This is a genomic window from Micromonospora sp. ATLC20, from assembly GCF_057196585.1.
Genome location: NZ_JBXUOV010000006.1, coordinates 1 through 54,789, shown reverse-complemented (window position 1 = coordinate 54,789; position 54,789 = coordinate 1). Strand labels below are relative to the sequence as shown.

The following is a 54,789-nucleotide window of genomic DNA, read 5'->3' as shown; positions in this document are numbered from 1 at the left end:
CGGCCGCCAGATCATCGGCGGGATCATGGAAGGTGCGGTCAAGGCATGAGCAACGTCCGATTCCCGGAGGGCTTCGTCTGGGGCGGGGCCACCGCCGCGTACCAGATCGAGGGCGCCGCCCGCGACGACGGTCGCGGCCCGTCGATCTGGGACACCTTCAGCCGTACGCCGGGCGCGGTGTTCGCCGGCCACACCGGCGACGTGGCCTGCGGCCACTACCACCGGTACGCCGAGGACGTCGCGCTGATGGCCGAGCTGGGGCTGCGGGCGTACCGGTTCTCGGTGTCCTGGCCCCGGGTGCGGCCGGACGGCACCGGCCCGGTGGAGCCGCGCGGGCTGGACTTCTACGACCGGCTGACCGACGCGCTGCTGGACGCCGGCCTCGACCCGATCGTCACGCTCTACCACTGGGACCTGCCGCAGGCGCTGGAGGACCGGGGCGGCTGGACCGTCCGGGAGACCGCCGAGCACTTCGCCGAGTACGCGCTCGCCGTGCACGGCCGCCTCGGCGACCGGGTCCGCACCTGGACCACGCTCAACGAGCCGTGGTGCTCGGCCTACCTCGGGTACGGCTCCGGGGTGCACGCGCCGGGACGCCGCGACGCCGGTGACGCGTTCCGGGCCGTACACCATCTGCTGCTCGGCCACGGCCTGGCGGCGCGGGCGCTGCGCGCGGCCGGCGCGGAGACGCTCGGGATCACGCTCAACCTGGCCGACGTGCAGCCGGCGGACGCGGGCAGCGCCGCCGACGCCGAGGCGGTCCGGCTGGTCGACGGCCTGCACAACCGGATCTTCCTGGACCCGCTCACCGGCGGCGGCTACCCGGCGGACGTGCTGGCCCACGTCAGCCGGATCGTCGCGCCCGACTTCGTCAGGGACGGGGACGAGAAGCTGATCGCCGCGCCGCTGGACCTGCTCGGCCTGAACTACTACGCGCCCACCTACGTGGCCGGGCGTGCGGGCGGCGCGGGCGGCGACGCGTACCCGGGCACCGCCGGGACCGTCGAGTTCCTGCCGCCGGCCGGGCCGCTGACCGACATGGGCTGGTCGATCGAGCCGGCCGGGCTGACCCGGCTGCTGGAGCGCGTCGCGGCCGACTATCCCGGACTACCCCTGATGATCACCGAGAACGGCGGGGCGTTCCCCGACAACGACCTCGACGAGCAGGGCGGGGTGGCCGACGCCGACCGGATCGCCTACCTCGACGGGCACCTGCGCGCGGCACACGAAGCCATCGCCCGCGGCGTGGACCTGCGCGGTTATCTCGTATGGTCGGTGCTGGACAACTTCGAATGGGCCGAGGGTTACCGGAAGCGGTTCGGGATCGTCCACGTCGACTACCTGACCCAGCGGCGCACACCAAAGCACAGCGCCCGCTGGTACCAGGAGGTGATCGCCCGGAACGGGCTGTGACGAGGTGGTGGTTACGGGGATGACGACGGCACAGCGACCGACCCTGGAGGCGGTGGCCCGGCTGGCCGGCGTGTCCCGGGCAACCGTCTCCCGGGTGGTGAACGGCTCGACCACTGTCGCCGAGCCGATCCGGCAGGCGGTACGCCGGGCGGTCGAGGAACTCGGGTACGTCCCGAACCTCGCCGCCCGCAGCCTGGTCACCCAGCGGACCGACTCGGTCGCGCTGGTGATGCCCGAGGCGGCCACCCGGGTCTTCTCCGACGACCAGGTGTTCCCGGGCATCATCCGGGGCGCGGCACAGGAGCTGGAGGCGGCGGACAAGCAGCTCGTGCTGATGCTCGCCGGTTCGCCGGCCGGGCACGAACGGGTCGAGCGGTACACCACCGGGCGCCACGTCGACGGGGTGCTGTTCGCCTCGCTGCACGGCGAGGACCCGCTGCCCGGCCGGCTGGCCCGCCTCGGCATCCCGGTGGTGTGCAGCGGGCGGCCGCTGGACGGCGCCGACGTGCCGTACGTGGACGTCGACCACGAAGGCGGCGTGAGCACTGCGGTGCGGCACCTGATCGCGAGCGGCCGGCGGCGGATCGCCACCATCGCCGGGCCGCAGGACATGGTCGCCGGGATCGAACGGCTGATCGGCTACCGCAGCGCGATCACCGAGGCCGGGCTGCCGGAGCTGGTCGCGTACGGCGACTTCACCCGCGAGTCCGGCACCGCCGCGATGCGCGAGCTGCTCGCCGCCGACCCGGAACTGGACGCCGTGTTCGCCGCCTCCGACCTGATGGCGCACGCCGCCCTGCGCACGCTGCGGGAGTCCGGGCGGCGGGTGCCCGAGGACGTGGCGGTGATCGGGTTCGACGACATCGAGACGGCGGCGTACACGGAGCCGCCGCTGACCACGGTGCGGCAGCCGATAGTGGAGCTGGGCCGGTCGATGACCCGGCAACTGCTGCGGATCGCCGCAGGCGAGCAGGTCGAGCAGGCGCTGGTGCTGCCCACGGAGTTGGTGCTGCGCGAGTCCGCGTAAGGAAGGGCCCCCTCTTAGCGCCTCAGGTCGAGGAGGGGGCCCTTATTAACAGCCCGCCGGGTGACAGCCCGCCGCGCGTTAACCGGTCGCGGGGCGGGCGGCGGCGGGGCTAGGGTCCGCCGGATGAGTGCAGCCGAGATCCGCCCCGCCCGCCCCGACGACGCGCCCGCCGTGGTGGCGTTGCGCGCGCTCGTCTTTCCCTATCTGGTGCGCGGCGTCGAGCCGACCCGCCGCATGATCGCCGAACCACCGCCCGGCGAGGACTGGGCGGCCTGGGTCGCCGAGGCGGACGGCGAGGTAGTCGGCTGGGCGTCGGCGTACCGCAACACGCAGACCTCGACGCCCGGCGTGGGGATGATCTCCCTGCTGCACGTGCACCCGGAGCACCGGCGCCGGGGCACCGGCACCACGCTGATCGACACCGCGCTCGGGCACCTGCTGACGCTCGGGTCCACCGAGGTGCTCACCTACGCGCATACCGAGTCGCTGCCGTTCGCGCAGCGGCACGGCTTCACGCCCAGCCGGGAGGTGCGTTACTCGGCGCTGGACCTGAGCACGCCCCCGCCGATGCCGCAGGCGCCGCCGGACGTACGGCTGGTGTCCGCCGCCGCGCTCGACCCGCGCCAGGTGCACCGGGTCGACGCCGAGGCGTCCCGGGACGAGCCGGGGGACGTGCCGACGGACTCGCTCGGCTTCGACCTGTGGCGGTACGAGTGCTGGGACAACCCGGGGCTGGACCGGGAGGCGAGCACACTCGCCGAGGTGGACGGGGAACTCGTCGCGCTCAGCCTGGTCCAGCGGGACGGTGAACGGATGTGGTCGGACTTCACCGGCACGCTGCCCGCGTACCGGGGGCGAGGGCTGGCCCGGCTGGCCAAGCAGGCTGCACTCCACCGCGCCGCGGCACGTGGGGCTCGCACCGCGTACACCTCGAACCACGAGGTGAACGCGCCGATGCTGGCGATCAACGAGCGGCTCGGCTACCGGCCGGTGGACAGCCAGTGGTCGTGCCGGCGAACGCTCAGCTGAGCCCGGCGGCCACCCGCACCGCTGCGGCGTACGTATCGGCGCCGAACAGCACCAGCCGCGCCTCGGTGACGTGCTCCGGGGTGGCCGCGTGCAGCACGGTGAGCGCCTGCGTCACCGCGTCCTCGACCGGCCAGCCGTAGATCCCGGCGGAGATGAGCGGGAACGCGACGCTCGTCGCGCCGAGCCCGTCGGCGATGCGCAGGCTGTTGGCGTAGCAGTCGCGCAGCAGCGCCGAACGGTCCTCGCGCGGCGAGAAGACCGGGCCGACCGTGTGCACCACCCAGCGGGCGGGCAGGTTGCCGGCGGTGGTGGCGACGGCCTGGCCGGTGGGCAGCCCGCGCCCGTAGCGGGAGGCACGCAGCGCGCGGCACTCCTCCAGGATCGCCGGTCCACCGCGCCGGTGGATCGCGCCGTCCACTCCGCCGCCGCCGAGCAGCGACGAGTTGGCGGCGTTGACTATCGCGTCGACCTGCTGCGCGGTGATGTCCCCCTCGATCAGGACGGTGTCCATCTCAGCTCTCCTCGATCGGCTGGCCCAGCGAGCGGCGGGCCAGCAGCGCGGCCCCGGCGACGGCGGCCGGCATGACCAGCACCGCGCCGAGCGGGATCAGGAAGCACAGGAAGACCGCTACCCCGAAACCGAGCGCCGTCGGCCGGTCGGCCCGCAGCCGCACCCGCCGGTCCGGCAGCCGCATCCCGCGCCGGTAGAACGGCGCGCCGACCAGCTCCAGCGCCAGGAACCAGCCACCCACCAGGGCACCGACCACCGGGACCACCGTCTGTCCCACCACCGGGATGAAACCGGCGGCGAACAGGGGTACGCCGATCAGCGCGGACAGCGCCACCAGACGCAGCGAGTCGGCGAGGCTGCGCCGCAGCGAGGACCAGAACGGCACGTCCACCGCGCCGGGGGTGCCGCCGAGCCGGTCCTCGACCCGCTCGGAGATCGCCTCGTAGAACGGGTCGCCGATGACGAGCGTGACGGCGGTGAACGTGAGCACCCCGACCAGCCCGGCGACCCCGACCACCGCCAGCCCGGCGGCGACCCGCAGCAGCCCGCGCCAGGGCGACGACCAGTCGTCGGCGAACGGGGTGAGCCAGCCCGCCAGGTCGTCGACGAAGTAGAGCAGCGTGGCGAACAGGGCCACGTAGAGCGCGCCGGTGATCAGCGCCGGGATCACGCCGAGCAGCATCAGCTTCGGGCTGCGGACGTACATGCCGAAGCCGCGCAGCAGCAGCCCGGCACCGCCGAGGAAGCGGGTGGCCGCGCCGGTGACCGGCGCGATCGTACGGGAGGCGTTCACGACGGCACAGCCTAATCTGCCGGTGCACCACAATGGGCGGGTGCGTGCGTCCCGGCTGATCTCGCTTGTGCTGCTGCTCCAGTCGCGGGAGACGATGACCGCCGCCGAGCTTGCCCGCGAGCTGGAGGTGTCCGAGCGGACCGTCTACCGGGACGTGCTGGCGCTCTCCGCCGCCGGTGTCCCGGTGTACGCGGACCGGGGCCGGGCCGGCGGCTACCGGCTGCTCGGCGGCTACCGGACCCGGCTGACCGGGTTGAGCCGGGACGAGGCCGAGGCGCTGTTCCTGGCCGGGCTGCCCGGACCCGCAGGGGACATGGGACTTGCCGACTCGGTCGCCGCCGCCGAGCTGAAGGTGCTCGCCGCGCTGCCGCCGAGCCTGCGGGACGCGCCCGCGCGTACCGGGCAGCGGTTCCACCTGGACGTGCCCGGCTGGTTCCGGGAGACGACGCCGCCGCCGGCACTCGCCGAGCTGGCCCGGGCGGTCTGGCGGGACCTGATGGTGGAACTGCGCTACCGGCGCGGGGACCGGGAGGTGACCCGCAGGCTGGCGCCGTACGGGCTGGTGCTGAAGAACGGGGTCTGGTACCTGGTCGGCCGGGTCGGTGACGGCTGGCGGACGTACCGGGTGGACCGGGTGGCGGCGGTCGAGGTGGGCGCCGACGGGTTCGACCGGGACGAGGCCTTCGACCTCGGGGCGTACTGGCGGGAGCAGGCCGGCGCGTTCCTGCGTGAGCTGCTGCGGGAGCGGGTGACGGTGCGGCTCGGCCCGGCCGGGCTGCGGGCGCTGCGGCACCTGGTGGACGCGCCGTTCGTCTACGCCGAGGCGGTGGACGCGGCCGGGCCGCCGGACGAGCAGGGCCGGCTGGTGCTGCGGCTGCCGGTCGAGTCGGTGGACGTCGCGTACACCCAGTTGCTGGCGCTCGGCCCGGAGGTGGAGGTGCTGGCGCCGCCGCGGCTGCGGGCACGCTTCGCCGAGGCGACCCGCCGCGCGGCGGCGCTCTACACCGATCCGCCGTCCGACGGTCAGCGGTAGCCGTCCGGGTCGGCGGGCTTGCCCGGCTTGACCACCTCCTCGTAGTAGCGGGCCCAGTGCGGGCGGCTGCCGTCGACGTCGGTGAAGCCGTACACCTGGGCCAGGCCGCCGCTGTCCAGCGACTGCCCGTTCCAGCGGGCCCGGTCCGGGTCGGCGGCCAGGGCCGCCACCGCGCGCCCGACGAGCGCCGGCGTCTCCGACATGACGAAGTGCGGCTCGGTCTTCGCGGCGTCGCGCCAGGTGGCCTCGGTGACGCCGTAGTGTTCGAGCATCGCCTCCGAGCGCAGCCAGCCCGGCGTGAGCGCGACGGCGGTGCAGCCGTGCGGGGCCAGCTCGTGCGCCTGGCTGAAGCCGAGCCGGTTCACCGACACCTTCGCCAGGTCGTAGAAGACCGACAGGCGGTACTCCCTGTCGTTGTGCTCCTTGGTGCCGTCGCCGATCTCGACGACCAGCCCGCCGGGCTTGCGGATCAGCAGCGGCAACGCGAAATGGCTGGTGATGATGTGCGTGTCGACCGCGAGCCGCAGCATGCGGAAACCGGCGTCGAGCGGCTGCTCCCAGACCGGCTTCTCCCAGGTGATCAGCGGATCGCCGCCCCAGACGTCGTTCACCAGCACGTCGAGGCGGCCCTGCTCGGCGTCGATCCGCTCGACCAGGCGGCGTACCTGCTCGGGGTCGAGGTGGTCGACGGCGACGGCGATGCCGGTGCCTCCGGCGGCGGTGACCAGCTCGGCGGTCTCCTCGATCGTCTCCGGCCGGTCCATCTCGGAGCGGCGCTCGCGGGTGGTGCGGCCGGTGGCGTAGACGGTGGCCCCGGCGGCGCCGAGCTGCACGGCGATCTGCCGGCCGGCGCCCCGGGTCGCGCCCGCGACGAGCGCGACAGTTCCGGTCAGTGGTGAGTTCATGGGATCACCGTGTCAGCGATACCTGACAGCGGAAGTCCGGTTTCCCGAACGAACCGAATAGGCGATCATCACCGGTATGCACCTGCTGCTGTCCGGGATCGTCGGTTCGGTCGCGTACGGGCTGGCCGGTCCCGGGTCGGACACCGACCGGATCGGCGTGTTCGCCGCGCCCACAGTCGCGTTCCACGGCCTGCGCCCGCCGCGCGAGTCGGTGGTCACCACCGATCCGGACGTCACGCTCCACGAGGCCCGCAAGTACGCGCTGCTGGCGCTGAGCGGCAACCCGACCGCCACCGAGCTGATGTGGCTGCCCGAGGACTGCTACGAGACCCGTACCGGATTCGGCGAGGAGCTGATCGCGATCCGCTCGGCGTTCCTCAGCGCGCCGCGGGTCCGCGACGCCTACCTCGGGTACGCCTCACAGCAGTTCCGCAAGCTCGCCGCCGCCCCGGCGGACAGCGGTGGAGGACGGCGTTCGGCGAAGCACGCCCGGCACCTGGCCCGGCTGCTGCACCAGGGCCGGACGCTGTACGCGACAGGCGTGCTGGAGATCCGCCTCGCCGACCCGGAGTGGTTCCGCGCGTTCGGCGAACGGGTCGCCGGCGGCGCGGTGGACGAGGCGCAGTCCCTGGTGGCGGCCGCCGAGGCGGAGTTCGACCGAACCCGATCGCCGCTGCCGGAGCGCCCGGACGAGGAGACGGTGGAACGCTGGCTGCTCGCCGTCCGCGCGGCGTACCTGCCGCGCTGAGCGGGTCAGTCCGCCAGGCGCACGCGTACCCGGCGGTTGGCCCGCCCCTTGCTCTCCACCTTGACCACCTGGACCTTGCCGATCTGGGCGGTGGAGGCGACGTGCGTGCCGCCGTCGGCCTGCACGTCCAGCCCGACGATGTCGACGATCCGCACCTCCTGCTCCTCCGGCGGGATCAGGTTCGACTGGGTACGGATGATGTCCGGCAGGGCGAGCGCCTCGGCGCGCGGCAGCACCCGCACCGCCACCGACCGGTCGGCCGCCACCTCGGCGTTCACCAGTTCCTCGATGCGGGCCTTGAAGTCCGGCGGCACCTCGGGGAGGTTGAAGTCCATCCGCGCCTCGCCCGGCTCCATGTTGCCGCCGGTGACGAGCGCGCCGAAGTCGCGGAACACCACGCCGCAGAGCACGTGCAGGCCGGAGTGGGTGCGCATCAGCATCGTCCGGCGGGCGTCCTCCACCGCGCCGACCACCTCGGTGCCGACCGGGGGCACCGGGTCACCCTCGGCCGGGATCAGCCACAGGTCGTCGCCCTTGCGGGTGCCGACGATCCGGGTCTGTACGCCCTGCCAGAGCAGCACCCCGTGATCCGGCGGCTGCCCGCCGCCACCCGGGTAGAACGCGGACCGGTCCAGCACGATGCCCTGCTCGGGATCGGCCTCCAGCACCCGGCAGGTCCACTCGCGCAGGGTCGGATCGGCGAGGTCGAGCCGGTGCGTACGGCCGTGGTGTGTGACGCCCATGGACGGCGACGTTACCCGTTCAGGAACTCCGAGACGCGCTCCCGCAGGTCGGCGCGCTCCGTCCAGAGCACGCCGGGCCTGTCGTACACGTGCAGGGTGGCGTTCGGGAGCGCGGCGGCGAGCCGTTCGGCGACGGCGACCGGGTGCAGGTCGTCCTCGGCGGCGGCGATGACCAGCGCCGGCGCGGTGACCGCGGCGAGCACCCCGGCGTGGTCGAGCGGGGCCTGGGCGGGCAGGTCGGCCAGCCCCGGCGCGAGCCCGTCACGCAGCAGCTGGTCGAGCCGTTGCCGCAGGTACGCCCACCCGGCCGGGGTGTTGCGCACCGACGGCGGCAGTTCCAGCGACACCGCGTCGGCCAGTGCCGAGGCGTCGCCCTCGGCCACCGCGTCGAGCAGGCCGGTGAGCCGGGCGCGGGCCACCTCGCCGCGCGGTGTGTCCAGCACGGCAGGCAGGAAGAAGACGAGCCGCTCGAAGCGTTCCGGGCTCTCCGCGAGCAGCCGGCACAGCGCGCCCGCGCCGAGGCTGGCGCCGAACGCCCGGGTCGCGCCGCCCAGGTCCGCGACGGCGCGCAGGTCGCGGGCGAGGTCCAGGTAGCTCCACGGCCCGGGCGGGGAGTCGGAGCGGCCGTGCCCGCGGAACTGGAAGAAGACGCGCCGCCCGGCGACGCCGCTGCCGAACGGGCGGGTGGTGGCGATGCCGCTGCCCAGCCCGTGCGCGAACACGGTGACCGGGTCACCGGTGCCGGTGACCAGCCGTTCCAGGCTCACCCCGTGCGGGGTGGCGACCAGCTCCGTCTCCGGCTCGGGCAGCGCGGGACGCCCGGTCCGGGGCGCGCCGGGGCCGGGCCCCCAGGTGCGGGGACCGCCGTCCGGCGGCGGAGGCCAGCGGAAACCTCTCACCAGGACCCTCGGCCGTCGTGCAGATCCCGCAGGCCGGGCCGCACGTCGAGTAGGTAGATCAGACCGGCGGCGATGCCGATCAGTCCGAACAGGCTGATCGGGCCGAAGCCGAGCAGGGTCAGCAGCAGGCAGACCGCCAGGATGGCGACCCAGCCGCCCTTGGGCAGCGTGCCGAGCGCGGCGAAACCGTCGCCGCGCTGGGTGACCGCATGCACCAGCGCCACTCCCTGTACGACCAGGGCGAAGACGAGCAGGATCAGCTGGATCACGTCTTGGACTGCGAACGCGAAGATCGGCGCGGCGATGGCCATGGGGGCAAGCTTATGCCGAGACCCCGGAAACGTCCGACAAGACGTTGTCCGGGGTCCGGTGGAGCATCAGGTCACTCGGCGGCCGGGCGGGTCCGCTTCGTGGCCTTCGGCAGCTTCGCCGACGGGGTGGCCGGCTTGGTCGCCTTGGTGGCGGTCGTCTTGGCGACGGCCTTGGTCGCGGTCGCCTTGGTGGCGCGGGTGCGCTTCACCGCGGCCGGCTTGGCGGCCACCACCTCGGCCACCTCGGCCGGGCTGGGCACCTCGGTCGCCGCGGCGGCCTTCGGCGCGGTCTCCGGCTTCGGGGTGATCTCGGTCTTCGAGGCGACCTCGGTGCCGGTCGCCGCGGTGGCCTCGATGTCGGCGTTCACCGTGTCGGCGGCCTCCAGCACGTCGGCGCCGACGACGCGCTCACCACGGGCGACCAACTCGGCGTACGCGGCCAGCGCGCGCTCCTGCGCGGCGTGCGCCCCGGCCACCACGACGGCGGCGTTGCGGGTGGCGGCCTCGCGGAGCTTGTCCAGGTTCGCCGCCTCGCGCAGCTTCTCCAGGTTGGCGGCCTCGCGGAGCTGGTCGAGGTCGGTGGCGACGGCGCGGTCGCGCAGCCCGGTGGCGGCCTGGTTGGCGGTCTTCAGCGTCTCGGTGGCCTTCTGGCGCAGCTCGAAGCCGGTGACGACGGCCTTGCCGCCGAGGTCGGTCACGACCCGGGTGCCGAGGCCGCTGACCACGGTGGGCAGCTTGCGCAGCTGCTCCAGGGCCAGCTCACCGGCGCCGGCGGCGGCGTAGAGGGGTGCGGGGATGCGGTTGGTCTTCGGCTGGGTGGTCATGACTGCTCCTCTTCGGCCGCACCGGCGGCCTTCCGGGCCGCCCGGCGGGCGGTCGTGTCCTGCGGGGCGGCGGTGGTCGGGGCGGGCGCGGTGGTCGGGGCGGGCGCGGCACCCGCTTCGGTGACGGCCACCGATTCGAGGACCGCCTCGGTCGGCGTGCCCTCCGGCGTGACCGGACCGGTCGCGGCCGCCGCCACCGTCGCCGGGGCCTCCGGCGCGGTGGCGGGCTCGGTCGCGGCGGTCTTCTCGGCCGTCTCCGCCGTCGTGGCCGCCTCGGTCGCCTCGGCCAGGCGGGCGTTCTCGCGCCGGAACGTCTCGTAGATCTGGGTGAGCGACTGCTTCTGGGCCATGGTCAGCTCGGGGTCGACGGCGATCGCCGCGAGCACGCCCTGGCCCTCCTTGTCGTCCAGCAGCCCGGCACGCAGGTACATCGCCGGGGTGGAGACACGAAGTGCGCTGGCGAGCTGCTGGAGCACCTCGGCACTCGGCTTGCGCAGCCCGCGCTCGATCTGGCTCAGGTAGGGATTGCTGACGCCCGCCTGCTCGGCGAGCTGGCGCAGTGAGATCTTCGCGTTGCGCCGCAGGTCGCGAATGAACCCGCCGACATCGGGAAGGTCCTTGCTGGTGGCCATGACTCAACGCTAGCTCGGGCCGCTAACTACTGCAAGCAAAACGCTAGCCAGAGTTAGCAGGGTCACCGAAGGTGGGTTGCGGAGGCCATGTCCGGTCCGTACCGTTCTCCCCCGTGACCAAGATCGATATCAACGGTGCCCAGCTCGCGTACGACGAGAGCGGCACCGGCACCGCCGTGGTGCTGCTGCACGCCGGCATCGCGGACCGGCGGATGTGGCGCGGGCAGATCCCGGCGCTCGCGCAGCGGCATCGGGTGATCGCACTGGACCTGCGCGGCTACGGCGAGTCGGAGCTGCCGACCACGCCGTTCGCCCGCCACGACGACGTGGTCGGGCTGCTCGACGCGCTGGGCGTCGAGCGGGCCGCGCTCGTCGGCTGCTCGTTCGGCGGACGGGTCGCGGTGGACACCGCGCTCGCCCACCCGGAGCGGGTCTCGGCGCTGGCGCTCTTCGGCGCCCCGGTCTCCGGCAACGAGTGGTCCGAGGAGACCGAGCAGCTCTGGGAGGAGCTGGTCGGCGACGTGGACCCGGAGGACTTCGCCGCCACCGCCGCCGGTGAGGTGCGGTTCTGGGTGGTCGGCCCGACCCGCCGGCCGGAGGACGTCGACCCGGAGCTGATCCGGTTCGCCGAGGAGATGGACCGCCGGGCGCTCGCCGCCGAGCAGGCGCTGAGCGCGATCGAGGTGGGCGAGCTGGACCCGCCGGCCATCGACCGGCTGGGCGAGCTGCGCGTACCGGTGCTGGTCGGCACCGGCGCAGACGACCTGGCCGACATCCGCCGGCTGGCCGACCGCATCGCCGACGAGGCCCCCCAGGGCGTACGCATGCCCGACGTCCCCGACGCGGCCCATCTGCTCCCCTTGGAGCGCCCCACCGAGACCAACGCCGCCCTACTGCCCTTCCTCCCCTGACCGCCCCCTCCCTCCCCTTATCACAGATCTTGCACTTGCGGCCCTCGGGGCGCCCGGGATGGGCGATTTGCCGGGGCAGCAAGTGCAAGATCGCCGAGGCTGGGCGAGGCGCGGGAAGGCGCGGGGCGGGGCAGGGCGGGTGGGTTACCAGAGGGGGCGGATGGCTCCTACCGGGAGGCCGCCGCCCAGCAGGGGTGGCTCGGCGTACTCGGTGAGGATCGGGGCGCGCACGTCCAGGCGCGCCAGGGCGGACACCAGGACGGGTGTGCGGGCCCTCGCGGCGCCGTCGTCGATCTTCAGGGCCACGGCGCCGACCTCCGGGATCGCCGCCGCGATCACACCCTCCGCGCCGATCTTGGCGAGCAGACCGGGTACGCCGCGCATCAGCCGCGTGTCCTCCGCCTGGGTGCCGCCGACAAGCTCCGGGTACGCCCGCATCGCGTCCGCCACCGTCCGCTCGACGGTGCCCGGCTCGGCGCCGACCAGCCGCAGAAACGCCCGTGCCAGCCCGGTCAGCGACACGGCCAGCACCGGCGCACCGCAGCCGTCCACCCCGACCGCCGCCGCCCGCTCACCGGTGATCTCCTCGATCGTGGTGGTCAGGCACTGCTGGAGCGGGTGCTCCGGCCGCCAGTAGCCGTCCAACGGCCAGCCCGCCGCCAGGCAGGTGCGCACCATGCCGGCGTGCTTGCCGGAGCAGTTCATCAGCACCCGGGCCGGGCCGCCGCCGGCCCGCAGCACCGCCTCCCGGGCGGCCTCGCCGAACGGCAGGTCCGGCGGGCAGTGCAACGCCTCCTCGGTCAGGCCGGCGTCGCGCAGCAGCGCGGTCACCCGCTCGACGTGGAACTCCTCGCCCGCGTGGCTGGCCGCGACGAGCGCGATGTCGGCCGGATCGGTGAGCGGCAGGCCGGCCCGGAGCATGCCGATCGCCTGCATCGGCTTGCTCGACGAGCGGGGGAAGATCGGCGAGGTGACGTCACCTGCCCCGGCGACCGGCTCACCGGCGGCGTCGAGCACCACCACGGAACCCCGGTGGACGCCCTCCACGAAGCCGGACCGGACCACCTCGGCGAGCGGCACGCCGCCCTCGTACGTTTTTCCCACGGTATGGACGGTACCGAGGGGACGGACCCGGTCGGCGGCGGGGTGACCTGCGACGTCGACCGGGGCGGTACGGGGTCGAAGCGGGGTGCGCCGCTTACCGGACGGTAGCCGGGACGCCGAGCAGCGTACGGGCCTCGGCGGTGGTCAGCGGGGGGCGCTGGGCGAGCTGGGCGAAGCCCACCGCCCGCGCGACGAGCTGCATGTTGGACTCCACCGGGCGGCCCTTGGCGTACGTGACCGTGTCCTCCATGCCGACCCGCAGGTGACCGCCGGTCGACAGCGAGGCCAGCATCACCGGGATGGTGCTGCGGCCGATGCCGGTGGCCGAGAACGTGGTGCCCTCGGGCAGGTCGCGAAGCATCTGCTGGGCCGCCACAAGGGTCGCCGTGGTGCCGGGCATGCCACCCGGTACGCCCATCACGAAGTCGACGTGCACGTGCCCGCCGTGCGGCAGGCCGTACTTGCCGAGCAGCCGCTGCAGGGCGGTGAGGTGGCCCAGGTCGAAGATCTCGTACTCGGGGACGACGCCCCGCTCCTGCAGCCGGGTGTGCAGGTCGACGATGAACTCCCACCGGTTGAGGAACACGTCGTCGCCGAAGTTGACCGTGCCCATGGTGCAGGAGGCCATGTCGGGTGCGGCGTCGAGCACCGCCAGCCGGGCCGACTCCGGGTCGGTCACCGCGCCGCCGGAGGAGAGCTGCACGATCAGGTCGGTGCTCTCCCGCAGCGCCGTCACCGTGTCGCGCAACCGCCCCTGGTCGAGCGTGGGACGCGCGTCGTCGTCGCGGATGTGGACGTGGATCACGGCGGCGCCGAGCGCCTCGCACTCCTTGGCGGTCAGCAGCAGCTCGTCGAGCGTCACCGGCAGCGCCGGCACCTCCGCCTTCGCCGACTCCGCGCCGGTGGGGGCAACCGTGATCAACGTCCCTGTCGTCATGCCCCGGATCCTAGACCGGCACCCGACGCCGGGTCGACCGGAGGATTTCCGGTGCGGGCGGCGTCATGAAGGGATCCTTCCGCCTCCGATGGCGTTACGAAGGGGCCCTTCCTTACACGTCGATGGCGGCGGCGCTCTCGCCGACGAGCAGGCGGGCGTCGTCGGGCGTGTTGCGCTTCAGCACGGCAAGCGCCACCTGACCCAGCTCGTAGTGCTGCACGGCGGTGCCAACGAAGCCGACCGTCCGGCCGTCGAGCGTCACCGGCGTACCGGCCACCGGCGGCTGGTCGCTCGCCACGCCGTCCAGGTGCAGCAGGACGAGCCGGCGGGGCGGCTTGCCGAGGTTGTGCACCCGGGCGACCGTCTCCTGCCCCCGGTAGCACCCCTTGTCCAGGTGCACTGCCGGGGCGATCAGGTCCACCTCGGCCGGGATCGTCCGGTGGTCGGTGTCCACGCCGGCCCGGGCCCGCTTGGCGGCCACCCGGATCGCCTCGTACGCCCACAGCCCGGCCACCGGGACCCCGGCGCCGCGCAGTTCCGCCACCACCCCGTCCATGGCGGCCCGGGGCACGAGCAGGTCGACGCCGAGCGCCACCCGCCGGGCCCAGCCGCCGACCGGGAGCGGCTTGACGTCGTACACCACGGAGGGCCGCGCGGGCAGCTCGCCGGAACGGAACTTCGGACCCGGCACCGCTGCGACGTCGGGCGCGGCCAGCCCGGTGACACCGAGCGTGTCGAGCGCGCCCTGCGCCTCCGGCCCGACCAGCGACAGCAGCGCGTGGTCGGCGGTGGCGTCGCGCGGGTCGACCCTGCTGAAGAACCGCATCTTCTCCAGGTACGACAGCAGGCCCTCGGTCATCCCCGGCTCGGTGTCGAGCCAGGTGGTCTCGCCGTCGTCGGCGACCATCGCGTGCTGCTCGACGTGCCCGTGCGGGGAGAGCACCAGCAGCTCGGTGCCCTGCCAGGGGGCCAGCGCGGCCAGGTGCTGGCTGGTGAGCGTGTGCAGCCAGCTGATCCGTTCCTCGCCGGGCACCGCGACCACGCCCCGGTGCGAGCGGTCCACCAGGCCCACGCCGGTGGCCAGGAGCCGCTGCTCGCGCATCGGGTCGCCGTAGTGGGCGGCCACCGGGCCTACCCCGGCCGCCCGGTGGGCCGGTTCGGGCTGGTCCCGGGTCTGGTCGTCGATGGCGTCGGTGGTCACCGCGCCCGCGATGTCGATCATGTGCGTTCCCCGTCCTGTGCGCAGCGGCCGCAGACCCCGAAGAGCGCGACGTGCCCGATGTCGACCTGGAACCCGCGCTGCTCGGCCAGCTGGTCGGCGAGCGGGCGGAGCATCTCCGGGGCGATCTCGTCGATCGCCCCGCACTCCCGGCACACCAGGTGCACGTGCTGGTGCTCACCGGCCGCGTGGTAGGTCGGCGAGCCGTGCGACAGGTGCGTGTGCGTGACCAGGCCGAGCCGTTCCAGTAGCTCGAGAGTGCGGTAGATGGTGGTGATGTTGACGCCGGCCGCCACCTCGCGGACCGCGGTGTGCACCTGCTCCGGGGTGGCGTGCCCCAGATCCAGGACCGCCTGGAGCACCAGCTGCCGCTGCGCCGTCAGCCGCAGCCCGCGCGAGCGGAGCATTTCCGCGAGGGAGGATTCGGACACCCTTCGATCATAGTTCGGCCGCCGCGCGGGCCGGTCCGCCGCCGGGGGTACGCCACTACGCTGCGCCAATGGGTACGACACGGGTGGCGGTGCTCGGCCGGGGACTCGTACCGGCGGGTGAGCCGGTGCTGCGCGGCGACGACCGGGGTGTCCTGCACGGCGACGGCCTGTTCGAGACGGTGCACCTGCGCGACGGCCGCCCCTGGCTGCTGGAGCCGCACCTGGCCCGGCTGCGGGCCGGCGCGGCGGCGATCGACCTGCCGCTGCCCCCTGACGCCGGGCTCGTCGAACTGCTGGACGAGGTGCGCGCCGGCTGGCCCGCCCGGACCGAGGGCGCGTTGCGGCTGGTCTGCACGCGGGGGCCGGAGGGCGGCGGGCCACCCACGGTGTACGCCACGCTGGGCGAGGTGCCGGCGTCGGCCCGGGCGGCCCGGCGCACCGGGGTGACTGTGGCCACGCTGCCGCTCGGGGTGGCCGCCCGGTCCCGCCCCGAGCTGGGGTGGCTGCCGAGCGGTGTGAAGTCCACCTCGTACGCGCTCAGCACCGCCGCCCGGCGCTGGGCGCAGCGAACCGGCGTGGACGACGTGCTCTGGGTCTCGACCGACGGCTACGTGCTGGAGGGCCCCACCGCGAACGTGGTGTGGCTGCGCGGCGGCATGCTCTGCACGGTCCCGGCGGCGGAGACCGGCGTGCTGCCCGGCGTGACCGCTCACCACCTGCTGAGCCGGGCGGCCGAGCTGGGCCTGACCGCAGGCGAGCACCTGCCCACGGTGGCCGACCTGCACGAGGCCGAGGCGATCTGGCTGACCAGCTCGCTGCGCGGCCCGGTGGAGGTCACGTCCTTGGACGGAACCCCTTGCCCGGGTTCGCCTCTGACCCCGAGGCTGCAATCTCTCCTGAACTTCCCCCGTCCCCCACTCGGTCGATCATGAAGTTGGCGGCGTTCGTTGTCCGATTCGTCGCCGCCAACCTCATGATCGACGCGATCACACGCAGGGGCAGGGTCAGCCGGCTACCCGGGTGAGGCGGGCGGAGAGGTGCGGGCTCAGGGGCTGGCCCACGGCAGCCATCTCCTGCGCGTAGAGCAGGGCACCCTCGACGATGCCGAACAGCCGGGCACCGGCGGTGACCTCCTTCGCCGTGGCGGTACGCACGACGGCGTCGGTGGCGAACTCGATCTGGGTGCCCTTGCGCTTGCCGATGTGCAGCTCCATCACGCCGGTCGGCGTGGTCATCAGCGCCTCCAGCTCGTCGGTCACCCGCTCACCGTCGAGCACCGGACGCCACCAGCCCACCTCACGACCGGCGGGACGGACCGGACGGCTCTGCTCGTCCAGGATCCACGCCCGCGACTCGTAGAACAGGAACGGCCGGCCGTCGTGGCTGATCCGGATCTCCTGCGCGTAGTCGAAGTCCTCGATCGTCGGGAACCCACCCCGGCCCCGGCCGCGCCATACCCCGACGTACGGCAGCAGGCCGTCCAGGCTCGGATGCAGCTTCGGGCCGACACGCAGGTCGTGGCTCTCCTCGTACGGGTACTCCTCGACCGGCGGCGCGTTCAACCACGGCGGCTGAAGCGGATTCTCACTATTCACAGCGCCACCTTCGTTCGCGACTGCGGGGCTCGCAAAACCGGCTCTCTCCTCGCGCTCACCATTTACCTCTAGCGATTCGCACTGCGACATAGACCAGGCCACCGGCGAGCGCGCCCAGGCCGGCGACCAGCAGGCTGACGAACCCGATCTCGGTAACCATCCGGACCATCCTATGCTGGCGTCATGGCGCGCACTCTCGTCGTCAAGGCCACCGCCGGCGCGGACTCACCGGAACGCTGCGCCCAGGCGTTCACTGTCGCCTCCACCGCAGCCGCAGCCGGGGTGGACGTGTCGCTCTGGCTCACCGGCGAATCCACCTGGTTCGCGCTCCCCGGGCGGGCGGGGACGTTCGAGCTGCCGCACTCCGCGCCGCTCGGCGAACTGCTGCACGTGGTCCTGACCACGGGCCGGGTGACCGCCTGCACCCAGTGCGCGGCCCGGCGGGACATCGGACCGGGCGACGTCATCCCCGGCGTACGCATCGCGGGCGCCGCGGTGTTCGTCGAGGAGGCGATGGCCGAGGGCGCACAGGCGCTCGTCTACTGAGCGATCCGCCCGGGTCGTCCACTCTGACCGGTGAGCCGATCCTGACCCGACATGTCCGGATTACGCCTACCATGTGAACGTGAGTGAGGCGATCCAACAGTTCTTCGCGTCGCTACCGGCGCGCGCCGCGTCGGTGCTGAACAGCCCGATCGGCGGCACGCTCCAGATCGACCTGGCCGACGGCAACCGTACCGAGCACTGGTACGTGCGAATGGCACCCGGATCGGCCCAGGTGAGCCAGGAGGAGCAGGGGCAGGCCGACGGCGTGCTGACCCTCTCCACCGAACTGTTCGAGAAGCTGGTCACCGGCCGGGAGGCCGGCATGGCCGCGGTGCTGCGCAACGAGGCCACGTTCAGCGGGCACGTCGTGCTGTTCCTGGCGTTCCGCCGGTTCCTGCCGGCCCGGCCCGACGTACGGGATCCGCGGGACGCCGCCCGCGAACACGTCCGGCGGCTGGCGTGAAGGACCGGGTCAGCATCCTCGACGGCAACACGTTCCTGGTCAGCGACGATCGCGGCAACATCCAGCCGTCGTACGACTTCCCCACCGGGCTGTTCTCCTTCGACACCCGGTTCCTCTCCACCTGGATCCTCACCCTCGACGGGGAACCCCTGCACGCGCTCTCCATCGACGACTCGCTGTCGTACAAGACGCGGTTCTTCCTGGTCCCCGGCGAGCCGACGCACTATCTGGACGCGAACGTCTCGGTGATCCGCAGCCGGGCGATCGGCGGCAGCCTGGACGAGGAACTGACCCTGCTCAACCACTCCGCGCAGGAGAAGGAGTTCCACCTCCGGCTGAACATCGGCTCCGACTTCGCCGATCTCCTGGAGATCAAGAACAAGCGGCAGAAGAAGGGACGCACCACGCCGACGGTGGAGAAGGACGGCCTGCGGCTGACCTATCGCCGAAAGGCGTTCCACCGCGAGACGCTGGTCATCAGCAGCGCGCCGGCCGAGGTGGACACGGACGGGATGACCTTCCGGATCCGGGTCGCTCCGCACGGTGAGTGGACCACCCGGCTGCACATCGACACGGTCATCTACGGCGCCCGGGGCGAGGACATCCGGGCCATCCTGCCGCTGGGCGGCCAGCGGACGGCAGCCGACATCGAGGCGGAACAGAGCGACCTGATCAGCCGCGCGCCGAAGCTCGGCTGCGACTGCGAGCCGCTGGCCGGGGCGTACCGGCGCAGCCTCAACGACCTGGCCGCCCTCCGGTACGAGTCGATCACGCTCGGCGTCCGGCTGCTCGCCGCCGGCCTGCCCTGGTTCATGACGCTGTTCGGCCGGGACAGCATCTTCACCTCGCTCCAGGTGCTGCCGTTCCTGCCCGAGATGGTCAAGCCCACGATCGTCATGCTCGCCGGTCTCCAGGGCAGCCGGGTCGACGACTTCCGGGACGAGGAGCCCGGCAAGATCCTGCACGAGCTGCGCTACGGCGAGACCGCCGGCTTCGAGGAACAGCCGCACTCGCCGTACTACGGCGCCGCGGACACCACGGCGCTGTTCGTGATCCTGCTCGACGAGTACGAGCGGTGGACCGGTGACGCCGACCTGGTGCGCAAGCTGGAACACGAGACGCGGGCGGCGCTGACCTGGCTGGACACGTACGGTGACCTGCTCGGCACCGGCTACGTCTGGTACATGTCCCGCAACCCGGAGACCGGGCTGCCGAACCAGTGCTGGAAGGACTCGCCGGACGCCATCTCCTACGCCGACGGGCGGATGCCCGAGTTCCCCCGGGCCACGTGCGAACTTCAGGGGTACGCGTACGACGCGAAGCTGCGCGGCGCCCGCCTGGCCCGCACCCACTGGAACGACCCCACGTACGCCGACCGGCTGGAACACGAGGCGGCGGCGCTGAAGGAACGGTTCAACCGCGACTTCTGGATCCCGGACCGGGAGTACTACGCGCTGGCGCTCGACCCGCTGGGCCGGCAGGTGGACGCGCTCACCTCCAACGTAGGCCACCTGCTGTGGAGCGGCATCGTCGACGAGTCCCGCGCCCCCGCCGTCGCCGCCCACCTGCTCGGCCCGCGCCTGTTCTCCGGGTGGGGCGTACGCACGCTCGCCGACGACCAGGGCCGGTACAACCCGGTCGGCTACCACGTCGGCACGGTGTGGCCGTTCGACAACTCGATCATCGCCTGGGGCCTGTGGCGGTACGGCTTCCGCCAGGAGGCCGGCCGGATCTGCGACGCCCTGCTCAGCGCGTCGCACTTCTTCGACGGGCGGCTGCCCGAGGCGTTCGCCGGCTACGAGCGCGCCCTCACCGACTACCCCGTGGAGTACCCGACCGCAGGCAGCCCGCAGGCGTGGTCCGCCGGCACGCCGCTACTGCTGCTCCGGGTGATCCTGGGCCTGGAGCCGCAGGGCGATCACCTGATCATCGACCCGGCCGTGCCGCCCGGGATGGGCCGGGTGGAACTGCTCGACATCCCGGGCCGCTGGGGCCGGGTGGACGCGCTGGGACGCAGCCGGGAGCCGCACGAACAGCCGGCGCCACCGGCACTCACCCTGCCCGGCGGCTGACGTCAGGCCCGGCAGGGCGTGGTGACAGCGACCCGGACCCGCTCACCGGCCCGCTGCGCCAGCACCGCCGGGTCGCCCGGGCGTGCGTACGCGTCGGCCGAGTCCACCACCGGCGCGGCGCCGGCGCCGAACGCGGCGGCCAGCGACCGGTCGGCCGGCACTGCGGCCTCGGACCGGGCCGTGCGGACGGTCCCGCCACCCGGGCAGGGCGCGGCCAGCACCTGCACCGGCCCGGTCGCGCCGCCCCAGCGGCCCAGCGCCGACGCCAGCACGGACGACTCCGCGGCGGCGTCGGCGGACGGGGCCCGGTAGCCGGAGCCCGCCGGGCGGCAGCCGGTGTCGGCGGTGAGCAGCACCCGGCCCGGGCCACCGGCCCGGCCCTCGACCGTGACGAACTCACCCGCGTCGGCGCGCAGCAGCGGCTCGCCGTCGAGCGTCGACACGCCGGCCCGCCAGCCCGACGGCAGCCGGTCGGCGATGCCGCGCAGCACCTCGCGGACGTCGTCGCCGCCGATCGCCACCTCGACGCCGCGCTCCAGCGTCGCGCCGTCGTCCATCGGCGTGATCCGGCAGCCGCGCGCCAGGCGGTCCGGCAGGAGCGCCGGTACGCCCGCGGTGCCGGCCGCGGCGGTCAGTTCACCGATCGCGCGGTCCACCACCGGGCCGGCCTGGTCCAGCGAGCGCTGCTCCTTGACCGTCGGCGCGTCGGTGCGTACCGACCACCAGGTCAGACCGGCGAGCAGCACGGCCCACGCCACAGTGGCGACCGCCAGCCAGCGCAGCCGGCGTCGGCCACCGGGGCCGGGCCGGCCGGGCGGGGTGGGCGGGGCGTAACCCGTCTCGACGGCAGTCACCCGGCAATGGTGTCACGTGTCCGCGAGGCGCCCGGCCGCGCCTCGGCACCCTCGCTCAGACCGGCACCGACCGGCGGGACAGCAGCCACAGCAGGTAGAAGGGGCGCTGCCGCAGCTCGCCGCGGCGGTCGGCGTACTGGTCGGCGGCGAGCACAGCGGAGAAGAAGCCGCCCGCGCCCAGCATGCCGAGCACCGGCGCCAGATGCGCGCCCTCGACCGCCACCAGGGTCGCCGCGACCGTCGCCACCGCCGCGCCGGCGGCCTGTACGGCCGAGCGCCGGGACACCCGGGCGACCTCGGCCCGGGCCGCCCGCACCCCCTCCTGGATCTCCGCGTCGAGCTTCACGAGCTGCACCAGCGCCCGATCCGGATCGGTGTCGACCTCCAGCATCCGGCCCCGCAGGTACGCCTGGGTCGCGGCGAGCGCGTCGCTCTCCTGGGTCACGATGGCGCAGTAGTCCCGCAGCGAGGTGCCCTCCAGCATCGGCAGATCGAGCTGGAGCAGCGGGGTCACCAGTCGCGCCTTCACCGGATCCCCGCTCGGCACGTCGACGACCCGGTGCCCTTTGACGATCAGGTCGAGCGTGCGGTCCGGGTTGTCGCCCATCTCGATCCGGCCCGCTGTGTCGAACAGCGAGGAGGTGGACTGGGCGTCCGGCGCGCGAGACTCCAGGTGGCTGCGGCGGAAGGTCTGCGGGAAGTAGACGAGCTGCCCCAGCTCCAGCAGCGGCGCGCAGTCCCGCAGGTACGCGCCGAGGCGGTCCAGGTCGTCGCATTCGGCGTAGAGCTCGTCGATCCGGATGTCCTCGTACCGGCAGCGCGGGTCGCAGTGATCCGGATCCCTGCCGCACCTCTTGCAGATCTCCCGGTGGGCCAGATAGCAGCGCTCGCCGCCCGGCTGGGAGAGGACCAGCTTGGCCGTGACGAGCGTGGCCCGCTTGGTCAGGAACGACAGGTCGGTGTCGAGGCTGGCCACCGAGACGTCGAACGGGCGCGACCGGCCGGACCCGTCGGCGCGCTGGAGTTCGCGGGCGATCTCCTCGCCCCGGTTGCCGTCGACGAAATCGATCAGATAGCGGCGGGCGTGGGCAGCGGCGTCGTCGGGCACCTGATCCCCCTCCGGCGCGTCCGGGGCGCACCGCCGTCCAGCCTGCCAGCCACTGTCGAGGCGCACAGTCGCCGGAACGGCTCGTGGCCCGCCACCCGGGTGGGGTGGCGGGCCACGATCTACAGCGTGGGTCAGGCGGCGACCGAGACGGTCACCTCGTTGATCCCGCGGGCCGCGGCAACGGCGGTGTCGCCGTTGCCGTGGCGGGACAACGCCCGCAGCGTCCACGAGCCCGGCGCGGCGAAGAACCGGAACTGCCCGGCCGCCGACGTCACCACCTCGGCGGTGAACTCGCCTGTCGAGTCGAGCAGGCGCACGTACGCGCCCGGCACGACCTCACCGGACTCGGCCAGCACGCGGCCGGTGATGACGGTCTCCTTCTCCAGGTCCAGGCTCGCCGGGAGGGGGGCGGACTGGTCCGGCGCGGCGCAGCCGGCGGCAGCCGTCGAGGCGGCGGAGGCGGCGGTCATCAGGCCTCCCCCGGCTCGTCGCCGAGCGCCACCGGCACGCCGACGAGCGAGCCGTACTCGGTCCAGGAACCGTCGTAGTTCTTCACGTTGCGGTGCCCGAGCAGCTCCTGGAGCACGAACCAGCTGTGCGAGGAGCGCTCGCCGATCCGGCAGTACGCGATCGTCTCCTTGCCGTCGTCCAGCCCGGCGTCGGCGTAGATCTTGCGCAGCTCGTCGTCGGACTTGAACGTGCCGTCCTCGTTCGCCGCCTTGGACCACGGGACGCTGATCGCGGTCGGGATGTGACCGGCCCGCTGCGCCTGCTCCTGCGGCAGGTGCGCGGGGGCGAGCAGGCGGCCCGCGTACTCGTCGGGGCTGCGCACGTCAACCAGGTTCTTGGTGCCGATCGCGTCGACCACCTCGTCGCGGAACGCGCGGATCGAGGTGTCCGGCTCCTGCGCGACGTACTGCGTCTTCGGCCGCTCCACCACGTCGGTGACGAGCGGGCGGGCGTCCAGCTCCCACTTCTTGCGACCGCCGTCGAGCAGCTTGACGTCGCCGTGGCCGTAGAGCTTGAAGTACCAGTACGCGTACGCGGCGAACCAGTTGTTGTTGCCGCCGTACAGGATCACGGTGTCGTCGTTGGCGATGCCCCGGTCGGACAGCAGCGCCTCGAACTGGGTCTTGTTGACGAAGTCCCGGCGGATCTGGTCCTGCAGGTCGGTGCGCCAGTCGAGCTTGACGGCGCCGGCGATGTGCCCGGTGTCGTAGGCCGAGGTGTCCTCGTCGACCTCGACGAAGACGACGCCCGGGGCGCCGAGGTTCTTCTCGGCCCACTCGGCCGAGACGAGTGCGGTGTCGCGACTCATCAGATCACTCCCTGGTGAGGATGGTTTGGTGAGCCTGCGCGTGGAGATCGATGTCGATGGTTGTCGCACCACACGCGGACCCTGAGCTAGGAACGGATCACGGGTACGTGCGACGGCGCCGCTGCCGGGCGTTGAGGAGGGGAACCGGGGAAGGTTCGTGGACCCTGGTGGCCGCCGTTCAGGCGGCCGGAGACAGCCCCGCCGTCAGATGACGGGGCGACACAGGCAGGTGGCCACGCGGCACAGGTCGACCGCGCGCCGTTTGGTGAGGTGGGTCCCCATGGGCAGGGAGATTACCAGCCGAGGCGACAGCTGCCACCAGGCCGACCAGCATCCGGGACGGCCGGCCCGCTCCCCGGACCGGCCGCGTGCGGCTTTCAGCCCGCGGAGTTGATGGGCACGTTCGCCGCGTCCGCCGTGACCACCAGGCCCTCCGGCTTCGGCTCCACCTTGCGCAGGTTGAGCTGGAACGGCAGCTCCGGCAGCGGCACGTCGATCGAGATGCCCTGCGCGTACCGGGTCAGCGCGGCCCGGGCCAGCGGCACGTTCGGCAGGCCGTCCGCGGTGAGGTCGTTGAAGCGCAGCGCCACCTTGTTGCCGGCCACCGTGACGTCGGCGGTGCCGTTGACGGTGAGCTTGATGCCGAGGACGTCCACCGGGGCGGTGACGGCGAGCTTGCCGTTGCGCTCGCCCAGCGTCAGCCCGGGACGGTCCAGCAGCTTGGCCAGGCTCTCGTAGGTGACGGTGCCCCGCCCGTCCACGCTCTCGGCCACCACGTCGCCCCGGCCGGAGCGCAGCGTGTCCAGCGAGGCGGTCACGTTGCGCGCGTCCACGTCCAGCTTCGGCACCTCGACCGCGTCGCCCTGCACGTCACCGCGGACGTCGGTGAGCTGGATCGAGATGCGCTCGTACCGGCCGTCGAGCACCTGGGTGAGGAACGGGAAGCCACCCACCTCGACCTGCGGCGCGGCGGACTGCGCGTCCTGCTTGGCGATCTCCTGCCGGACCTGGTCGGCGATGGCGCGCTCGGCCACGCCGGCGGCGACCCGGTCGGCGACCACGAGCAGCCCGGCCAGCACCAGCAGCAGGACGAGGAAGCCGATCAGCACCTTCCGGCCCCGTCGCCGGGGTCGACCCTCCGCCGGATACGCCTCTGCCACGCCGCCTCCCGTCCTCGCCGCCGTCACCGCGCCTCGCGGCGCAACCGTACTTACCCGAGGCGAATCCTCCCCAACCGCGTCACAGGAACAGCACGCACATGGCGTACGCGGCGGGCGCGGCCAGCGCGAACCCGCCCAGCGGGCCCTGCATGTGCCGGGCCACCCACATCGTCGGCGGTTCACCGGCCATCAACCGGCCCGCCTCGGCGTACCCCACGGCGAGGTCGGCCAGGACGGCGGTGGCCGCGCTGACCACCCCGACCAGGGCGGCGCTGGTCGGGGTGAAACCGACCAGGTAGCTGCCGAGCACGGCGCTGGTGAGCGTGCCGAGCATGGCGCCGACGACCACGCCGGCCGCGCCGCGTGGCACCTGCGGGGCGAGCCGGGGCCACGGCGCGACCGCGTCGGTGAGCCGGGCGACGAGCAACGCGACCCCGGCGGCGGTGAGGCAGACAGTGATCGCCTGGGTGCCCTTGGGGATCCGGCTGAGCACGACGAGCGTGGCGAAGGAGACCACGCCGACCACGATGAGCAGGGTGCCGCCGAGCGAGTCGGTCACCCGGACCCGGTCCACCCGCCGGACGAGCTGTCCCAGCACGGCGAGCAGGAGCCCGGCGAGCGCGGCGTAGCCGAGCGGGGCCAGACCGGCGATGTCCGACCGCACGGCGGCGACGTCGGCGATCACCGCCGTCGCGGCGCTGACGAGCGCGACCACGAGCAGCGCGGGCGGCCGCATGGCCATCGTCCAGGCCAGCACGAACAGCAGCTGGACACCGAAGATGATCGCGGCGAACGGCAGCCGGTGCCCCGGGCCGGAGGTCTGCGCGCCGAGCACCAGGCCGACGCCGAGCAGCGCGGCGAAGCCGGCCACGGTGAGCGCCAGCGGGCGGCGGACCGGGACCGGCGGCACCTCCTCCTCGGGCTCCTCGTCGGACTCGTCGTCGGGCCGCCGGCCGGGGCCGCCCTTGCGCAGCCGGCGCGGGCCCTTGCGTTCCGGCCGGTCGCCCTCCTCGTCGGCGGGGCCGGTACGCGGGGTGGGCGGGTAGCCACGGGCGGGGCCGGACGGCCCGGCGGACGGGTCGTCGGCCCACGGTTCACGACCCGTGTCACGCGAGGTGGAGGGAAACACGCCCCGATCGTGCCAGACCCGGGCGGCTCGGCGGAGGTCCCGGTTTCGGCGACGTTAAAACCTGCGCCGCGATCGAGGGCAGAAAGGGCAAACGGTAAATCGCGCGAAGGTGACGGCCGGTCCATCGGTTACGCTCAGGCCGTTACCCGCCCGTCGACGACGCCGGGACCCACGCAAGTTCACAGTGCCGCCCGTAGCCGGGCGTGTCGCTGGTCGCGCGCGGCCGGAAGGCCGCCGGGACGGAGGTGATCGTGGAGCTCCTGCTGCTCGTGACCGCGCGGGCCGGTGAGCCGTCGGCGGTGTTGCCGGCACTCGACCTGCTGCCCCACTCGGTCCGCACCGCACCCCGTGACGTCCGCACGCTGGTCTCCGGCCCGACGCCGGACGCCGTCCTGGTGGACGCCCGCTCCGAGCTGAGCGAGGCGCGGGCCACCTGCCGGATGCTGCACGCCACCGGGCTCGGCGTACCGCTCGTCGCGGTCGTCACCGAGGCGGGCCTGATCGCGCTGAACGCGGACTGGGGCGTCGACGACGTGATCCTGGCCGGCGCCGGGCCGGCCGAGGTGGAGGCGCGGCTGCGGCTCGCGGTGGGCCGGCTCAGCAACGCCACCGCCGGCGCCGGCGGCTCGATCCGGGCCGGCGAGCTGAACATCGACCCGGACACGTACGCCGCCAAGCTGAAGGGCCGGCCGCTCGACCTCACGTACAAGGAGTTCGAGCTGTTGAAGTTCCTGGCCCAGCACCCGGGGCGGGTGTTCACCCGGGACCAGTTGCTGCGTGAGGTCTGGGGCTACGACTACTTCGGCGGCACCCGGACGGTGGACGTGCACGTACGGCGGCTGCGCGCCAAGCTCGGCTCGGAGTACGAGTCGATGATCGGCACCGTCCGCCAGGTCGGCTACAAGTTCGTCGTCCCGCCGTCGCGCTCGCTGCCGGAGCCGGAGGCCGCCCCGCTGCCGGTCTGACCGCCCACGCTCCACCCCGCTAGAGGGCACTTTTCTCGTATGCCCTTTTTGCCCGATCAGTCAGCCATATCCTGGCTGCCGGAATTGTCGGGCTAAGGGGGCGGCGGTGCGTGCGGTGAACACGGGGGCGACGAACGGGCGGTGCCGCTGATGCGGGCCCCGACGCTGCGCGCCGCCGGGCTCGTGACAGTCGTGCTGGCCGGCCTGCTCGGTTCGGCCTTCGTGCTGGGCCGCAGCCTGGTGCCGGACCCGCACCCGTCGGCCGCCGGAGTCGCCACCACGCTCACCGGGCCGCGCTACGGCGAGCAGCCACCCAGCACCGACTTCCCGAGCGGCACGACCAGCCCTCGGCCGAGCCCCGACGCCGCGCCGGACGCCGCCCCCGTCCCACCCGACGGCGACGGCCCGTACGGCGCCCAGGTCGCCACCGGCTCGTCCCGGGTCGCGCTGACCTTCGACGACGGCCCCGATCCCCGCTGGACCCCGCAGGTGCTCGCGCTGCTGGCCCAGTACGGCGTACGGGCGACGTTCTGCGTCGTCGGCGAGAACGTCGAGGCCCACCCCGATCTGGTGCGCTCGATCGTGGCCGAGGGCCACACGCTGTGCAACCACTCCTGGAACCACGACGTCAACCTGGGCAAGCGATCCCCGGCGACGATCCGCGCCGACCTGCTGCGCACGAACGATGCGATCCTGGCCGCCGCGCCCGACGCGCGGATCGCGTACTACCGCCAGCCCGGCGGGGCCTGGACGCCGTCCGTCATGTCCGCCTGCGCCGACCTGAACCTCGCCCCGCTGCACTGGAGCGTGGACCCGTCGGACTGGAAGGCGCCGGGCGCCACCACCATCGAGGCGATGGTCCGCTCGCAGATGGGTCCCGGCGCGATAGTGCTCATGCACGACGCGGGCGGGGACCGGTCCGGCACGGTCAGCGCGTTGCAGCAACTCCTGCCCGAACTGCTGGCCCGGTTCGAGCTGGAGCCGCTGCCCGTCGGCAGCCCGTGACGAGCGCCACCGATCACCGTCGTCGTCGGACGCGAACCACGGCCCGCCGAGCGCTACCGTGACTCAGATGAGCAGCACCGAGCCGACGAGTGGTCCCGCCGCCGACCGGATCGCCGGGGCGGACCGGCTGACGCCGGACGGGATCGACCGGCCGGACCGGCTGACGCCGGACGAGGTCGCCGAGGTGCTCGCGCTGGCCCGCGCCGCCGGTGACGCCGACGGCGCCGACCCGCTCGACGAGCACGTGCTGCTGCGGCTGCGCGACCCCGAGGCGCCCGCCGCGCACCTCACCGCCCGCACCACCGACGGCACCCTCACCGGGTACGCGCACCTCGACACCACCGCCCCGGCCGACGGAGTCGGCGTGGAGATGGTCGTGCACCCCGCGTACCGGCGGCGCGGCTCCGGCCGGGCGCTGGCCCGTGCCGTGGTGGACGCCGCTCCCGGGCCGCTGCGCGCGTGGGCGCACGGTGACCATCCGTCGGCCGCCGCGCTGGCTGTCGACCTGGGTTTCTCCCGGGCGCGGGTGCTCTGGCAGATGCGCCGTCCGCTCACCGCCGAGATGCCGGCGCCGGTCGTACCGGAGGGCGTGACGCTGCGCGCGTTCCGCCCCGGCGAGGACGACGAGGCCTGGCTGGCGGTGAACAACGCCGCCTTCGCCCAGCACCCCGAGCAGGGCAGGTGGACGCTCGACGACCTGCGCGTCCGCATCGCCGAGCCGTGGTTCAACCCCGCCGGGTTCCTGCTCGCCGTCGACTCCGCCACCGGGCGGCTGCTCGGCTTCCACTGGACCAAGGTGCACGAGCGGCAGGGCTCGGCCCGCATCGGCGAGGTGTACGTGCTCGGCGTCGACCCGTCCGCCCACCGGGGCGGGCTGGGCCGGGTGCTCACCGCCGCCGGCCTGACCCACCTGCGCGACGAGCGCGGGCTGGACCGGGTGATGCTCTACGTGGACGAGAGCAACACCGCCGCCGTGGCGCTCTACGAGCGGCTGGGCTTCGCGCACTGGTCCGCGCACGTCAACTACCAGCTCGGCTGAGCGTTCGCCGGCCCTGGAAATTCGCCACAAAGGCGATAGCAGGCTGCTAGTTCACGAAATGGACAACCCCTCCTCAGCGTACGGCCACCTCGTCGGCTGAACGTGTTCACCGCGCGTTCACTTGCGTCCGGCGAACCGTCCACCTGGCCCTCCTACCTTTCGTGTCAGCCGGTCAGCGCCGGCCCCCGGCACTCCGGGCGACCTGACCAAAGACGTGAAGGGAAACCCCTGAAGTGAAGCTCCAGCGGCACGGCGCCATCGCCTGTCTCGCTCTTACCGCGGTTCTCGGTCTCAGCGCCTGCGGCTCGGACAACAACGAGCCGGCCGGCGCCTCCACCGCCGGTTCCGCCGCCGCGGTGGACTGCGCGACGGGCACGCTGAACGCGCAGGGCTCCTCCGCCCAGAAGAACGCCATGGCCGAGTGGATCAAGGTGTACCAGCAGAAGTGCGCCGGCACCACGATCAACTACGAGCCCAGCGGCTCGGGCGCCGGCATCCAGGCCTTCATCGCCGGCACCGCCGACTTCGCCGGCTCGGACTCCCCCCTCAAGCCGGAGGAGCAGCCGCAGGCCGACGCCAAGTGCGTCGGCGGCCAGGCGCTCAACCTGCCGATGGTCATCGGCCCGGTCGCCGTCGTCTACAACGTGGGCGGCGCGGACAACCTCCAGTTCAGCCCGGCCACGCTGGCGAAGATCTTCGCCGGCAAGGTGACCAAGTGGGACGACGCGGCCATCAAGGCCGACAACCCGGACGCCAAGCTGCCGTCGACCGCGATCCAGGCGGTGCACCGCTCCGACGAGTCGGGCACCACCGACAACTTCACCAAGTACCTCTCCAAGACCGCCGAGGCGGACTGGACGCTCGGTAACTCCAAGGCCTGGAAGGCCCCGGGCGGCGTCGGCGCGGCCAAGTCCGACGGTGTGGCCAGCAAGGTCAAGAGCACCGACGGCACCATCAGCTACGTCGAGTGGTCGTACGCCGAGAACTCCGACCTGAAGATGGCGAAGATCCGCAACGGCAACGGCGAGTTCGTCGAGCTGACCGGCGACTCGGCCGGCAAGACCATCGCCGGCGCCAAGTTCGAGGGTCAGGGCAACGACCTGAAGATGTCGATCGACTACAACACCAAGGAGGCCGGGGCGTACCCGATCGTCCTGGCGACCTACGAGATCGTCTGCAGCAAGGGCCTCGCCGCCGACAAGCTGCCGCTGGTCAAGGGCCTGCTCGGCCACGCCGCCAGCGCCGAGGGGCAGAAGGAGCTGGTCGAGCTCGGCTACGCCCCGCTGCCCGAGACCGTCCGCACCAAGGTCGAGGCCGCGGTCAAGAGCCTCTCCTGACGCTCCCGACACCGACACCTCCTCAACGCGAAGCGAGCGAGCAGATGGGTGACACCCCTCAGCGCTCGGCCCACGCCGGCACCGGCGGGAACCCCGTGACCACGAGTCACGAGCGACCCGCCGGTGCCTCGGCGCGTGTGGCCGAGCGCCCCGGTAACCCGGGCCGCCCCGACGGTGGCCTCGGCGGCGGCGGCGCCCTCCCCCGGGCCCGCGCCTTCGGCGCGGAACGGGCGTTCCGCGGTCTGACCCTGGCCGCCGGCACCACGGTCCTGGTGGTCATCGCGGCCATCGCGATCTTCCTGGTCGCCAAGGCCGTCCCGGCGCTGCGAGCGAACACCGAGTCGTTCTGGACGTTCGAGGGCTGGTTCCCGAACGACAACCCGCCGCAGTTCGGCATCGGCGCGCTCGCCTTCGGTACGGTCCTGAGCTCGCTGCTGGCGTTGCTCATGGCGGTGCCGGTCGCGCTGGGCATCGCCCTGTACCTGTCGCACTACGCGCCCCGGCGGCTCGGCAACGCCCTGGGCTTCCTGATCGACCTGCTGGCCGCCGTGCCGAGCGTCGTGTTCGGCCTCTGGGGCCGGGACTACTTCGCCCAGCCGGTCGCCGACCTCTCCGCCTGGCTGAACAGGTACTTCGGCTGGATCCCGATCTTCGGCGACGGCCCGTACGGCAACTCGATCCTGCTCGGCTCGGTGGTGCTCGCCATCATGGTGCTGCCGATCGTCACCTCGCTGTCCCGCGAGGTGTTCCGGCAGACCCCGACCGCCAACGAGGAGGCGGCGCTCGCGCTCGGCGCCACCCGCTGGGAGATGATCCGCACCGCGGTCCTCCCGTACGGGCGGCCCGGCGTCATCGCCGCGGTGATGCTCGGCCTGGGCCGGGCGCTCGGCGAGACCATCGCGCTGGCGCTCACGCTCGGCTCCACGTACGCCATCTCGTTCAACATCCTCCAGAGCGGCGGCAACTCGATCGCCGCCAACATCGCCAACCGGTTCGCCGAGGCGAACGACACAGGCCGGGGCGCACTCATCGCCTCCGGTCTGGTGCTGTTCGCGATCACGCTGATCGTCAACATCACCGCCCGGGCGATCATCCACCGGCGGCGCGAGTTCACGGAGTCGGCCGCATGACCACTACCCTCACCCCCCGCCGCCCGCGCCCGCCGGCCCAGCCGGCCACGCTGCGGGCGAGGCGGCTCCCCGCGTACGCCGCTCCGGCCATCGCCGTCGCGGCCCTGCTGCTCGCGGCGGGCATCGTGTACGGCGCCGGCATCGGCGGCCCGGTCCTGGTCGTGGTGGTCGGCGCGCTGCTCTACCTGGCCGGTCTGTTCGTCGCGGCGAACGCGGTGGAGGGCCGCCGGTCGGCCCGCAACCGCACCTGGAGCGCGCTGATCCACTCCGCGTTCGTGCTGGCGGTGCTGCCGCTGGCCTCGGTGGTCTGGACGCTTGTGAGCAAGGGCTCCGAGCGGCTGGACGCGAACTTCTTCGGTACCTCGATGAACAACATCGGGTCGCGGGACGCAAACGGCGGCGCGTACCACGCGATCGTCGGCACGCTGCAGCAGGTCGGCATCGCGACGCTGATCACGGTGCCGCTCGGTGTGCTCTGCGCGATCTACATCGTCGAGTACGGCCGGGGCCGGTTCGCGTTCACCATCCGCTTCTTCGTGGACGTGATGACCGGCATCCCGTCGATCGTCACCGGCCTGTTCGTGCTGGCCTTCTGGGTGCTGATCGTCTCGCCGTGGTTCAACGACGGCCGGCCGGGCTTCTCCGGCTTCGCCGCCGCGCTGGCGCTGAGCGTGCTGATGCTGCCCACTGTGGTCCGCTCCACCGAGGAGATGCTCCGGCTGGTGCCGGCGCCGCTGCGCGAGGGCGCGTACGCCCTGGGCGTACCGAAGTGGAAGACCATTCTGCGGGTCGTGCTGCCGACCGCGCTGCCCGGCATCGTCACCGGCATCATGCTCGCCGTCGCGCGGGCCGCCGGTGAGACCGCGCCGGTGCTGCTCGTCGCCGGCGGCGGCGCGGCGATCAACTTCAACCCGTTCGAGAACAACCAGTCGTCGCTGGCCCTCTTCGTCTACCAGCAGGCCGGTGAGGCGTCGAAGTACTCGCCGGCACGGGCGTGGACCGCGGCGCTGACCCTTGTCGCTCTCGTCCTCGTCCTCACCGTGGCGGCGAAGCTGCTGTCCCGCCGCAACCGGCTCGGCCGATGAACCCCGGAGGTACCGCCACCATGGCCAAGCGCATCGAAGCCACGAACGTGACCGCCTACTACGGCGGGTTCAAGGCGATCGAGAACATCAACCTGACCGTCGAGCCGAAGACCGTCACCGCCCTGATCGGGCCGTCCGGCTGCGGCAAGTCCACCTTCCTGCGGTCGATCAACCGGATGCACGAGGTGCTGCCCGGCGCCCGGGTCGAGGGCAGCCTCACCATCGACGACCAGGACATCTACGACCGCGACGTGGACGTCACCGCGGTCCGCCGCATGATCGGCATGGTCTTCCAGCGGCCGAACCCGTTCCCCACCATGAGCATCTTCGAGAACGTGGTGGCCGGCCTGCGGCTCAACGGCGTACGGCGCAAGTCGATCCTGGAGGAGGCCGCCGAGCGGGCGCTCCGCTCGGCGAACCTGTGGGACGAGGTGAAGGACCGCCTCGCCAAGCCGGGCGCGGGCCTGTCCGGCGGTCAGCAGCAGCGGCTCTGCATCGCCCGCACCATCGCTGTCGAGCCGCAGGTGGTGCTGATGGACGAACCCTGCTCGGCGCTGGACCCGATCTCCACGCTGGCCATCGAGGACCTGATGTTCCAGCTCAAGGACAAGTTCACCATCATCATCGTCACGCACAACATGCAGCAGGCCGCGCGGGTGTCGGACCGGACCGCCTTCTTCTCGATCGAGAAGACCGGCGACCCGGGCCGCCTCATCGAGTACGACAACACCCAGAAGATCTTCAGCAACCCGAGCCGGAAGAAGACCGAGGACTACATCACCGGCCGCTTCGGCTGAGTCAGCGCAGCAGGAAGCGGGGCTCGGCACCGTCCAGGCCGTCGATGTGGGGCAGGATCGGCGTACCCGGTTCGCGCTCTGCCGCGGCGCGGGCCACGGCGGCGAGGTCGCCCGCGGCGGCGACCTCGGCGAGCGTGACCATGGTCGGCGGCAGCATGGTCAGCTCGCCGGCCTCCGCCCGGGCCAGCGCGTCCGCCGGGCGCAGCCACAGCGTGTGGTCGGCCTCGCCGGAGACGTCCCGGGTCCGCTGCCCCTCGGGCAGCAGGGCGACGAAGAAGTACGTGTCGAAGCGGCGCGGTTCGAACTCCGGGGTGATCCACCGGCTCCACGGCAGCAGCAGGTCGGACCGGAGCGTCAGGCCCCGCCCGGCCAGCAGGTCCGCGAAACCGACCCGCCGTCCCTCCAGGTCCTGGCGGGCCGCCTCCCAGTCGTCGCCGCTCACGTCGCCGACCACGGTGTCCGGGTCCGGCCCGGCGAGCAGTACGCCCGCCTCCTCGAAGACCTCGCGGGCTGCGGCGCACACCACCGCCTGCGCGGCGGACGGGTCGAGCCGGAGCCGCTCCCCCCACACCGCCGGTTCCGGGCCGGCCCACCCGAGGTGCGCCTCCGAGTCGGAGCGGTCCACGCCGCCGCCGGGGAAGGCGTACATGCCGCCGAACGTCATCGCCGCCACCCGGCGGATCATGTAGACCTCGAAGCCGTCGCCGGCCGGGCGGAGCAGCAGCACGGTGGCGGCGACCCGGGGTACGGCGGGCACGGCGCCCTCGGCCTGGAACCGGCGGGCGTGCTCCACCAGGGCGGGGGGTGCGGCGAAGCCGTCGATCGTCATGCGCCGAGCCTAGTTCCCGCCGGGCGGCCCGGCCGGGGGCGGCCGGGCGCGGCCGCACACCGCTCACCAGCACTCCCCGACCACGCCACCTGGTCACGATGCGTAGTTTTCGGCCCGGGCCGCACGAGCGCTGCCTTATGTCCGGTTGAACACCTTTGGACACTCGACGTCAACGAGCAGGCAGGCGGCAGCCATCACGCTGAGCGATCTTCACGCCGTGTAGTCACCATCGAGGGAAGCCCGCCCTCGCGCTGTGCCGAAGCGGTCCCCCAAAAAAGCGCCACGCCGCCCCGCGCCCGCTGGCGTCCTCCGCCGATTGCGGCATGCTCGTCGTGTGACGGATCTCGACAACCAGGCGGGGTACTGGAACTCCACGGGTACGGCGAAGACTTTCGGCCATCCGATCGCACTTCCGTGGCTGGACGGCATCGATCGGCGGGCACGCGTTCTCGACTACGGGTGCGGTTACGGTCGGCTGGCAGGGCTGCTCGTACAACAGGGCTTCGAGAAAGTCGAGGGGGTGGATGTCGCGCCCCGTCTCGTCAGCCGCGCGAAGAACGAGCAACCCGGCGCACAGTTCACGGTTCTCACCGATCCTCCGCACCTCGACCAGCAGGCAGACAGCGTCGACCTGGTGCTGCTGTTCGCGGTGTTGACGTGTATACCCGGCGACGCCGGACAGCGGGAACTGGTGACGGAGCTGCGTCGGGTGCTACGGCCGGGCGGGCTTCTCTATGTCAGTGACCTGTGCCTGCAGGAGGATCACCGCAACCGTTCCCGGTACGAACGGTTCGCAGCGAAGTACGGCACCTACGGGGTCTTCGAGACCGACGACGGGGTGGTGTGCCGACACCACACCACCGATTGGCTGGACCATCTCCTCGGCGATTTCGACCTCGCCGCCGGCCGCGAGGTCGCGGTGGAGACGATGAACGGCCATCCGGCCCTGGCCACTCAACGGTTGATGGTCAAGCCGCATGCCGGAACACCGCAGACCGGACGCAGGGCCCTCGGCACCGCCTGACGTCCCGACGGGTGGATCACCCTGCCGGCCCCGGAGCGGGAAGGGATAGCGTGCCGGGCATGACGCGTTGGGGAATCCTGGCCACCGGAAACATCGCCGCCCGCTTCGCCGAGGATCTGCGGCTGGTGCCGGACGCCGAACTGGTCGCGGTGGGCTCGCGTACCCGGGAGAGCGCCGAGCTGTTCGCGCGCCGGCACGACGTGCCGCGGGCGTACGCCTCGTGGGCGGAACTGGCCGCGGACCCGGACCTGGACGCGATCTACGTGGCCACCCCGCACGCCGCGCACCATGAGGCGGCGCTCGCCTGCCTGGCCGGCGGCAAGGCCGTGCTCGTGGAGAAGCCCTGCACGCTGGACCTGCCGACCACCACCGAACTGGTGGACACGGCGCGCGCCCGAGGTCTGTTCCTCATGGAGGCCATGTGGATGCGGACGAACCCGCTGATCCTGCGCGTGCTGGAGCTGATCCGGGACGGCGCGATCGGTGAGGTGACGCACGTACGGGCGGACTTCGGTGTGGCCGGCCCGTTCCCGCCGGAGCACCGGATGCGGGCCCGCACGCTCGGCGGCGGTGCGCTGCTCGACCTCGGCGTCTACCCGCTGAGCCTGGCCCACCTGGTGCTCGGCGTGCCGCAGCACGTGCAGGCGTGGGCGAAGCTGACCCCGGAGGCGGTGGACGAGAACACCGGCATGGTGCTCGGCTGGGATTCCGGCGCGGTGGCGACGCTCAGTTGCGGCATGGTCGGGGCGACCGCGATCTCCGCGTCGATCACCGGTACGACCGGCCGGATCGACCTGCCCGAGCTGTTCTTCCGGCCCGCGCACGTGGTGCTGCACCGAGCCGGCGCCGAGCCGGAGACGATCCCGGCGGACCTGACCGGCGGCGGCTACCAGTACGAGGCGATCGAGGTGCAGCGCTGCCTGGCGGCCGGACTGACCGAGAGCCCGCTGGTGCCGCACTCCGCCACGCTCGAGGTGATGGGCCTGATCGACGACATCAAGGCCCGGATCGGCGTCTCCTACGCGTGAGGGGTCCCCCGCCACGGCGGCGGGGAACCCCTCGGCGTCAGGTCACTCAGAACAAGGGCCGGACCAGCAGGTACGCGAGGCAGGCGATCGCGGCGGCAGCCGGGAACGTGATGATCCAGGCGATCACGATGTTGCCCGCCACGTTCCAGCGCACCGCGGAGAGCCGTTTCGTCGCGCCCACACCCATGATCGCCGAGGTGATCGTGTGCGTGGTGGAGATCGGCGCCTTCAGCACCAGCGCGTTGAAGTAGAGCACCGCGCTGGCCACGGTCTCGGCCGCGAAGCCCTCCGCGGGGCCGAGGTCGATGATCTTCCGGCCGAGCGTCCGGATGATCCGCCAGCCGCCCGCGTACGTGCCGGCCGCCAGCATCGCGGCGGAGGTCCAGAACACCCAGCCCGGGATGTGCGTCTTGCTCTCCTGGAAACCACCGGTGTAGAGCGCGAGCACGATGATGCCCATGGTCTTGGCGGCGTCCTGCATGCCGTGGCCGACCGACATGGCGGCGGCGGACGCGGTCTGCGCCCACCGGAAGCCGCGGCTGAGCTTGCCGGGCTGGCCCTTCCGGAACAGCCACATGATCGCCAGCATCATCAGGAAGCCGAGGATCAGGCCGACCACCGGCGAGAGCACCATCGGGACGAGGACCTTCTCGATGATGGTGCCCCACTGGACGATGCCGTCGGCGGCGAACAGGGTGGCGCCGACCAGGCCGCCGAAGAGGGCGTGCGAGGACGAGGACGGCAGGCCGAAGTACCAGGTGATCAGGTTCCAGATGATCGCGCCGAGCACGCCGGCGAAGACCACGCCGAGGCTCTCCACCCCGGTCGGCAACGTCACCAGCCCGTCGCCGACCGTCTTGGCCACCCCGGCGCCGAAGTGCGCGCCGACGAAGTTGCCGACGGCGGCCAGCGCGAGCGCGATCCGGGGGGTCAGCGCCCGGGTCGAGATGCTGGTGGCGATCGCGTTCGCCGCGTCATGAAAGCCGTTCGTGTAGTCGAACGCCATGGCGACCGCGATCACCGCCAGCACGGCGATGAGTTCGGGTGTCACTGGATCAGGACTCCTTGACCGCGATGGTCTCGACGGTGTTGGCGACGTGCTCGAAGGCGTCGCAGGCGGCCTCCAGCTCGTCGGCCACCTCCTTCATCTTCAGCACCGTGAGCGCGTCGTACTCACCGGAGAAGAGGCGTACCAGCAGCATCCGGTACGCCTGGTCGCCGTCGTTCTCGAGCCGGTTGCACTCGATCCAGTAGTCCTCGAGATCCTTCATCGACTTCAGCCGGGGCATCGCCTCGGCGGTGAGCTTGGCCTGCAGGTCGAGCACGTTCACCAGCTCGTGCAGCTCGCGCGGAAGCGACGGGAGCTTGGTCAGGCCGTACAGGTAGAGCAGGTTGCCGACCGCCTCCAGGTGGTCCATCACGTCGTCGAGCAGCGAGCCCAGCCGGTAGATGTCCTCCCGGTCGAACGGCGTGATGAACGTGGAGTTGATCTTCTTGTACAGCTCGTGCGTGATCTGGTCGCTGTCGTGCTCGATGTCGGTCAGCCGCTCGCTGATCGACTGCACGTCGGCACCGGGCAGACCCAGCTCGTTGAGCAGTTCGGTCCCCTTCACCAGGTTCTGCGCGGCCCTGGTGAAGAGCTCGTAGAAAGCGCCCTCGGTGGGACGGAAGGAAAACTTCACAGCACGGACCTCGTCGTGTCGGTGGAAGGGTGGCCGTCGCCCCCCGGGCGTCTGCTCTGCGCATGCTAGGGACCGCGCCGAACCCACTTTCGATCGGCCCACCCCTGGTCAGGCCCGATTCACCGCTCGTTCACCTTCCGTTCATCTGGTCACCCGCCGAGTTGGTTCCGTAACCGGTCACGCTCCCGTTCGACGTCGAAATCGGCAGGCGGATACCCCAGATCCAACCCGTCGAACGTCTCCCGCAGCAGGTGGGCGACCGCCCAGTCGCGGTACCACTTGCGGTCCGCCGGCACCACGAACCAGGGCGCGGCGTCCGTGCCACAACGCTGGAGAGCCTCGGCGTACGCGTCCTGGTAGTCGCCCCAGCGTGCCCGGGTGTCCAGGTCGCTGGGGTTGAACTTCCAGAACTTCGTCGGGTCGGTGAGCCGCTCCATCAGCCGCTCGCCCTGCTCGGCGTACGAGATGTGCAGCATGACCTTCACCACTGTGACCGCCTGCTCGGTCAGTTCCCGCTCGAAGTCGTTGATGATCGCGTACCGGGACCGCCAGGTCGCCTCGTCGACCAGCCCTTCGACCCGGGCGATGAGCACGTCCTCGTAGTGGGAGCGGTTGAACACGCCCACGTACCCGGGTGGCGGCAGCGCCCGGCGTACCCGCCACAGGAAGTCGTGCCGCAACTCCTCCTCGGTCGGCGGCCCGAACGAGCGGATGTGCAGCCCGAGCGGGTTCATCGCGCCCGCCACCCGCTTCACAGCGCCGTCCTTGCCGCCGCAGTCCATCGCCTGGAGAACCAGCAGCACCCGGCGCGGCCGGTCGCCGTCCAGCCCGGCGTCCGCCTGCGCCGGAGCGCTGGTGGCGCTGCCCGGGCCGGCGGCGCCCTGCGCCGAGGCGTACAGCATCTCCTGCTGCCGCCCGAGTTCCGCGCCGATCAGCTCGACCTGGGCCCGCGCCCACTCCTTGCGCGCCGGTCCGCGTCCGGCCGCCACCGGCAGCCCCGGCGTCGACCGGGGATCGACAGCCGCCAGATCCACAGTGCCCGGCGAAACCCGAAGCAGTTCCCGCATAGGCCCACCGACGGGCCGCACCACCTCACTCATCCCCCGATCCTCACCCCCGGAGCCCGTCCCCGCCCGCCTCGCCCCGTCGATCTTGCGGTTACGGCCCCCGGTACGCCCGGAAAGCACCGTTTGCCGGGGCGGCAAGTGCAAGATCAACGAGGGAGGGTGGGGTGCCGGCGAGGGTGGGTGGGGTGCCGTGGCGAGGGGTGGGGCGGGAGAATGAGGGGGTGGACGAGCTTGCGGGGGAGTTCGAGGCGGAACGAGGGCGTCTCCTGGCTGTGGCGCAGCGGATGCTCGGTAGCCGCAGCGAGGCCGAGGACGCGGTGCAGGAGACCTGGCTGCGCTTCTCCGGCGCGCTGAGCGACCCGGAGGAACGCGCCCGCGTACGCGATCTGCGCGGCTGGCTCATCACCACCTGCTCCCGGATCTGCCTGGACGTGCTCCGCTCCGCCCGGGTGCGCCGGGAGGCGTACCCCGGTCAGTGGCTCCCCGAGCCGATGGTGACAGCGGTGCCGGCGGCGGACGGGTTCGCGCCCGACCCGGCCGAGCGGGCGGTACGCGCCGACCAGCTCGGCACCGCGCTGCTGGTGGTGCTGGAACGGCTGACGCCGGAGCAGCGGGTGGCGTTCGTGCTGCACGACGTGTTCGCGGTGCCGTTCTCCGGCGTGGCGGACGTGCTCGCGGTGACGCCGGAGGCGGCCCGTCAGCTGGCGTCGCGCGCCCGCCGGGCGGTGCACGGGCCGGACGCGCCCCGGCACAGCGCCGACCTCGCCGAACAGCGGCGGGTGCTCGCCGCGTTCGCCGCCGCCGTGGAGTCCGGTGAGCTGGAGCAGCTGGTCCGCGTACTCGCCCCGGACGTCGTGTCGATCGGCGACGCCGGCGGCCACTTCCCGGCCGGCCGCCGGCCGGTGGTCGGCGTCGACTCGGTCGCCCGCCTGCTCCTCGGCCTGTACGGCCAGGCCCGGCAGCGGGGTGGCCTGCGCGGACGCCCGGTGCTGGTGGACGGCACACTGGGATGGCAGACGGAGTTCTTCCACCGGGACGGGCGAACCATCCGGATGGTCACCTCGTTCGCCGTCCACGAGGGGCGGGTCACCGGCGTGTTCAACCAGCTCAACCCAGCCAAGGTCGGCGAGCTGCCGCCGCTGGGACCGGACGCCGCCTGGCCGCCGCGCTGGTGAGCCGGCTCAGACCACCAGTGCGAGCCACTTCCGGTACGACGTGGCGAACGGCTCGGTGCCGTCGCCGAGCGCGCCGAGCAGCCAGCGGGACGCGGCCTCGGCCTCGGTGACCACGTCCTCCGGGTAGCCCCAGCGGGCCCGGTGCACGGCGAACTCGTCCTCGTCGCGCAGCTCGACCAGGCCGGTCTCGCGGCGACGCACCACGTCCAGGTCGAGGTCGATCAGGTGGACCGTCTCCTCGCCCTCCCAGCGGGCCGGGGTGGCGATGTCGCAGTAGACCTCGCTGGTGCGCGGCGGCGGGTTGAACATGCCGGTCCACCAGCCGTGGTGCGGCACCAGCAGGACGAACGGGATCCGCTCGACCGACGGGCGGCCGTGGTAGACGGACTCGGTGCCGGCGGGCACGCCGAGCCAGACGCCGAGATCGTCCTCGGCGAGCCGGCGGGCCGGGTAGTCGCGGTGTGCGCTGCCGTCGTACTTGCGGTAGATCACGCGGACCACATCGCTCGGCATGCCTGGCACCCTAACCGATTCCGGCCACGCCACGCGATCGGGAGGTAACCGGACGCGACCCGCCGTCCCGCCACGCCGTCGGAGCGGCCGGACCCCCGTCGGTGCCGGCGGGTACGGTCGCACGGTGACCCCGTCCCGCACCGCCACCGGCCCGGCCGTCCCGAAGAAGCGCCGCAAGGGCCGCGCCGGTGCCGGAGAGCTGCTGACCGCCGCGGTGGGCGCGGTTCCGGGCGGCGCGGCCCGGCCGGGTCAGCAGCAGATGGCCGAGGCGATCGAGCGCAGCATCGCCTCCGGAGAGCATCTGCTGGTGCAGGCCGGCACCGGCACCGGCAAGTCCCTGGCGTACCTCGCTCCGGCGCTGACAGTGGACGGGCCGGTGGTGGTCTCCACCGCCACGCTGGCGTTGCAGTCCCAGCTCGTCGAGCACGACCTGCCGAGGCTGGCCGACGCGGTCGAGCCGGTGCTGGGCCGCCGCCCCACCTTCGCCGTGCTGAAGGGGCGTCACCACTATCTCTGCCTGGCCCGGCTGGACAGCTCGGTCGAGGACGAGCCGGACGACGCGCTGTTCGACGCGCCGCGCGCCGGCAACAGCGGCGGCACCAAGTGGCTCGGCGAGGCGGGCCGGCTGGGCAAGCAGGTGCAGCGGCTGCGCGACTGGGCCGAGGAGACCGCCACCGGCGACCGCGACGAGCTGGATCCGGGCGTGGACGACCAGGTGTGGCGCAGCGTGTCCATGCCGGCCCGGGAGTGCGTGGGTGCGAGCCGCTGCCCGTTCGGGCAGGAGTGCTTCGCGGAGGCGTCCCGGGCGCGCGCCCGCGAGGCCGACATCGTGGTCACCAACCACAGCCTGCTCGCCGTCGACATGCTCGCCGGGCGGCACATCGTGCCGCCGCACAAGCTGCTCGTGGTGGACGAGGCGCACGAGCTGGCCGACCGGGTCTCGTCGGCCGCCCAGGCGGAGCTGGTGCCGGAGCTGATCGACAGGTCCACCCGGCGGGCCCGGCCGCTGCTGCGTCCCGACGTGGCCGAACGGCTCACCGAGGCGGGTGACGCGCTCGCCGTGGGGCTGGCCGAGGCGCCGGCCGGGCGGCTCACCGCAGGTCTGCCGCCCGCGCTGCGCGAGGCGTGCACGCTGCTGGACTCGGCGACCCGGGCCGCGCTGGAGGGGATCGGCGACGTGAAGGCCGACGACCCCGATCCGGTACGCAAGCAGCAGGCCAAGGCCGTGCTGGACGAGCTGTCCACCACCGCCCAGCGGCTGTTGGAGGAGGCCGACCACGACGTCGCCTGGGTCGAGAAGCCGGACAACGGCAGTCGCCGGGCACTCGTCGTCGCGCCGCTGTCGGTGGCGGGCACGCTCGCCACCCACCTGTACGAGGAGCGCACGGTGGTCGCCACCTCGGCCACGCTGGCGCTGGGCGGCCGCTTCGACACGGTGGCCCGGGCGCTGGGGCTGGACGCGCCGCCGCCCGCCCCGCCGTCACCGGCCGCCGCCGCGATCGCCACCGCTGCCGCCGCGGGCCGTTCCCCGGTCACGCCGGTGGCCGCCGCCGAGGGCAGCCGCGCGTCGATCGGCACCGTCCCCGCGACCGAGGGGCCGGGCTGGAGTTCGCTCGACGTCGGCTCGCCGTTCGACTACGCCCGGCAGGGCATCCTGTACGTCGCCGCGCACCTTCCCCGCCCCAGCGTCTCCGGGTTGCCCGGACCGGCCGGTGAGGAGTTGCTGGCGCTGGTCGAGGCGCTCGGTGGTCGTACCCTCGGGCTCTTCTCGTCGCGACGGGCCGCGCAGCAGGCCGCGGAGCTGGTGCGCGCGCGGACCGACCTGCCCGTGCTGCTCCAGGGCGAGGAGGCGCTGCCGCTGCTGGTACGCCGGTTCCGTGAGGTGCGGGAGAGCTGCCTGTTCGGGGTGATGTCGCTCTGGCAGGGGGTGGACGTGCCGGGCGACGCCTGCCAGCTCGTGGTGATCGACAGGTTGCCGTTCCCCCGCCCGGACGAGCCGCTCGCGGCGGCGCGGGCGGCGGCGGTGGACGCCGGCGGCGGCTCGGGTTTCGCGGCGGTGAGCGTGCCGATCGCGGCGGTCCGGCTGGCCCAGGGTGTCGGCCGGCTGATCCGGGCCACCGGTGACCGGGGCGTGGTGGCGGTGCTCGACTCGCGGCTGGAGACGGCACGCGGGTACGGCCCGTTCCTGCGCCGCTCGCTGCCGCCGTTCTGGTACACCACCCGGCCCGAGGTGGCCCGGGGCGCGCTGGAACGGCTCGCCAAGAGCTGACGCCCGCGCCTCCCCGGGCGGGGTGACGCGGGCGTCGGCGGGTCTTTCCTGTTCAGGGCGCCTGGGAGGCGACCACCACCGCGTCCGGCGGGGTGTCCGGCACGGTACGCGCGGCGAGCCGGCGCACCGCGGTGTTGAGGACGGCGATCAGCGGCACCGCGACCAGCGCGCCGGCGATGCCGGCGAGCACCACTCCGGCGGCGATGCCGATGATCACGGCGAGCGGGTGGATGGCCACCGCGCGCCCCATGATCAGCGGCTGGAGCACGTGGCCCTCGACCTGCTGCACGCCGACCACCACGCCGAGGATGATCAGGGCGGTCACCGGGCCGCTGTCGACGAGCGCGACCAGCACGGCCACCACTCCGGACAGGAACGCGCCGACGATCGGGATGAACGCGCCCAGGAAGACCAGCGCGGCCAGCGGGAACGCGAACGGGATGTCGAACAGCACCAGGAAGATGCCGATGCCGACCGCGTCGATGAAGGCGACGAGCACCGTGGCCCGCACGTAAGCGCCGAGCGTCGCCCACGACGCGCGACCGGCGTCGTCGACCTTCCAGCGGGCCGCGACCGGCAGCAGCCGGACCAGGAACCGCCAGATCGAATTGCCGTCACGCAGGAAGAAGAACGTGGCGAACAGCACGAGCACGGTGCCGGTGAGCACCTCGGCGAGCGTGGCGGCGGTGCTGAGCGCACCGCTGGTGAACCGCTCGGTGTTGCCGTTGATCCAGTTCTGCGCCTCGTTGATGTAGCGGTCGAGCTGGCTGTCGGACAGGTGCAGCGGGCCGGTCTTGAACCAGTCCTGGATCTGCCGAACGCCCTGCGAGGACTTCTCGCTCAGCTCCGGTACGCCCTTGATGAACTCGTTGACCACCAGCGTCAGCGTGCCCACCACGGCGGCCAGGCCGCCGACGAGCACCACGCCGGTGGCCAGGGAGCGGGGCAGGCGGGCCCGGAGCAGCCAGCCGACCGCCGGGGCGAGCAGCGCGGAGAGCAGCAGCGCCACGGTCAGCGGGATGATCACGATGCTGATCGTGCCGACGATCTTGAGCAGGGCCCAGGTGACGATGCCGATCACGATCAGGCGCCAGCACCACGCGGCGGCGATGCGCAGCGCGTGCGGCACCTCCGTGTCGTCCCGGCTCACAGTCGAGGAGTGCATCGCCGCCGGCGGCTGGACGCCCACCACCGTCGCCTCCGGCGCGGCGGGCGGCCCGGGCGAGGCGGGCGTGGCCACGCCCCCGTCCGCCGCCTCCGCGGCGGCTGCCCGCCGGGTCCGGGCGGCTTCGCGGCCCGACTCGTACGCACGGCGGAGCCGTCCGCGCATCCGCTCCATGCGGCTCAAGCGCACCTCCGGCAAATCGGCCCCACCGGGTCACAGGGGGCACAGGATACGTCCGTACGCCCCACCCTAGGGCGACTCGGCCACACATTGCCCTCCCGGCGCTCTCACCAACCACGCCGGAATCGACGGACGGCCACGCGGTAGCGTCTTCGCGTGACCGCCGACCAGAGTCTCGACGCCGGGCTGCCGATCCGCCTGCTGCACGACCGCGTGCTGGTGCGTACCGAGGGTGCGGAGGGGGAACGCCGCTCCACCGCCGGCATCGTGATCCCCGCGACGGCCGCCGTGGGCAAGCGGCTGGCCTGGGCCACAGCGGTCGGCGTCGGGCCGAACGTCCGCGCGATCGTGGCCGGTGACCGGGTGCTGTTCGACCCGGACGACCGCTCCGAGGTCGAGTTGCACGGGCGGGCGTACGTGCTGCTGCGCGAGCGGGACGTGCACGCCGTGGCGGCCGAGCGGGTGGAGAGCACCGCCGCCGGCTCCACCGGTCTGTACCTGTAGTCCTCCCCTCCGACGCCGCTCGCTCCGCGGCGGTGCCGTTTGCGGCGCTGCCCGGCGGGAAGCCCAGGCACCTCAGCGCGCCCTGGGGAGGGACACCATGCCGGTAGTGATCAAGAAGATCCTCGCCTGGGGATTCCTCGCGTTCCTGATCTACTTCATGGCGTTCCGGCCGGACGGCGCGGCGCAGGTGTTCAAGGGCATCGGGGCCGCGCTGATGGCCATCGCCCAGGGGCTCGGCGACTTCCTGACCGGCCTGATGAGCTGACCGGCGTCCCCGACGAACCGGCCGGCCTCAGCGCCCGGGGTGCCAGGGCGCGCCCGGGTCGTGCCAGCCGCCCGGGCCGTGACCGCTCGGGCCGTAGCCGCTCGGCGGGAAGGCGGGCGGCGGGGCCAGCACCACCGGGATCGGCACCACCGGGTCGTCCGGCGCCTCCACCGGGCGCTGCGAACCGTCCGGGAACCGCAGGTGGTAGCGCTGACCGTCCCAGACCCCGACGGGCGCCTGCGGGTCACGACCGACGAAGTACGACCGGTACGCGGTGATCGCGTCCAGCAGCTCCCGTTCCTCCCGTGCCGTCCGCTCCCGCTCGGCGGGCTTGTGATCGAGCCCCCGGCGCATCCCGTCGCGCAGCAGCGCCAGCCGGGTCGCGGCGAACTGGTAGCCGCGCATCGCGCGTACCCCGCCCTCACCGGCGACCCGCCGGGCCCAGGTACGCGCCGCGTGCCGCCGGCCCAGGCTCCCCAGCGCCGCCACCTCGGGCGGGGTGAGCCAGCCCGCGCGTACGTAGTCGGGCAGCGTGCGCTCGGTGAGCCGGCCCTCCCAGGCGCGCAGCCAGATCGCCAGCCCCACCATCGCGAAGAAGATCGGCATCATCAGGCCGATGAAGCCGTAGAGCGCGATCACCGGCTGCCCGATGGCCTGGGCCAGCGTCGGCAGCAGGTTCCAGGTGCCGTGCAGGATCATCGCCACGAGCAGCCCGGCGAGCGGCGCGAGCACCCGTACCCGGCGGTCGGCGGTACGCGCCGCGATACCGAGCCCGACGCCGGTCATCGAGGTGAACAGCGGGTGGGCGAAGCCGAACAGCAGGATCCGGCCGATGAACAGCGCGATCACCAGTTGCGTGCCGGTGGCCGGGCCGTACTGCTCCACGCCGGTGCGGTAGCCGTAGCCGCCCAGGTAGAGGATGTTCTCCACCATGGCGAAGCCGACCGCGGAGAGCCCGCAGTAGACCAGGCCGTCGGTGATCCCGGAGAACTCGCGGCGCCGGAAGATCAGCAGCAGGAGCGGGCCGGCCGCCTTGGTCAGCTCCTCGATGAACGGGGCGACGAGCACCGCGGTGAGCGCGGCGGGCAGCCCCAGGTCGTCGAAGATCTGCGCGCCGGTCTGGTTGACCTTCAGCGAGATGGCGGTGGAGACGAAGGCACCCCAGGCGAAGCAGAAGACGAGGTAGGGCAGCGGCTCGGGCTCGTAGCGGTCGAGCCACAGGAGGCAGGCGACCAGCACCGGCACCGGCAGGACCGCCGCGACGGCGCCCACCAGGAGCGCCTCCGCGCCCAGGCTCTCACTCAGCTCGTAGACCATGTAGAGCGCGCCGGCCGCGATCAGCAGCACCACCCCGGCCAGCACCATCGCCCGTCGCCAGCCGAACCGGCGCGACGGCATCCCGGGCGTCGGCGCCCCCGCGGGCGGGGCGGCGGGCGCGTGCGGTGGCGGCGGTGCTGCGCCGGGCGGGGTGTCGGCCATGCGGTCAGCGTAGTCACCCGCGACCCACTGGTCCGGTCGCATCGTCACGGCTATGCTCCCGAACAGGTCACGAGCGCCAGCGTCAAGCCCCGGCTTGCTGGCCGGCAACCCTCGTCGAGGTTCGCGGTGGGGTGCCCCGGGTGATGACCGGGCCCGGTGCCGCTCCGCGCGCCGGGCAAGCGCGGACCCCGTCCCGGCACGCCTGGGGTCCCTGTGACCCGGAGGCTCCGGCATGACCGTCACCCTCGTACCCTCGCTGCCCGTGCTGCCCGCGCCGGCCCGGCCCGACCCGCTCGGCGTGCTCGGCGTACCGGGGGAGATCAACCTGGACCACGCCGCCAGCGCGCCGTGCGCGCGGGCCGCGGCCGACGCGGTGGCCGGGCTTCTTCCCTGGTACGCGAGCGTGCACCGGGGCGCCGGCGCGCTGTCGCGGCGCTGCACGCTGGCCTACGAGCGGGCCCGGCAGACGGTAGGCGACTTCCTCGGCGCCCGCCCCGGCGACCACGTGATCTTCACCCGGAACACCACCGACGCGCTTAACCTGCTGGCCCGGGCGCTGCCCGCCGGCACCACCGTGATCACGTTCGGCGGCGAGCACCACGCCAACCTGCTGCCCTGGCCGCGCGGCTCGGTACGGCTGCCGGTGCCGGACAGCCCGGCCGGGGCGGTCCGGTCCCTCGCGGCGGCGCTCGGCGAACTGGCCCGCGACGCCCGGCCCGGCCTGCCGGTGCTGGTGGCGGTCACCGGCGCCGGCAACGTCACCGGCGAGTGCCTGCCGGTCGCCGAACTGGCCCGGGTGGCGCACCGGTACGGCGCCCGCATCCTGGTCGACGCCGCGCAGCTCGCCCCGCACGCCCCGGTCGACCTGACCGCGCTCAACGTGGACTACGTGGCAGTGTCCGGGCACAAGCTGTACGCCCCGTTCGGCGCGGGCGTGCTCGCCGGGCGCGCGGACTGGCTGGACACGGCCCCGCCGTACCTGGCCGGAGGCGGCGCCACCAGCCACGTCGGCGCGGCGACGCACGAGGTGCGCTGGACGACCGGCCCGGCCCGGCACGAGGCCGGCACTCCGAACCTGCTCGGCGCGGTGGCGCTCGCCGCGGTCTGCGAGGCGCTCGGCGCGGCCGACCGGGACGCGCTGCACGCCCGGGAACAGGCGCTGCTGGCACGGCTGCGTACCGGCCTGGCCGCGCTGCCGGACGTGGTGGAGCTGCGCATGTTCTCCCCCGAAGCGCCCCGGGTGGGCATCGTCAGCTTCGTGGTCGCCGGGCGGGACTCCGCCGAGGTGGCCGCCCACCTGGCGAGCCGGCACCGGATCGGGGTACGCGACGGCCTGTTCTGCGCCCACCCGCTGACCCGGCGCCTGCTGGCCGAGGCCGCCGCCCGTACCGGCCGCACCGACCTGCCACCGACAGCCCTACGAGCCAGCCTCGGCCTGGGCACCACGCCGAGCGAGGTAGACGCCCTACTGACGGCCCTGACCCACCTCTCCTAGCCCTCTCCCCCGCCGCACCCCACCCACTCACTCCCCCGCCTCGTCGATCATGAAGTTGGCCGGCCCGGAAAGCGCTTTCCCGGCAGCTAACTCCATGATCGCCGCCGGACGGGTAGCCGGGCGAGCCCGCCCCCGCGCAGCCTCACCCCCGCCCGGACCACGTGCGGTGATCAAGGAGTTTGTGCACTAGTTGATCTCCTCGGAGTCCACTAACTCCTTGATCAACGCGGTAAGGCGGGGGCGGGAGCGGGGCGGGGGGCGGGGGGCGGGGCGGGGTCAGCCGACGGGTGGGGCTGTGGGTGGGTGGGCGGCGGGGTTCTGGGCTGCGGGTTCGCCCTGGCGGTTCTCGCCGAACGCCTGCCGGACCAGCCGGTTCGCCTCCTCCTGCTCGATCCCGGAGGCCACCATCAGATCGCTCGCCGTGGTACGCACCTGCGCGATCACCACGCTGCCGGAGAAGCCGACCCCCTCGGCGTACGCCCGGCCGGCCTCGCTCACCGCGCGCAGCGACCGTTCGCGGGCCTCCTGCGGCTCCTGCCCGGCGGCGAACTCCTGGCGGAGCAGGCGCACCGACTCGGCCAGGTGACCTATCGCGTCCGGCATCGGCTCAGGGACCGGCTCGTCGTCCTCGATCATGGTGACCGCGCGGCGGATCAGCGTGCCGCTGTTGCGCATCGCCCGGTCGATCGGGTCGGCCGCCTCCGCGTAGTGGGTCAGCTCGCTGCGCCGGTGCCAGCGGGCCGGGGAGAGCGTGCTGGTCTCCTTGGCGCCCTCGATCGCCTCGGAGAGCGCGGCCAGTTCCTCCTTGTTCTCGCGCAGCCGGAACAGCGCCCGCTGGGCCGCGTCCCGGTCCCGGTTGCGCACCGCGTCGGCGCAGGCGTCGAGCTGGCCGGCGAGCAGGTCCAGCGCGGGCCGGGCGGCCCGGTTGATCACCCGTAGCGGGTTGAGCGGCAGCAGGATGGCGGTGACCAGCAGCGCGATGCCGCCGCCGAGCAACGCGTCGATGAACCGGGGGAACTCCAGGTTCTCGGTGGACGGGCTGAGCGTCACGATCAGCACCGCGGTGGCCGCGGCCTGGATCACGATGGCGACACTCGCCCCGGCGAAGATGCTCAGCAGGATCGCCGAGGTCACCACGAGCGCGAGCTGCCAGGCGCCGGTGCCGACGAAGTAGATGAGCGCGTCGCCGACGAGCACGCCGACGGCCACGCCGACGATCAGCTCGACCGTACGCCGGAACCGCTGCCCCACCGAGGCGGCGAGCGTGCCCACCGCGGAGATCGGGGCGAAGACCGGCTGCGGGTTCTTCAGCAGCCGGTGCGAGATCAGATAGGCCAGACCGGCCGCGAGGCCGGCCTGCACGGCGAGGCCGAACGCGGTACGGACCCGGTGCAGCCGGTCGTGCAGCGTCGCCTTGCCCCGGTGCCGCAGTTCCTCCATCGCGGAGGCGATCCGCTGCCCGTCCCGGTCCGCCAGCCCTTCGCGCAGCTTGCCACGACGCAGGAACTGCAGTCGTCCGTCCCGGGCCATGGCCGGTACTACCCGTACCGCTCCGGCTGAATCCCTCCGACCGGGCCGGAGTGGGGCAGACTGCACCCGATGGACGACCTGACGGCACGCTGGCGGGACACGGCACGGGCGGCGGGCGCGACCGATCCGGCGGCTGTCGACCGGGCCGGTGCCCGGCTGCTGGCGGGCTGGCGGGAGCCGCACCGGCGCTACCACGACGAGGCGCACCTGCGGGCGGTGCTCGACGTGGTCGACGCGTACGCCGGTCTGGCCCGCGACCCGGACCTGGTCCGGCTGGCGGCGTGGTGCCACGACGCGGTCTACGACCCGCGCGCGGCGGGCAACGGCAACGAGCGGGCCAGCGCCGACCTGGCCGGGGAACTGCTGGCCGCCGCCGGGCTCCCGGCCGCGACGGTGACCGGGGTACGCCGCCTGGTGCTGCTCACCGCCGGCCACGCGGTCGGGCCGGACGACCCGGACGGCGCGCTGCTGTGCGACGCGGACCTGGCGGTGCTCGCCGCCTCGGCGGAGCGCTACGACAGGTATGCCGTGGCGATCCGCGCCGAGTACGCGCACGTGCCCGATCCGGACTTCCGCACCGGCCGGGCCGCGGTGCTGCGGCACCTGCTCGACCTGCCGGCGCTGTACCGCCTACCCGAGCCGCACGCCCGCTGGGAGGACCGGGCCCGGGCCAACCTGTCCCGGGAGCTGGCCGCGCTCACCTGAGACGCGGTGCTTCGGGCGGCGCAGACCGGCGTCCCGCAGCAGGCGGACGATCTCCCGCGAGGGCACGACGGTGGCGCCCAGCCAGACCGCTGTCCGGAACCGCTCGGCGGGCACGTCGTAGTGGTCGCGGTCGAAGCCGCGCCGGGGCGCGCCGAGCATCTCGGCGAACGCGTGCAGCTCGGCGTAGGAGACGTCGCTGATCAGGTGCGACCAGAGCCGGCCGCGCCAGGGCACGGCGGGCGGGTCCAGGTAGAGCACGGCAACAGACGGTACGCCGGTAGCCTTCCCGGCATGGCCGCCCATCCCCTCCTCGACGACCTGCGGGCCGCGCTCGGTGACGCCGCCGTGCTGACCGACCCGGACCTGCTGGCCGGGCATGAGCGCGACGAGGCCGACCTGTGCGACTCGGGCACCCCGCTGGCGGTGGTACGCCCCCGCGACACCGACGAGGTGGTGGCGGTGGTCCGCGCGGCCGGACGGCACGGCGTACCCGTGGTGCCGCAGGGTGCGCGGACCGGGCTCGCCGGCGCGGCGAACGCGGTCGACGGCGCGGTGGTGGTGAGCACCGTGGCGATGGACGCGGTCCGGGAGATCGACCCGGTCGGCCGGATCGCTGTGGTGCAGCCGGGCGTGGTGAACGCGGCGCTGGCCCGCGCGGTACGGGAGCACGGCCTCTGGTATCCGCCGGACCCCGGCTCGTGGGAGTCGTCCACGATCGGCGGCAACGTGGCCACGAACGCCGGTGGCATGTGCTGCGTGAAGTACGGCGTGACCAGCGAGTACGTGCTGGGCCTGGAGGTGGTGCTCGCCTCCGGCGAGGTGCTGCGCACCGGGCGGCGTACCGCCAAGGGCGTAGCCGGGTACGACCTGACCCGCCTGTTCGTGGGCTCGGAGGGCACGCTCGGCGTGATCACCGAGGTGACCGTGGCGTTGCGTCCGGCCCCGGAGGAGTCACTGACCCTGGTCGCGGTCTTCCCCACCGTGGCGACTGCAGGTGGCGCGGTCGCCGGGATCGCCGAGCGCGGGCTCACGCCGAGCCTGCTGGAACTGCTGGACCGGACGCATCTGCTGGCGATCGAGGCGTACCGGCCGATGGGTCTGCGCACCGATGCCGAGGCGCTGCTGCTCGCGGCGGTGGACACCGGCACACGGGCCGCCGACGACCTGGCCCGGCTCGCCGAGGTGTGCACGGCGGCGGGCGCCGACGAGGTCTACGCGGCCACCGACGCGACCGAGGCGGCGGCCCTGCTCCAGGCGCGGCGGCTGGCCCACCCGGCGATGGAGCGGTTCGCCGCCGAGACGTTCCCGGGCGGCAACGGCGGCCTGGTCATCGACGACGTGGCGGTGCCGCGCGGCCGGCTGGCGGAGCTGCTCGACGGGGTGGCCCGGATCGCCGAGGCGTGCCGGGTGCCGATCGGGGTGGTCGGCCACGCCGGCGACGGCAACATGCACCCGAACATCGTGGTAGACCGGGCCGATCCGGCGAGCCTGGCCCGGGGACGGCAGGCCTTCGACGAGATCATGCGGCTGGGGCTCGACCTGGGCGGCACCTGCACCGGGGAGCACGGCGTCGGGCTGCTCAAGCGGGACTGGCTGGCCCGCGAGATCGGCCCGGTGGGCGTACGCGTGCACCAGGCGATCAAGGCGGCGCTGGACCCGGCCGGGCTGCTCAACCCCGGCAAGGTTTTCTAGCCCTTGTCCTCCGCGGGCGTGGCCTGGGTGACGAGCAGCAGCACGTCGTAGGCCACCTTCGGCTTCGGCTCACCCGGGCAGTCCTGGATGGTGACGGTCAGGTCCGGCGGCACGAGCAGCGTCGAGGTCAGCACGCCGATGCAGCCCTGCTTGTAGTTGCGGGCCTGGTCGGTCTCCGTCGCGATCGCCGGGTCGGCGAGCATCCGCTGGAGCCGCCGCGTCTGGTCCGGGCTCAGCGTGCCGGTGGCGTCCACGCCGTCGCCGGCGCAGTCGCGGCACTGCCAGCGGCCGGACGGGTCCACGTCGAGGTTGCGGACCGGGCCGTCACCGAGCCGCTGCACCAGGGAGACGCGTCTGCCGTCCGGTGCCGGGCTCGCCGTGCCGGCCGCCCCGGGTGTGGTGGCGCCCTCGGCCCGGCCGAAGGAGCAGCCGGTCAGAGCGGTTGCCAGCAGCACAACAGCGGACAGGGCGGGGACGCGCAACCAGGATGGGCGGACCACGCGGGGAAACCTACACTTCCGTAGGTAGCGCGCACCAGCGGCCGAGCGGCCCGGGTCGGGGATCCCCTACCTGGGGGAGGCCGGAAGTTCAACGCCCGGGCCGTCGATCCCTCGGTCTGCCGCGAATCCGCGCACATCGGGCGCGCCGAGGCGGGCCGCGTCGGCCGCGATGTCGTCCGGCATGAGCTGCGACTCCCGCTCGGCCAGCACCCGCGCCCGGTAGTGGGCGACCTCCCGGTCCCGGGTCGCCGCGTCCCAGCCGAGCACCGCACCCATCAGCTCGGCGGCGTGCTCCGCCGACTCCAGGCCGCGGTGGCTGGTCTCGATGGAGATCCGGGTACGCCGGGTGAGCACGTCCTCCAGGTGCAGCGCGCCCTCGGCGCGGGCGGCGTACGTCACCTCGGCGGCGAGGTATTCCGGTGCGCCCGCCAGCGGCGAGCCGAGCAGCGGGTCGGCGTCGACCAGGGCGAGCAGGTCCAGGGTGAGGCTGCCGTAGCGCTCCAGCAGGTGCTCGACCACGCCGACCGCCACCCCGTGCCGGCGGGCCAGGTCGGCCCGGTCCCGCCACATGGCGGCGTACCCGTCGGCGCCGAGCAGCGGCAGGTCGGCGGTACGCGAGGAGCGGGTCCGGCCGAGCCGGTGCATGGCGCGGTCGACCACGTCCGAGGCCATCACCCGGTAGGTGGTGTATTTCCCGCCCGCGACCAGCAGCAGGCCGAGCATCGGCTCCACCACGGCGTGCTCGCGGGACAGCTTGGAGGTGGAGTCCGCCTCGCCGGCCAGCAGCGGGCGCAGCCCGGCGTAGACGCCCTCGATGTCGGCGGTGGTCAGCGGCCGGTCCAGCACGGTGTTGACCTGCGACAGCAGGTAGTCGATGTCGCTCGCGGTCGCGGCCGGGTGGGACCTGTCGAGTTGCCAGTCCGTATCGGTGGTGCCGATGATCCAGTGCCCGCCCCAGGGGATCACGAACAGCACGCTCGTCGCGGTACGCAGGATCAGGCCGGTCTCGCCGACGATCGCCGAGCGGGGCACCACGAGGTGCACCCCCTTGGAGGCCCGGACCCGCAGCTTCGGGCGCAGCCCGACGTCGTTGAGCATCCGCGACATGTCGTCGCTCCACACGCCGGTGGCGGCGATCACGGTGCGGGCGCGTACCTCGAACTCGGCGTCCGGCGAACCGGCGGGCGCCTCCAGGTCGCGGACCCGCACGCCGGTGACCTCCCGGGCCTGCCGGGTCAGGCCGACCGCGCGGGCGCTCGTCACCACAGTCGCGCCGAGGCTCGCCGCGGTGCGCGCCAGCGTCACCACCAGGCGGGCGTCGTCGACCTGGCCGTCGTAGTAGCGGATCGCGCCGGCCAGCTTGTCCGGCCGGAGGCTGGGGAAGATCCGGCGGGTGCCCTCGCGCGTGAGGTGCCGGTGCAGCGGCATGCCGCGCCCGCCGCCGAAGACCCCGGCGAACGCGTCGTACGCGGCCACGCCGAGACCGTAGTAGGAGCGGCGGAAGAACCGCCGGGGCAGGTCACGCGCGCCGCCCTCGGCGGGCAGCGGCACCAGGATCGGCACCGGCCGGACCAGGTGCGGCGCGAGCCGGGTGGCGAGCAGGCCGCGCTCGGTCAGCGCCTCGTGGACCAGGTGGAACTCCAGCTGCTCCAGGTAGCGCAGGCCGCCGTGGATCAGCTTGCTGGACCGGCTGGACGTGCCGGCGGCGTAGTCGCGCGCCTCCACCAGGGCCACCTTCAGCCCTCGGGACGCGGCGTCGAGCGCGGCGCCCGCTCCGGTCACGCCACCGCCGATGACCAGCACGTCGAACCGCTCGGCCCGGAGCCGGCGCAGGTCGTCGGCGCGGCGCTCGGGGGACAGCCGGCCGGCCGTGGATCGGGACACACTCGGGTCACGCACCAGTCAACGGTAACCGTCCCGGGCGCGCGGCGACACGGCCCGGCCGTACCGTGATGACCATGCTGACCGGTCCGCCGCTCGCCCCCGTACCGCCGCCGCCACCGCGCGAGACCGGTCCGTGGCCGGTCGTCGCGGCGGTGGCGACCGGGGTGTGGATCGTGCTGGTCACCGTGCCGGGCCAGGTCACCGGCTGGCTGGTCGACCAGGTGGCGCTGGTCATCGGCGCGGACCGGCCGGTGGCGGCCTGGCCGGTGGTGGCGGTGGCCACGGTGCTGCTGGCGGGCGCCCCGGCGCTGGCGCTGGCGCTCGCGCCCCGCTCCCCCGCGCTGCGGGCGACCGGCCGGGCCTGGACCGCCGCCGTGGTGGCGCTCGGCGTGACCACGCTGCTGCGGACGGTGCCACCGGTACACCACGAGGCGTACCTGGCCGCGCTCGCGGTGACCGCCGCGGTGCTCGCGCTCGTCGCCGTCCGTCTCGGCCGGGTCCGGCCACCGGTGGTCGTGGACGCGGCCCCGGAGGGCCGGTTCGGCTCGGTGTCGCTGCTGGCGATCGCGGCCGGGCTGGCCGTACTCCTGCCGTGGGCCTGGGTGGGCGCGCTCGGCGGAGCGCTGGAGACGTTGCTGGCCGCCCTGGCCGCCGCCGCGTTGGGCGCGCTCGCCGGGGCGCTGCTCGGCGCCGGCTTCTGGGCCGCGTTCGGGCCCGGCCCGGTCCGGCT

The 54,789-nt window shown here is 73.3% G+C and carries 59 protein-coding genes, 1 pseudogene and 1 riboswitch (1 of these 61 only partly in view); of the genes and pseudogenes, 28 read left to right on the top strand and 32 right to left on the bottom strand.

Annotated features, from left to right (window positions below; translation table 11 throughout):
• The 4 genes from AC2CHG_RS03045 to AC2CHG_RS03030 all read left to right on the top strand — a co-directional run.
• Positions 1–49: the end of a carbohydrate ABC transporter permease gene (locus AC2CHG_RS03045; protein WP_030504579.1), read on the top strand. The gene continues 785 nt to the left of window position 1, outside the view; the window shows 49 of its 834 coding nt (coding positions 786–834); its start codon lies off the left edge, out of view; it ends in the stop codon at positions 47–49.
• Entirely contained in the window at positions 46–1,413 is a 1,368-nt protein-coding gene (locus AC2CHG_RS03040; RefSeq protein WP_366620289.1) for a GH1 family beta-glucosidase, read from the top strand. Before AC2CHG_RS03045 ends, AC2CHG_RS03040 begins: the two co-directional genes overlap by 4 nt.
• Before the next feature lie 19 nt (positions 1,414–1,432).
• A complete protein-coding gene (locus tag AC2CHG_RS03035; RefSeq protein WP_484524105.1) occupies positions 1,433–2,440 on the top strand; it encodes a LacI family DNA-binding transcriptional regulator in 1,008 nt (335 codons plus the stop codon).
• Between the two features lie 123 nt (positions 2,441–2,563).
• Positions 2,564–3,469 (top strand): GNAT family N-acetyltransferase, encoded by a 906-nt coding sequence (locus tag AC2CHG_RS03030; protein WP_484524104.1) that lies wholly within the window; start codon positions 2,564–2,566, stop codon positions 3,467–3,469.
• Here AC2CHG_RS03030 and AC2CHG_RS03025 read toward each other — a convergent pair.
• A complete protein-coding gene (locus AC2CHG_RS03025) occupies positions 3,462–3,980 on the bottom strand; it encodes an O-acetyl-ADP-ribose deacetylase (protein WP_366620283.1) in 519 nt (172 codons plus the stop codon). The genes AC2CHG_RS03030 and AC2CHG_RS03025 overlap by 8 nt on opposite strands.
• A 1-nt stretch (position 3,981) precedes the next feature.
• Positions 3,982–4,773 carry an EI24 domain-containing protein gene (locus AC2CHG_RS03020; protein WP_262013207.1) on the bottom strand — a complete coding sequence of 264 codons (792 nt, stop codon included), beginning with the start codon at positions 4,771–4,773 and terminating at the stop codon, positions 3,982–3,984.
• 40 nt (positions 4,774–4,813) lie between these two features.
• Here AC2CHG_RS03020 and AC2CHG_RS03015 point away from each other — a divergent pair, with 40 nt between their 5' ends.
• Complete coding sequence (locus tag AC2CHG_RS03015; RefSeq protein WP_402814637.1) at positions 4,814–5,806, top strand: helix-turn-helix transcriptional regulator; 993 nt, start codon at positions 4,814–4,816, stop codon at positions 5,804–5,806.
• On the opposite strand, the gene AC2CHG_RS03010 is transcribed toward AC2CHG_RS03015, so the two are convergent.
• Positions 5,797–6,711, bottom strand: a complete 915-nt coding sequence (locus AC2CHG_RS03010) for an SDR family oxidoreductase (protein ID WP_402814640.1) — start codon at positions 6,709–6,711, stop codon at positions 5,797–5,799. The genes AC2CHG_RS03015 and AC2CHG_RS03010 overlap by 10 nt on opposite strands.
• 76 nt (positions 6,712–6,787) lie before the next feature.
• Here AC2CHG_RS03010 and AC2CHG_RS03005 point away from each other — a divergent pair, with 76 nt between their 5' ends.
• Entirely contained in the window at positions 6,788–7,459 is a 672-nt protein-coding gene (locus AC2CHG_RS03005) for a nucleotidyltransferase domain-containing protein (RefSeq protein WP_366620277.1), read from the top strand.
• A 5-nt stretch (positions 7,460–7,464) separates the two neighbouring features.
• Here the strand turns inward: AC2CHG_RS03005 and AC2CHG_RS03000 are convergent, their stop codons facing one another.
• The 5 genes from AC2CHG_RS03000 to AC2CHG_RS02980 form a co-directional block, all read right to left on the bottom strand.
• Positions 7,465–8,202 carry an alanyl-tRNA editing protein gene (locus AC2CHG_RS03000; RefSeq protein ID WP_262013212.1) on the bottom strand — a complete coding sequence of 246 codons (738 nt, stop codon included), beginning with the start codon at positions 8,200–8,202 and terminating at the stop codon, positions 7,465–7,467.
• 11 nt (positions 8,203–8,213) lie between these two features.
• On the bottom strand, positions 8,214–9,101 hold the full coding sequence (locus AC2CHG_RS02995; protein WP_484524103.1) for an alpha/beta fold hydrolase: 888 nt from the start codon (positions 9,099–9,101) through the stop codon (positions 8,214–8,216).
• Entirely contained in the window at positions 9,098–9,412 is a 315-nt protein-coding gene (locus AC2CHG_RS02990) for a DUF2516 family protein (protein ID WP_013288803.1), read from the bottom strand. Before AC2CHG_RS02990 ends, AC2CHG_RS02995 begins: the two co-directional genes overlap by 4 nt.
• Before the next feature lie 71 nt (positions 9,413–9,483).
• Positions 9,484–10,236, bottom strand: coding sequence for a hypothetical protein (locus AC2CHG_RS02985; protein ID WP_484524102.1), 753 nt, complete (start codon positions 10,234–10,236; stop codon positions 9,484–9,486).
• Entirely contained in the window at positions 10,233–10,868 is a 636-nt protein-coding gene (locus AC2CHG_RS02980) for a helix-turn-helix domain-containing protein (RefSeq protein ID WP_366620271.1), read from the bottom strand. The genes AC2CHG_RS02985 and AC2CHG_RS02980 overlap by 4 nt, the downstream gene beginning before the upstream one ends.
• A 113-nt stretch (positions 10,869–10,981) precedes the next feature.
• Here AC2CHG_RS02980 and AC2CHG_RS02975 point away from each other — a divergent pair, with 113 nt between their 5' ends.
• Positions 10,982–11,779 (top strand): alpha/beta fold hydrolase, encoded by a 798-nt coding sequence (locus AC2CHG_RS02975; protein ID WP_484524101.1) that lies wholly within the window; start codon positions 10,982–10,984, stop codon positions 11,777–11,779.
• A 144-nt stretch (positions 11,780–11,923) separates the two neighbouring features.
• Here AC2CHG_RS02975 and AC2CHG_RS02970 read toward each other — a convergent pair whose 3' ends face one another.
• The 4 genes from AC2CHG_RS02970 to AC2CHG_RS02955 all read right to left on the bottom strand — a co-directional run bounded on the left by AC2CHG_RS02970 (position 11,924) and on the right by AC2CHG_RS02955 (position 15,446).
• Positions 11,924–12,883, bottom strand: a complete 960-nt coding sequence (locus AC2CHG_RS02970; RefSeq protein WP_484524100.1) for an asparaginase — start codon at positions 12,881–12,883, stop codon at positions 11,924–11,926.
• A gap of 94 nt (positions 12,884–12,977) precedes the next feature.
• Entirely contained in the window at positions 12,978–13,820 is an 843-nt protein-coding gene (locus AC2CHG_RS02965) for a beta-keto acid cleavage family enzyme (protein WP_484524099.1), read from the bottom strand.
• 112 nt (positions 13,821–13,932) lie between these two features.
• A complete protein-coding gene (ygfZ, locus tag AC2CHG_RS02960) occupies positions 13,933–15,042 on the bottom strand; it encodes a CAF17-like 4Fe-4S cluster assembly/insertion protein YgfZ (RefSeq protein ID WP_484524098.1) in 1,110 nt (369 codons plus the stop codon).
• Complete coding sequence (locus AC2CHG_RS02955; protein WP_194801998.1) at positions 15,039–15,446, bottom strand: Fur family transcriptional regulator; 408 nt, start codon at positions 15,444–15,446, stop codon at positions 15,039–15,041. Before AC2CHG_RS02955 ends, ygfZ begins: the two co-directional genes overlap by 4 nt.
• Before the next feature lie 92 nt (positions 15,447–15,538).
• Here AC2CHG_RS02955 and AC2CHG_RS02950 point away from each other — a divergent pair, with 92 nt between their 5' ends.
• A complete protein-coding gene (locus AC2CHG_RS02950; protein ID WP_366620264.1) occupies positions 15,539–16,402 on the top strand; it encodes an aminotransferase class IV in 864 nt (287 codons plus the stop codon).
• 72 nt (positions 16,403–16,474) lie between these two features.
• Here AC2CHG_RS02950 and AC2CHG_RS02945 read toward each other — a convergent pair whose 3' ends face one another.
• A complete protein-coding gene (locus AC2CHG_RS02945) occupies positions 16,475–17,065 on the bottom strand; it encodes a heme-binding beta-barrel domain-containing protein (RefSeq protein WP_262013222.1) in 591 nt (196 codons plus the stop codon).
• Between the two features lie 55 nt (positions 17,066–17,120).
• Entirely contained in the window at positions 17,121–17,225 is a 105-nt protein-coding gene (gene mtfM / locus AC2CHG_RS02940; protein WP_013288813.1) for a small membrane protein MtfM, read from the bottom strand.
• Between the two features lie 23 nt (positions 17,226–17,248).
• On the opposite strand from mtfM, the gene AC2CHG_RS02935 reads away from it, so the two are divergent.
• The 3 genes from AC2CHG_RS02935 to AC2CHG_RS02925 all read left to right on the top strand — a co-directional run bounded on the left by AC2CHG_RS02935 (position 17,249) and on the right by AC2CHG_RS02925 (position 20,146).
• Positions 17,249–17,611, top strand: coding sequence for a DsrE family protein (locus tag AC2CHG_RS02935; RefSeq protein ID WP_366620262.1), 363 nt, complete (start codon positions 17,249–17,251; stop codon positions 17,609–17,611).
• A gap of 73 nt (positions 17,612–17,684) precedes the next feature.
• The gene (locus AC2CHG_RS02930) at positions 17,685–18,074 is read left to right on the top strand and encodes an SCP2 sterol-binding domain-containing protein (protein WP_366620260.1); all 390 of its coding nucleotides are present in this window, start codon (positions 17,685–17,687) and stop codon (positions 18,072–18,074) included.
• Positions 18,071–20,146, top strand: coding sequence for an amylo-alpha-1,6-glucosidase (locus tag AC2CHG_RS02925; protein ID WP_366620258.1), 2,076 nt, complete (start codon positions 18,071–18,073; stop codon positions 20,144–20,146). The genes AC2CHG_RS02930 and AC2CHG_RS02925 overlap by 4 nt, the downstream gene beginning before the upstream one ends.
• Positions 20,147–20,148: 2 nt before the next feature.
• On the opposite strand, the gene AC2CHG_RS02920 is transcribed toward AC2CHG_RS02925, so the two are convergent.
• The 7 genes from AC2CHG_RS02920 to AC2CHG_RS02890 form a co-directional block, all read right to left on the bottom strand.
• Positions 20,149–21,000 (bottom strand): hypothetical protein, encoded by an 852-nt coding sequence (locus AC2CHG_RS02920; protein WP_366620256.1) that lies wholly within the window; start codon positions 20,998–21,000, stop codon positions 20,149–20,151.
• A gap of 55 nt (positions 21,001–21,055) precedes the next feature.
• Positions 21,056–22,108, bottom strand: a complete 1,053-nt coding sequence (locus AC2CHG_RS02915) for a hypothetical protein (protein WP_484524097.1) — start codon at positions 22,106–22,108, stop codon at positions 21,056–21,058.
• Between the two features lie 131 nt (positions 22,109–22,239).
• Complete coding sequence (locus AC2CHG_RS02910) at positions 22,240–22,578, bottom strand: DUF1416 domain-containing protein (protein ID WP_135242226.1); 339 nt, start codon at positions 22,576–22,578, stop codon at positions 22,240–22,242.
• On the bottom strand, positions 22,578–23,426 hold the full coding sequence (locus tag AC2CHG_RS02905; RefSeq protein ID WP_194801834.1) for a sulfurtransferase: 849 nt from the start codon (positions 23,424–23,426) through the stop codon (positions 22,578–22,580). The genes AC2CHG_RS02910 and AC2CHG_RS02905 overlap by 1 nt, the downstream gene beginning before the upstream one ends.
• A gap of 204 nt (positions 23,427–23,630) precedes the next feature.
• Positions 23,631–23,708 carry an Ms5788A family Cys-rich leader peptide gene (locus AC2CHG_RS02900; protein ID WP_310503780.1) on the bottom strand — a complete coding sequence of 26 codons (78 nt, stop codon included), beginning with the start codon at positions 23,706–23,708 and terminating at the stop codon, positions 23,631–23,633.
• A 95-nt stretch (positions 23,709–23,803) separates the two neighbouring features.
• A complete protein-coding gene (locus tag AC2CHG_RS02895) occupies positions 23,804–24,586 on the bottom strand; it encodes an LmeA family phospholipid-binding protein (RefSeq protein WP_030272146.1) in 783 nt (260 codons plus the stop codon).
• 79 nt (positions 24,587–24,665) lie between these two features.
• Positions 24,666–25,715, bottom strand: coding sequence for a hypothetical protein (locus tag AC2CHG_RS02890; RefSeq protein ID WP_366620251.1), 1,050 nt, complete (start codon positions 25,713–25,715; stop codon positions 24,666–24,668).
• 245 nt (positions 25,716–25,960) lie between these two features.
• Between AC2CHG_RS02890 and AC2CHG_RS02885 the strand changes: the two genes are divergently transcribed.
• The 7 genes from AC2CHG_RS02885 (at position 25,961) to pstB (ending at position 33,073) form a co-directional block, all read left to right on the top strand.
• Positions 25,961–26,680 carry a winged helix-turn-helix transcriptional regulator gene (locus AC2CHG_RS02885; RefSeq protein ID WP_366620333.1) on the top strand — a complete coding sequence of 240 codons (720 nt, stop codon included), beginning with the start codon at positions 25,961–25,963 and terminating at the stop codon, positions 26,678–26,680.
• 150 nt (positions 26,681–26,830) lie between these two features.
• Positions 26,831–27,685 (top strand): polysaccharide deacetylase family protein, encoded by an 855-nt coding sequence (locus tag AC2CHG_RS02880; RefSeq protein ID WP_262013230.1) that lies wholly within the window; start codon positions 26,831–26,833, stop codon positions 27,683–27,685.
• A gap of 67 nt (positions 27,686–27,752) precedes the next feature.
• Positions 27,753–28,724 (top strand): mycothiol synthase, encoded by a 972-nt coding sequence (gene mshD / locus AC2CHG_RS02875; protein WP_484524096.1) that lies wholly within the window; start codon positions 27,753–27,755, stop codon positions 28,722–28,724.
• Positions 28,725–28,957: 233 nt separating this feature from the next.
• Complete coding sequence (gene pstS, locus AC2CHG_RS02870; RefSeq protein ID WP_194801838.1) at positions 28,958–30,061, top strand: phosphate ABC transporter substrate-binding protein PstS; 1,104 nt, start codon at positions 28,958–28,960, stop codon at positions 30,059–30,061.
• Positions 30,062–30,105: 44 nt separating this feature from the next.
• Positions 30,106–31,191, top strand: a complete 1,086-nt coding sequence (pstC, locus tag AC2CHG_RS02865; RefSeq protein ID WP_366620246.1) for a phosphate ABC transporter permease subunit PstC — start codon at positions 30,106–30,108, stop codon at positions 31,189–31,191.
• Entirely contained in the window at positions 31,188–32,276 is a 1,089-nt protein-coding gene (gene pstA, locus AC2CHG_RS02860) for a phosphate ABC transporter permease PstA (RefSeq protein WP_484524095.1), read from the top strand. Before pstC ends, pstA begins: the two co-directional genes overlap by 4 nt.
• A 20-nt stretch (positions 32,277–32,296) precedes the next feature.
• Positions 32,297–33,073, top strand: coding sequence for a phosphate ABC transporter ATP-binding protein PstB (gene pstB / locus AC2CHG_RS02855; RefSeq protein ID WP_194801841.1), 777 nt, complete (start codon positions 32,297–32,299; stop codon positions 33,071–33,073).
• Position 33,074: 1 nt separating this feature from the next.
• Here pstB and AC2CHG_RS02850 read toward each other — a convergent pair whose 3' ends face one another.
• On the bottom strand, positions 33,075–33,902 hold the full coding sequence (locus tag AC2CHG_RS02850; RefSeq protein ID WP_366620242.1) for an NUDIX hydrolase: 828 nt from the start codon (positions 33,900–33,902) through the stop codon (positions 33,075–33,077).
• 334 nt (positions 33,903–34,236) lie between these two features.
• Between AC2CHG_RS02850 and AC2CHG_RS02845 the strand changes: the two genes are divergently transcribed.
• Both AC2CHG_RS02845 and AC2CHG_RS02840 read left to right on the top strand, forming a co-directional pair.
• Positions 34,237–34,926, top strand: a complete 690-nt coding sequence (locus AC2CHG_RS02845) for a class I SAM-dependent methyltransferase (protein ID WP_484524094.1) — start codon at positions 34,237–34,239, stop codon at positions 34,924–34,926.
• 59 nt (positions 34,927–34,985) lie between these two features.
• On the top strand, positions 34,986–35,954 hold the full coding sequence (locus AC2CHG_RS02840; protein ID WP_194801844.1) for a Gfo/Idh/MocA family protein: 969 nt from the start codon (positions 34,986–34,988) through the stop codon (positions 35,952–35,954).
• A 46-nt stretch (positions 35,955–36,000) separates the two neighbouring features.
• On the opposite strand, the gene AC2CHG_RS02835 is transcribed toward AC2CHG_RS02840, so the two are convergent.
• From AC2CHG_RS02835 to AC2CHG_RS02825, 3 genes are all read right to left on the bottom strand, one after another.
• Positions 36,001–37,005: an inorganic phosphate transporter gene (locus tag AC2CHG_RS02835; RefSeq protein WP_262013238.1), complete on the bottom strand. Its 1,005-nt coding sequence runs from the start codon at positions 37,003–37,005 to the stop codon at positions 36,001–36,003.
• A gap of 4 nt (positions 37,006–37,009) precedes the next feature.
• A complete protein-coding gene (locus tag AC2CHG_RS02830) occupies positions 37,010–37,636 on the bottom strand; it encodes a DUF47 domain-containing protein (RefSeq protein WP_013288834.1) in 627 nt (208 codons plus the stop codon).
• 149 nt (positions 37,637–37,785) lie between these two features.
• On the bottom strand, positions 37,786–38,736 hold the full coding sequence (locus AC2CHG_RS02825; RefSeq protein WP_262013239.1) for a PPK2 family polyphosphate kinase: 951 nt from the start codon (positions 38,734–38,736) through the stop codon (positions 37,786–37,788).
• A gap of 188 nt (positions 38,737–38,924) precedes the next feature.
• Between AC2CHG_RS02825 and sigJ the strand changes: the two genes are divergently transcribed.
• Positions 38,925–39,878 carry an RNA polymerase sigma factor SigJ gene (gene sigJ / locus AC2CHG_RS02820; protein WP_355511477.1) on the top strand — a complete coding sequence of 318 codons (954 nt, stop codon included), beginning with the start codon at positions 38,925–38,927 and terminating at the stop codon, positions 39,876–39,878.
• A gap of 6 nt (positions 39,879–39,884) precedes the next feature.
• Here the strand turns inward: sigJ and AC2CHG_RS02815 are convergent, their stop codons facing one another.
• Complete coding sequence (locus tag AC2CHG_RS02815) at positions 39,885–40,391, bottom strand: DUF402 domain-containing protein (protein WP_123110811.1); 507 nt, start codon at positions 40,389–40,391, stop codon at positions 39,885–39,887.
• A 124-nt stretch (positions 40,392–40,515) separates the two neighbouring features.
• On the opposite strand from AC2CHG_RS02815, the gene AC2CHG_RS02810 reads away from it, so the two are divergent.
• Complete coding sequence (locus AC2CHG_RS02810; protein ID WP_484524093.1) at positions 40,516–42,660, top strand: ATP-dependent DNA helicase; 2,145 nt, start codon at positions 40,516–40,518, stop codon at positions 42,658–42,660.
• A gap of 52 nt (positions 42,661–42,712) precedes the next feature.
• On the opposite strand, the gene AC2CHG_RS02805 is transcribed toward AC2CHG_RS02810, so the two are convergent.
• Positions 42,713–43,999 (bottom strand): AI-2E family transporter, encoded by a 1,287-nt coding sequence (locus tag AC2CHG_RS02805; protein ID WP_463839385.1) that lies wholly within the window; start codon positions 43,997–43,999, stop codon positions 42,713–42,715.
• 162 nt (positions 44,000–44,161) lie between these two features.
• Between AC2CHG_RS02805 and AC2CHG_RS02800 the strand changes: the two genes are divergently transcribed.
• Both AC2CHG_RS02800 and AC2CHG_RS02795 read left to right on the top strand, forming a co-directional pair.
• Complete coding sequence (locus AC2CHG_RS02800) at positions 44,162–44,509, top strand: GroES family chaperonin (protein ID WP_013288840.1); 348 nt, start codon at positions 44,162–44,164, stop codon at positions 44,507–44,509.
• A 97-nt stretch (positions 44,510–44,606) separates the two neighbouring features.
• On the top strand, positions 44,607–44,774 hold the full coding sequence (locus AC2CHG_RS02795; protein ID WP_167796936.1) for a hypothetical protein: 168 nt from the start codon (positions 44,607–44,609) through the stop codon (positions 44,772–44,774).
• A gap of 27 nt (positions 44,775–44,801) precedes the next feature.
• Here AC2CHG_RS02795 and AC2CHG_RS02790 read toward each other — a convergent pair whose 3' ends face one another.
• A complete protein-coding gene (locus AC2CHG_RS02790; RefSeq protein ID WP_355511543.1) occupies positions 44,802–46,295 on the bottom strand; it encodes a PrsW family intramembrane metalloprotease in 1,494 nt (497 codons plus the stop codon).
• 23 nt (positions 46,296–46,318) lie between these two features.
• A riboswitch (SAM riboswitch) is annotated at positions 46,319–46,441 on the top strand.
• A 44-nt stretch (positions 46,442–46,485) separates the two neighbouring features.
• Here AC2CHG_RS02790 and AC2CHG_RS02785 point away from each other — a divergent pair.
• The gene (locus AC2CHG_RS02785) at positions 46,486–47,748 is read left to right on the top strand and encodes an aminotransferase class V-fold PLP-dependent enzyme (RefSeq protein ID WP_484524092.1); all 1,263 of its coding nucleotides are present in this window, start codon (positions 46,486–46,488) and stop codon (positions 47,746–47,748) included.
• A 276-nt stretch (positions 47,749–48,024) separates the two neighbouring features.
• Here AC2CHG_RS02785 and AC2CHG_RS02780 read toward each other — a convergent pair whose 3' ends face one another.
• On the bottom strand, positions 48,025–49,278 hold the full coding sequence (locus tag AC2CHG_RS02780; RefSeq protein WP_262013244.1) for an FUSC family protein: 1,254 nt from the start codon (positions 49,276–49,278) through the stop codon (positions 48,025–48,027).
• A 69-nt stretch (positions 49,279–49,347) separates the two neighbouring features.
• Between AC2CHG_RS02780 and AC2CHG_RS02775 the strand changes: the two genes are divergently transcribed.
• On the top strand, positions 49,348–49,983 hold the full coding sequence (locus AC2CHG_RS02775; RefSeq protein ID WP_484524091.1) for an HD domain-containing protein: 636 nt from the start codon (positions 49,348–49,350) through the stop codon (positions 49,981–49,983).
• Here the strand turns inward: AC2CHG_RS02775 and AC2CHG_RS02770 are convergent.
• On the bottom strand, positions 49,909–50,241 hold the full coding sequence (locus AC2CHG_RS02770; protein WP_194801852.1) for a DUF4031 domain-containing protein: 333 nt from the start codon (positions 50,239–50,241) through the stop codon (positions 49,909–49,911). The genes AC2CHG_RS02775 and AC2CHG_RS02770 overlap by 75 nt on opposite strands.
• A gap of 33 nt (positions 50,242–50,274) precedes the next feature.
• On the opposite strand from AC2CHG_RS02770, the gene AC2CHG_RS02765 reads away from it, so the two are divergent.
• Positions 50,275–51,675, top strand: coding sequence for an FAD-binding oxidoreductase (locus AC2CHG_RS02765; RefSeq protein ID WP_355511468.1), 1,401 nt, complete (start codon positions 50,275–50,277; stop codon positions 51,673–51,675).
• Here AC2CHG_RS02765 and AC2CHG_RS02760 read toward each other — a convergent pair.
• Complete coding sequence (locus tag AC2CHG_RS02760; RefSeq protein WP_262013247.1) at positions 51,672–52,175, bottom strand: hypothetical protein; 504 nt, start codon at positions 52,173–52,175, stop codon at positions 51,672–51,674. The genes AC2CHG_RS02765 and AC2CHG_RS02760 overlap by 4 nt on opposite strands.
• 66 nt (positions 52,176–52,241) lie before the next feature.
• The gene (locus AC2CHG_RS02755; RefSeq protein WP_262013271.1) at positions 52,242–54,059 is read right to left on the bottom strand and encodes a glycerol-3-phosphate dehydrogenase/oxidase; all 1,818 of its coding nucleotides are present in this window, start codon (positions 54,057–54,059) and stop codon (positions 52,242–52,244) included.
• Positions 54,060–54,133: 74 nt separating this feature from the next.
• Between AC2CHG_RS02755 and AC2CHG_RS02750 the strand changes: the two are divergent.
• Positions 54,134–54,789: pseudogene (locus tag AC2CHG_RS02750) on the top strand (S8 family serine peptidase); the annotation flags it as partial.

Coding starts and splice junctions, on each gene's coding strand:
- pstC (WP_366620246.1), top strand. CDS start 30,106: ATGGGTGACACCCCTCAGCGCTCGGCCCACGCCGGCACCGGCGGGAAC.
- AC2CHG_RS02910 (WP_135242226.1), bottom strand. CDS start 22,578: ATGACCGCCGCCTCCGCCGCCTCGACGGCTGCCGCCGGCTGCGCCGCG.
- AC2CHG_RS03035 (WP_484524105.1), top strand. CDS start 1,433: ATGACGACGGCACAGCGACCGACCCTGGAGGCGGTGGCCCGGCTGGCC.
- AC2CHG_RS02985 (WP_484524102.1), bottom strand. CDS start 10,236: ATGACCACCCAGCCGAAGACCAACCGCATCCCCGCACCCCTCTACGCC.
- AC2CHG_RS03010 (WP_402814640.1), bottom strand. CDS start 6,711: ATGAACTCACCACTGACCGGAACTGTCGCGCTCGTCGCGGGCGCGACC.
- AC2CHG_RS02805 (WP_463839385.1), bottom strand. CDS start 43,999: ATGGAGCGGATGCGCGGACGGCTCCGCCGTGCGTACGAGTCGGGCCGC.
- mtfM (WP_013288813.1), bottom strand. CDS start 17,225: ATGGTTACCGAGATCGGGTTCGTCAGCCTGCTGGTCGCCGGCCTGGGC.
- AC2CHG_RS02795 (WP_167796936.1), top strand. CDS start 44,607: ATGCCGGTAGTGATCAAGAAGATCCTCGCCTGGGGATTCCTCGCGTTC.
- pstB (WP_194801841.1), top strand. CDS start 32,297: ATGGCCAAGCGCATCGAAGCCACGAACGTGACCGCCTACTACGGCGGG.
- AC2CHG_RS03000 (WP_262013212.1), bottom strand. CDS start 8,202: ATGGGCGTCACACACCACGGCCGTACGCACCGGCTCGACCTCGCCGAT.
- AC2CHG_RS03005 (WP_366620277.1), top strand. CDS start 6,788: ATGCACCTGCTGCTGTCCGGGATCGTCGGTTCGGTCGCGTACGGGCTG.
- AC2CHG_RS02825 (WP_262013239.1), bottom strand. CDS start 38,736: ATGAGTGAGGTGGTGCGGCCCGTCGGTGGGCCTATGCGGGAACTGCTT.
- AC2CHG_RS03030 (WP_484524104.1), top strand. CDS start 2,564: ATGAGTGCAGCCGAGATCCGCCCCGCCCGCCCCGACGACGCGCCCGCC.
- AC2CHG_RS02840 (WP_194801844.1), top strand. CDS start 34,986: ATGACGCGTTGGGGAATCCTGGCCACCGGAAACATCGCCGCCCGCTTC.
- pstA (WP_484524095.1), top strand. CDS start 31,188: ATGACCACTACCCTCACCCCCCGCCGCCCGCGCCCGCCGGCCCAGCCG.
- AC2CHG_RS02965 (WP_484524099.1), bottom strand. CDS start 13,820: ATGACGACAGGGACGTTGATCACGGTTGCCCCCACCGGCGCGGAGTCG.
- AC2CHG_RS03025 (WP_366620283.1), bottom strand. CDS start 3,980: ATGGACACCGTCCTGATCGAGGGGGACATCACCGCGCAGCAGGTCGAC.
- AC2CHG_RS02935 (WP_366620262.1), top strand. CDS start 17,249: ATGGCGCGCACTCTCGTCGTCAAGGCCACCGCCGGCGCGGACTCACCG.
- AC2CHG_RS02785 (WP_484524092.1), top strand. CDS start 46,486: ATGACCGTCACCCTCGTACCCTCGCTGCCCGTGCTGCCCGCGCCGGCC.
- mshD (WP_484524096.1), top strand. CDS start 27,753: ATGAGCAGCACCGAGCCGACGAGTGGTCCCGCCGCCGACCGGATCGCC.
- AC2CHG_RS03040 (WP_366620289.1), top strand. CDS start 46: ATGAGCAACGTCCGATTCCCGGAGGGCTTCGTCTGGGGCGGGGCCACC.
- AC2CHG_RS02990 (WP_013288803.1), bottom strand. CDS start 9,412: ATGGCCATCGCCGCGCCGATCTTCGCGTTCGCAGTCCAAGACGTGATC.
- AC2CHG_RS02775 (WP_484524091.1), top strand. CDS start 49,348: ATGGACGACCTGACGGCACGCTGGCGGGACACGGCACGGGCGGCGGGC.
- AC2CHG_RS02880 (WP_262013230.1), top strand. CDS start 26,831: ATGCGGGCCCCGACGCTGCGCGCCGCCGGGCTCGTGACAGTCGTGCTG.
- AC2CHG_RS02905 (WP_194801834.1), bottom strand. CDS start 23,426: ATGAGTCGCGACACCGCACTCGTCTCGGCCGAGTGGGCCGAGAAGAAC.
- AC2CHG_RS02790 (WP_355511543.1), bottom strand. CDS start 46,295: ATGCGACCGGACCAGTGGGTCGCGGGTGACTACGCTGACCGCATGGCC.
- AC2CHG_RS02955 (WP_194801998.1), bottom strand. CDS start 15,446: ATGCTCCGCTCGCGCGGGCTGCGGCTGACGGCGCAGCGGCAGCTGGTG.
- AC2CHG_RS02980 (WP_366620271.1), bottom strand. CDS start 10,868: ATGGCCACCAGCAAGGACCTTCCCGATGTCGGCGGGTTCATTCGCGAC.
- AC2CHG_RS02765 (WP_355511468.1), top strand. CDS start 50,275: ATGGCCGCCCATCCCCTCCTCGACGACCTGCGGGCCGCGCTCGGTGAC.
- AC2CHG_RS02815 (WP_123110811.1), bottom strand. CDS start 40,391: ATGCCGAGCGATGTGGTCCGCGTGATCTACCGCAAGTACGACGGCAGC.
- AC2CHG_RS02850 (WP_366620242.1), bottom strand. CDS start 33,902: ATGACGATCGACGGCTTCGCCGCACCCCCCGCCCTGGTGGAGCACGCC.
- ygfZ (WP_484524098.1), bottom strand. CDS start 15,042: ATGATCGACATCGCGGGCGCGGTGACCACCGACGCCATCGACGACCAG.
- AC2CHG_RS02950 (WP_366620264.1), top strand. CDS start 15,539: ATGGGTACGACACGGGTGGCGGTGCTCGGCCGGGGACTCGTACCGGCG.
- AC2CHG_RS02780 (WP_262013244.1), bottom strand. CDS start 49,278: ATGGCCCGGGACGGACGACTGCAGTTCCTGCGTCGTGGCAAGCTGCGC.
- AC2CHG_RS02900 (WP_310503780.1), bottom strand. CDS start 23,708: ATGGGGACCCACCTCACCAAACGGCGCGCGGTCGACCTGTGCCGCGTG.